Raw genomic sequence first — 55,288 nt, 5'->3', positions numbered from 1 at the left:
GGCCCATCTTGTCGATCTCGTCGAGCAGGAAGAGCGGATTGGACTTCTTTGCCTTTTTCATCGACTGGATGACCTTGCCGGGCATCGAGCCGATATAGGTGCGCCGGTGACCGCGGATCTCGGCCTCGTCACGCACGCCGCCGAGCGCCATGCGGATGAATTCGCGACCGGTTGCCTTGGCGATCGACTTGCCGAGCGAGGTCTTGCCGACGCCGGGAGGGCCGACGAGGCACAGGATCGGCCCCTTCAGCTTCTTCTGGCGGCTTTGCACGGCAAGGTACTCGACAATGCGGTCCTTGACCTTGTCGAGGCCGAAGTGATCGGTGTCGAGGACGTTCTGCGCGTAGGCCAGGTCCTGCTTGACCTTGGAGTTCTTGCCCCACGGGATCGACAGCAGCCAATCGAGATAGTTGCGCACGACGGTCGATTCAGCCGACATCGGCGACATCGTCCTGAGCTTCTTCAACTCGGCTTCCGCCTTTTCCCGAGCCTCCTTGGAGAGCTTGGTCTTCTTGATGCGCGCCTCGATCTCGGCGGCCTCGTCGCGGCCATCCTCGCCTTCGCCGAGCTCCTTCTGGATCGCCTTCATCTGCTCGTTGAGGTAGTATTCGCGCTGCGTCTTCTCCATCTGGCGCTTGACGCGCGAGCGGATGCGCTTCTCCACCTGCAGGACGGAGATTTCGGCTTCCATGAAGCCCATCGCCTTTTCCAGCCGCTCCTTGACGGAAAGCGTGGCCAGCATCTCCTGCTTTTCAGGGATCTTGATGGCGAGATGCGAGGCAACCGTGTCGGCGAGCTTTGAATAGTCGTCGATCTGGCTGGCGGCACCCACCACTTCGGGCGATATCTTCTTGTTCAGCTTGACGTAGTTCTCGAAGTCGGTGACGACCGAGCGGGCCAGAGCCTCGACCTCGACCTCTTCCTCTTCCGGCTCGACCAGCGCCGTGGCCTTGGCCTCGTGGAAGTCGGGACGGTCGGTGAAGGAGACGATTTTCGCACGCGAGGCGCCTTCGACCAGAACCTTGACGGTGCCGTCGGGCAGCTTCAGCAATTGCAGCACATTGGCGAGCGTGCCGATGTCGAAGATCGCATCGGGCTCGGGATCGTCATCGGCGGCATTCATCTGGGTGGCAAGCAGGATCTGCTTTTCCTGACCCATCACCTCTTCCAGCGCCTTGATGGACTTTTCGCGCCCTACGAAGAGCGGAACGATCATGTGCGGGAACACCACGATGTCGCGCAGTGGGAGGACTGCAAAGACGCCGTCGCTGGGAGCCTTGGATATTTTGGCCATTGTCCAACCTTTCATGTCGCGGCCACCATCAGGCCAACCGCGAATCTCATATTAACGACCGGGGATCGTTCCGCCTACCACCGTTTATGACGGGAGTTTTACAGCACAGAAATCGGGCACCTCGGCCTTCTCGTGTTAGGTGGATGCAGGCGGGCCAAAGATCAAGAGTTAACATGGTCCGCAATCCATTCCATCGCGAAGGTGTGCCGGTTCCTCACAGCAAAACGGCGCCGCAAGGGCGCCGTTCCACAAAAATATAGGGCCAAGTGCCATATCAGGCGCTGACATTGCCCTTCTTTTCCTTCTGTTCGGAATAGATGTAGAGCGGCCGGGCGCTGCCGGTCACCACTTCTTCCGAAATCACCACCTCGCGCACGCCTTCGAGCGCGGGCAGTTCGAACATCGTGTCGAGCAGGATCGCTTCCATGATCGAACGCAGGCCGCGCGCACCGGTCTTGCGCTCGATGGCGCGCTTGGCGATCGCCGAAAGCGCGTTCTCGTGGAAGGTCAGGTCGACATTTTCCATCTCGAACAGGCGCTGATACTGCTTGACCAACGCGTTCTTCGGTTCGGTCAGGATCTGGATCAATGCCGGCTCGTCGAGATCCTCCAGCGTCGCCAGGACCGGCAGACGACCGACGAACTCCGGAATGAGGCCGAATTTCAACAGATCCTCGGGCTCGACCAGGCGGAAAACGTCACCCGTGCGGCGATCCTCCGGCGACGCGACGATTGCGCCAAAACCGATCGATGTCTTCCTGCCGCGGTCCGAGATGATCTTGTCCAGCCCGGCGAAGGCACCGCCGCAGATGAACAGGATGTTGGCGGTGTCGACCTGCAGGAACTCCTGCTGCGGGTGCTTGCGGCCGCCCTGCGGCGGGACGGAGGCGACCGTGCCTTCCATGATCTTGAGCAGCGCTTGCTGCACGCCCTCGCCCGACACGTCGCGGGTGATCGAGGGATTGTCGGACTTGCGCGAAATCTTGTCGATTTCGTCGATGTAGACGATCCCGCGCTGGGCGCGCTCGACATTGTAGTCGGCCGACTGCAACAACTTCAGGATGATGTTCTCGACGTCCTCGCCGACATAACCGGCCTCGGTCAGCGTCGTGGCGTCCGCCATGGTGAAGGGCACGTCGATGATGCGGGCCAGCGTCTGCGCCAGCAGCGTCTTGCCGCAGCCGGTCGGGCCGATCAGCAGGATGTTGGACTTGGCCAACTCCACATCGTTGTTCTTGCCGGCATGCGCGAGGCGCTTGTAATGGTTGTGGACCGCCACCGACAGCACGCGCTTGGCGTAGGGCTGACCGATGACGTAGTCGTCGAGAACCTTGAGGATCTCCTGCGGGGTCGGCACGCCCTCGCGCGACTTCACCATCGAGGTCTTGTTCTCCTCGCGGATGATGTCCATGCACAGCTCGACGCACTCGTCGCAGATGAACACCGTTGGGCCGGCGATCAGCTTGCGCACCTCATGCTGGCTTTTGCCGCAAAACGAGCAATAGAGCGTGTTCTTGGAATCACCGCTGTTGTTGCCGACCTTGCTCATTTCATGTCCTTTCATGGCCGCCCGCCGATGGTCTGGCTGAAAGGGCGCATACTCTATTTATCGCGGGAATCCGCCGCCGCCAGTCTTCCGGCTCCCGCAACGTATTCCATACGAAACACAAATCAGAAAACGTGGCAATGATTCGCAGCTTCCCCACGCAAAGCTAAGCCGTCGAAAATCAACATAGCCTTAACGTAGGCAATCCCGACCTCCGAGGGAACAGCCAATTGTGGCCGAAATGACGCAAGACGCGCCAAAAGCGCGTGATGGTGCCATCCAACTGCCAACCAGCCTTTATGCCAACGCTCCCTCGGCCGCCTCGCGCGACGAAATGACCTTGTCGATCAGGCCGAAATCCTTGGCCTCGTCGGCGGTCATGAAATGGTCGCGGTCGAGCGTCTTCTCGATCTCTTCATAGCTCTTGCCGGTGTGCTTGACATAGACCTCGTTGAGGCGACGCTTCAGCTTGATGATGTCCTGGGCGTGACGCTCAATATCGGACGCCTGGCCCTGGAAGCCACCGGACGGCTGGTGAACCATGATACGGGCGTTCGGCGTGGCAAAGCGCATGTCCTTGTGGCCGGCGGTCAGCAGCAGCGAGCCCATCGAGGCCGCCTGGCCGATGCACAGCGTCGACACGGCCGGCTTGATGAACTGCATGGTGTCGTAGATCGCCATACCGGAGGTGACGACGCCGCCCGGCGAATTGATGTAGAGGTTGATTTCCTTCTTCGGGTTCTCGGCTTCGAGGAACAGGAGCTGCGCGCAGACCAGCGTCGCCATGCCGTCCTCGACCGGACCGGTGATGAAAATGATGCGCTCCTTGAGGAGGCGCGAGAAAATGTCGTAGGCCCGCTCGCCGCGATTGGTCTGTTCGACCACCATCGGAACGAGGTTCATGTAGGTTTCGACGGGATTCTTCATCAGTTATCTCTTCTCGCGGTGGGATTTCCGGCGCCGGACAGGCTGGCAGTTCGGGCAGAATCGGTTCTGGATCGTCAAGATGTAAATAGGATGCCGGCTCATCCTTGTGCAAGGCCGACCCGTCCTAGCCATCTGGGTAAGTCGAATCAAGCTTCCGGGCAAGGATTAGCAGCAGCTGATGCCACGCCGCCCCGAAATACCGAGCCTGCCCCCGCCAGGTAGCAGTTTCTTAACCTCGTCACTTAACGAAATGCGCCGAAGCCGCTTTTCTCCGCAATGGCTTCCCCTACAATTCAACGTTGAACTTGTGCCTGCAGTTCAAACGGGGGAGTGCCATGTCCGGGAAAACCGCATGCTTCACCATTGCCGGGCTGACCCTGCTCGGCTCGATTTCGCAAACGGCGGCAGGCGGCCGCGCCGTCGAATGCTACGAGCCCGTCCGCACACCGGCCGTTTACGACACCGTCTACGAAGACGTCATGGTCAGCCCTCCCGGCCAGCAGATCGTCGACTATGACCCGCCGATCTACGGCACCCGCGGGCGCGTGGTGATGACCGTGCCGGCACAGGTTAGGTACGAAGTGGTCCCGGCAATCACCCGGACAGTCTACCACACCGTCAGGGTCGATGGCGGCGGCTATTCCTGGGAATGGCGCGTCATCCATGGCCACCGGGTGCTGTGCAAGGTTTGGCACAAGGCACGCTACGAAAGCGTCGCCGAGACGGTGGTGATCCAGCCGGAGCGCACGCGGCGTGTCGTCATTCCGGCGCAATATGACAGCATCGCCGAGGAGGTGCTGGTGCGGCCCGAGCAAAGGCGCGTCATCGATGTTCCCGCCTCCTACCGGACCGTCCCGCGCCGCGTTCTGGTGCGCGAAGGCTCATCCGGCTGGCGGCGCGTACATATTCCGAGGCATTGCCAGGATTGAGCTTAGGCCACCTCGGCCCGTAGCCAGGCCTTGAGGCCGGTGACATCGCCGTCGCCGATGGCTTTGGCCACACGGCGCCCCACTGCCGCGCCAAATTTGTAGCCGTGGCCGGAACAGGCCGAGACGACCAGGCACTTGCCTGTCTCATGCACCAGGAATTTCTCGTCCTCGGTGAAGGTGTAGGCGCAGGTGACCACTTCGGTCACCTTGTACTCCTCGATGCGGGCGATCGGCGGCGAAAACAGGTTGCGGATCGCCTCGCCCTCGCCGGGCACAGGCTCGCGGTTCCAGTCGGCATCGCTGGTCGGCACCTTGTGCAGGCCCGAGCCGAATTTCATTCCGGCGCCGCGGGTTAGCGGGATCATATAGCCATCGGTCTTGCCGCCGACATCGAGAATGACGGGCGCGGCCTCCCATGCGGCCTCGAGATCGGCCGGGGGCTCGACATAGGCGAGCGCGGTGCGAAAAGTCTTCAATTCGCCGCCGAGCTCGGGGAATAGCTTCAGCACCCAGGCGCCAGCGGCAACGACGATGCGGTCTGCCTGCATCGTCTCGCCGCTTTCCAGCACGATATGGCCGGCCTCTGCATCGATCTCCGTCACCTTGCTGTGCTCGTAGACGTTGGCGCCGTTGGCGCGCAGCCATCTGGCCAGCCCGACCGCGATCTTGCGGCAATGCAGCGCGCCGCCTTCGGGCGAAAAATAGGCGTAGCGGAACGAGCCGGTCTCAAGGAACGGCCAGCGCTCGACGGCTGCGTCCGGCTCCAGCAATTCGAAAGGGAAATTGCCCTCTTCCAGACCCTCGCGGTATTCCTCCGCCTCATCGCCGGGCTCGCGCGAAACGCAGACGAATCCCCTGGGATCGAGGTGGTTCTCGCCGAGATCGGCCCACATCTCGTCCCAGGCCTCGTAGGCTTCGGTGATCAGCCGCCCATAGCCGGTTCCAGCGCGGTAGGCACGGCGGATGATGCGGTGATGGTCGCCCGATGCCGCCAGCGGATTGGGGATCGGCCCCTGCTCGACGATCGAGACGGCGTGGCCTGCCTTGACCAGCGACCACGCCGTGGAGAGACCGGCGATACCCGCGCCGACGACGATCACATTCATCCGTTCAGACCTTCCGCAACCCTGCTGGCTGGCTCAATGCATCAGGCTGCCGAACGCAACATACGGTCTGGAACCGGGCTGGCAAGCCGCGCTATGGGTCTGGCATGACCAAATCGACGCTCCCGTATCTGGCCTTTGATCCAGCCACACGCCGGCTGAGGCTCGACCCGCGCGAACCGGCTTTCTTCATGAACCCGTACGAGGCCTACGGCCTCCTGCATGACGCATCGAATGCATTTTTCTGGGAAGAGTTCGGCTTCTGGTGTTTTGGCGGCTTCGGCGATGTCAACAGACTGCTGCGCGACCGCCGTTTCGGCCGCCAGAACCCTGCCGGCATCCCAGACAGCCACGGTGTCGGCCAGGACAGGACCCATCTCGAGGCGTTCGACGGCATCGAAGCCAACTCGATGCTGGAACTGGAGCCGCCGGTGCACACGCGGCTGAGGACACTGGTCAACCGTGCCTTCGTCTCGCGTCAGGTCGAACGGTTGCGGCCGCGTGTCGAGGCACTCGCCAACGAATTGATCGATCGTTTCGAACCTGGCAAGGCCTTTGACCTCCTGCCGGCCTTCGCCTCCCCGCTGCCGATCACCATCATCGCCGAAATGCTCGGCGTGCCGGTGGAGATGGGGCCGCAACTACTCGACTGGTCGCATCAGATGGTCGCCATGTACATCCATGGCCGCACCCGCGAGACCGAGGAGACGGCCAATGGCGCGGCACGCGAATTTTCCGATTTCCTGCGCGGCTACGTCACCGAGCGGCGCAAGAAGCCGGCCGATGATCTGCTGTCGCTGCTGATCTCGGCGCAGGAAGACGGACAGAAATTGTCCGAGGACGAACTGGTCTCCTCTGCCATCCTGTTGCTCAATGCCGGCCATGAAGCAACCGTGCACCAGACCGGCAATGCCGTCCATTCCATCCTGGCACAAGGCGGCGACCCGCGCCGCTTCTTCACCTCCCCCGAAACGACGGCAGCGACGGTCGAGGAATGCCTGCGCCTCGACGCGCCGCTGCATATGTTCATGCGCTATGCCTATGAGGAGATCGAAATCGCGCCCGGCATCGTCGTGCGGCCGGGCCAGACGATAGGGCTCTTGCTTGGCATGGCCAATCATGATCCGCACGCCTTCGCCGAACCGCAGGCTTTCCGGCCGGAGCGCATCGACCAGAAGAATGTGTCTTTCGGCGCCGGTATCCATTTCTGCATCGGCGCGCCGCTCGCCCGCCTCGAACTGCAGGTTTCGCTGAAGACTTTGTTCGAGCGGCACCCACAACTGCATCTTGCCGAACAGCCCCGCTTCCGCGACACTTACCACTTCCATGGGCTGGAGGCGCTCTCCGTGCGGTTCTGACCATAGTGGGCTGGGGCTTGCGATGAGATTGTTTTCGAGAGGCGCGATCGCGCTCGCCGTGGCGATTCGGCTCGGCAGCATGGCTGGCGCCATGGCCCAGCAGCCAGAGAATATCCGGCAGCAAGATGATCAAAGCTTGATCACATACTCCTTGCGAGTCGTTTCAAGCACTTCCCAGCTTCCCTTGAAGCCCGGCCGCAGCACGAAGCTGTCGCCGGCCTTGACGGTGCGCGCTTCCCCACCCTCTTCCGCGATCACCGAGACGCCTGAGAGAATGTGGCAGAATTCCCATTCGTCATAGACGATGCGCCATTTGCCAGGGGTCGATTCCCAGATGCCGGCATAGAGACCGCCGTCACGCTCCTCGACGTTCCAGGTGCGGAATTTCGGATCGCCCGAGATCAGGCGATCCGGCGCGGGCGCGCCGGATTCGGGCTCGACGCTTTTGGTGTCGACGGAAAGAAACGCGGTCATATCAGGTCAGACCTTAGCGAGCGCCTGTTCGAGGTCAGCGACGATGTCGGTGACGTCCTCGATACCGATGGACAGTCGCACCGTATCCGGCCCGGCACCGGCCTTGACCTTCTGCTCGTCGGAAAGCTGGCGGTGCGTGGTCGACGCCGGGTGGATGACCAGCGACTTGGTGTCGCCGACATTGGCCAGGTGCGAGAAGAGTTCGAGTGCCTCGACGAACTTGATGCCCGCCTCGTAGCCGCCCTTGAGGCCGAAGGTGAACACGGCGCCGGCGCCTTCAGGCGAGTATTTCTTCTGCAACGCATTGTTCTTGTCGCTGGGCAGGCCGGGATAATTCACCCAGGCGACCTTGGGATGGTTGGACAGCCAGCCGGCGACCGTGATCGCATTGTCGCAGTGCCGCTGCATGCGCAGCGGCAAGGTTTCGAGACCGGTCAGGATGAGGAAAGCGTTGAACGGCGAGATCGCCGGACCGAGATCGCGCAGGCCGAGCACACGGGCGGCTATGGCGAAAGCGAAATTGCCGAAGGTTTCGTGCAGCACGAGGCCGCCATATTCGGGGCGCGGTTCCGACAGCATCGGGTACTTGCCCGATTTCGACCAGTCGAAGGTGCCGCCGTCGACAATGACGCCGCCGATCGAATTGCCATGGCCGCCCATGAACTTGGTCAGCGAATGCACGACGATGTCGGCGCCGTGCTCGATCGGGCGGATGAGGTAGGGCGAGGCCAGCGTGTTGTCGACGATCAATGGAAGGCCATGCTTGCGGGCGATGTCGCCGATCTTCTCGATATCGACGAAGGTGCCGCCCGGATTGGCCAGGCTCTCGATGAAGATCGCCTTGGTCCTGTCGTCGATCTGGTTCTCGAAGGTCGAGAGATCATTGGTGTCGGCCCAGCGCACCTCCCAGCCATAATTCTTGAAGGCATGGCCGAACTGGTTGATCGAACCACCGTAAAGCTTGTTGGCGGCGACGAAATTGTCGCCGGGCTGCATCAGATTGTGGAAAACGATGACCTGCGCGGCATGGCCGGATGCAACCGCAAGCGCAGCCGTGCCGCCTTCGAGGGCCGCCACGCGCTCTTCGAGCACTGCCTGGGTCGGGTTCATGATGCGGGTGTAGATGTTGCCGAACGCCTTCAGCCCGAACAGCGAGGCGGCGTGGTCGGCGTCATCGAAGACGAAGGAGGTCGTCTGGTAGATCGGCGTGGCGCGCGCGCCGGTGGCCGGATCTGGCTTGGCGCCGGCATGGACGGCGAGCGTGTTGAAACCGGGTGTACGGGTCACTGAAACCTCCCTTTGAAACTTCTCAATTCGCCGGGCATTCTTGGCGAAGCGCGGCCTGGAATGCAAAGAAGAAAATTCCGTTCGGCGTTGATCCTTCGATCACACCGCAGGATAATGCGGCATTCCGCGGAATAATTTTGCGCCTCTGGGTTGCGCCTATTTCTGACGTACGCCAAAACTCTGAAAGCCTTGGCGCATCAGCGGCTTCTTGGACGACAGTACGCCGGAATTCACACCGGTCCAGCCGATCTCGCCGGAGAGCTTGCCATATTCGATCTTGGGGCAGCGGTTCATCACCACCTTGATGCCCGCCGCCTCGGCGCGTGCGGCCGCCTCGTCATGACGCACGCCAAGCTGCATCCAGATGACTTTCGGCAACGGATCGAGCTGCAACACTTCGTCGACGATGCCGGGAACCGCCGTGGCATTGCGGAAAATGTCGACCATGTCGATCGGCTCCGGTATGTTGGCCAGCCTGGCATAGGTCATTCGGCCGAGGATTTCCTTGCCGGCCTGGCCGGGATTGATCGGGAACACCGAAAACCCCTTGGCCAGCAGGTATTTCAGCACGAAATAGCTCGGCCTGACGTCATTCGCCGACGCGCCGACCATGGCGATCGTCTTCACCGAATTGAGGATACCGCCGATATAGGCATTGTCGTAGCTGTCGTGATTCATGTCTCGTCCTCATACAACGCCTCAGCGAGAAAACCATCCGGGTCATTGCTGAAATCGCGCAGCATGCGGAAATGGTCCGTATCACGAAAGTCGGCGGGCTCGAGCCCGAAGCGGCTGATGCGGAACAGCCGCGCATCGGGACAGGCCATCAGCAGCGGCGAATGGGTCGCCATGATCACCTGCGCGGTGCCCGATTGATCCATGCGCCGCAGCATCTTCAGCAGTTCGATCTGGCGCGTCGGTGAAAGGGCGCTTTCGGGCTCGTCGAGAATATAGATGCCTTGCCTGCGGCAGCGCTCCTCGAAGAAGCGGATGAAGCCTTCGCCGTGCGACCAGGACAGGAAATCCGGCGGCGGTGGCTTGAACGGGTCCTCCTGCGCGGCCTGGTCGAGGTAGCGGGCCACCGAGTAGAAGGATTCGGCGCGAAAGAACCAGCCAGCGGTGACTTTTGGCAACCAGTGGCCACGGAATGTGTTCGCCAGCGCCGCTCCACTCTTGTCGATGGCACTGGAGTGGTCGACCGGTCGATAGCCCTTGCCGCCGCCGGCTTCGTCATAGCCGGCCAGCGCGCCGATTGCCTCGAGCAGCGTGGATTTACCGGTGCCGTTCTCGCCGACGATGATGGTGATGGGCGTGGTGAATTCGAGTTCGAACTCGTGGCCGCGAAACAGCGGCAGGTTCCAGGGATATTTTTCCCAGTCCGCCACGCGCTCGGGGTCGAGCAGGATGCGCTTGAGATACGGTGCCTTGAGCCGTGTCAGCTGCTTGCGATAAGCCATCAATCAGGCAGCGAAATCGTGCCGTCGTCCGCGATCGGGAAGGCCGGATTGTGCGCCACTTCCCAGACATGCCCATCCGCATCGGCGAAATAGCCGTACCAGCCGCCCCAGAAGGCGCGGCCGGCCGGCTTGACGATCCTTCCGCCGGCCTTTTCAGCCATGGCGAGCACCTCGTCGACTTCGGCATCGGAGCGGGTGTTGTAGGCGAGATAGACGGCCGAGGGCGCCTTGGCGAAGGTGATGCCCGAATCCTGCTCGGCGCTGGCGCGCGGGAACAGGCCGAGGATGGCGCCGCCCATCTGGAAGAAGGCGACACCGTCGGTGATGCCCACGTGGCGCTTCAGACCCATCGCCTCATAGAAACGCACGGCGCGATCCAGATTATCGGTGGCGATGGTAATGATGGAGACGCGGGGTTCCATGATCGTCGTCCTATTCGTCCGTCCATTCCGGCTTGCGCTTGCCTATGAAAGCGCCAATGCCCTCTCCCGCGTCTCGCGCCAGCATGTTCTCGACCATGACGCGGCCGGTATAGGCATAAGCATCCGCCAAGCCCATCTCGGCCTGCGCGTAAAAGGCCTCCTTGCCGGTCTTCACCACCAAGGAGGATTTTGAAGCAATGGTTTGCGCGTATTTGGTGACAATCTGATTCAGGTACTCGCGCGGCACGACGCGGTTCACGAGGCCGAATTCCTTCGCCGTTGCCGCGTCGATCGTCTCGCCGGTCAAGAGCATCTCCATCGCCTGCTTGCGCGAGACGTTGCGTGACAGCGCCACCATCGGCGTCGAACAGAACAGGCCGATATTGACGCCCGGCGTGCAGAAGGTCGCCTCATGCGAGGCGATCGCAAGGTCGCAACTGGCGACCAGTTGCAGGCCGGCGGCAGTCGCCAGGCCGTCCACCTCGGCGATGACAGGCAGGGGATGGCGCACGATCGTCTGCATCAGCGTGGCGCAAGCGGCAAACGTCTCTTCGAAGAAGGCCTTGCCGCGATCGGTGTCGGCGCGCCGCGCGGTCATTTCCTTGAGGTCGTGGCCGGCGCAAAACACCTTGCCGGCCGCCGACAGCACGATGACGCGAACGGCTTTGTCGGCCTTGGCGCGGTCGAGTTCCGCCGTCAGCGCCGCCATCACAGCCAGCGACAGGGCGTTGGCCGGCGGATTGGTGAGCGTCAGGCGCAGCACTCCCTTATCCAGCCTTGTCGTAACCGGACCCTCGTCGGCGGCAGCAGGCTTGATGGCAAGGATTTCGGCCATGGCTAGGTCTCCGAGTTTCCGCTGGCAGAGTATCTAATATCGGATCGGGTTTCGTCCAACACCCATCGCTTGCGCCAGGGCAATGTATATGTTGCCAGAAACGCCCGGCTGCGCCCATACAGGCTTGGCGCAGAACGAGAGACCGACATGCCCGCCCATAGCAACCTCAAGCCGGTGCTGACCGCAGCGCAGATCAATGTGTTGATGGAGGCCGTCTTTCCCCAACTCAACGAGAGTGCCGCCACCTATGAGGCGATCGACGTGTTTCCAGGGGGCTGCATCGTGCGGCTCAATGCCGGCGAGCGGCATTTGCGTCCCGGCGGCACGGTGTCAGGCCCTGCCCTGTTCACGCTGGCCGACATCGGCGGCTATGTCTGCGTGCTCAGCCATGCCGGGCCGGATGCGCTCTCGGTCACCACCAACCTCAACATCAACTTCGTGCGCAAGGCCGAGGCCGGGCCGATTGACGGCCATTGCCGCATCCTGAAGCTGGGAAAGAGCCTGATGGTGTTCGACATCGACATCGTCGCCGGCCCGGATGGACACACGATCGCGCACGCCACGGGTACCTACTCGATCCCGCCGATGCGCGCTGCTGATGTGGTAAAATAATACCTTTTATCCAACGTATTGTTTTTACAGGATTTTCTGCGCTACAAGACTTTCCCGCTGCCTTGACGCGATCCCTCCGCTCGCCTATAAGCCCCCACGAAGCAGCGGCCCGCAAAGGCCGCCGTTTTGTTATTGGCAGGGGACAAGTGTCTTTAGCCAATTCAAGCAACAAGAAACGCCTTCCCCGTGAAGGTCAAAACCGAGAGCAGAAAACATGACAACCTTTTCGCAGAAGCCTGCGGATGTGGTGAAGAAGTGGATCCTGATCGACGCCGAGGGTCTCGTCGTCGGCCGTCTTGCCACAGTCATCGCCAATCATCTTCGCGGCAAGCACAAGCCGACCTTCACCCCGCATGTCGACGACGGCGATAATGTCATCGTCATCAATGCCGACAAGGTGGTGTTCACCGGCAAGAAGTTCACCGACAAGGTCTATTACTGGCACACCGGCCACCCCGGCGGCATCAAGGAGCGCACCGCGCGCCAGCTGCTCGAGGGCCGTTTCCCCGAGCGTGTCGTCGAGAAGGCCGTTGAGCGCATGGTTCCGCGTGGTCCGCTCGGCCGTCGCCAGATGAAGAACCTGCGCGTCTATGCAGGTGCCGAGCATCCGCATGTCGCCCAGCAGCCAGAAGTCCTCGACGTGGCCAAGCTGAATTCCAAGAACAAGAAGGTCGCATAAGATGGCTGAGCTTTCCTCGCTCGCAGAACTGGGCGCCGCCACCGGCAACACCAACACGCAGGCCGCGGCCCCCGTCCACGTCCAGAAGCTCGACAAGTCGGGCCGCGCCTATGCCACCGGCAAGCGCAAGAACGCCATCGCGCGCGTCTGGGTGAAGCCGGGTTCCGGCAAGATCGTCGTCAACGACAAGGAATTCGCGACCTATTTCGCGCGTCCGGTCCTGCAGATGATCCTCAACCAGCCGATCATCGCCTCCAACCGTTCGGGCCAGTACGACATCGTCGCCACGGTCGTCGGCGGCGGCCTCTCCGGCCAGGCCGGCGCGGTGCGTCACGGCATCTCCAAGGCGCTGACCTACTACGAGCCGGCGCTACGCGCCGTGCTCAAGAAGGGCGGCTTCCTGACCCGCGACAGCCGCGTCGTCGAGCGCAAGAAGTACGGCAAGGCCAAGGCCCGTCGTTCCTTCCAGTTCTCGAAGCGCTGAGCGTTTCGAACTCCGATATCGAAGGCCGCCTCCGGGCGGCCTTCGCTTTTGGGACAGCGCCCTACCGGGCAACTCTCACGAGAGAGGAGATCGGCAGCCTCTGCCGCCACTCCTAATTGATGCTGGCTGTATGCGCCGGTTCTGTCGGCCGCTTCTCGTCGGCATAAGGCACGCGATAGCCGTTTGCCGCCAGCCAGTCGATCGCCGCCTTAGGTTCGTCGGTCTGGATGATGGTGGCGCCGCGATCGGCCCAGAAACCCCAGGCTTCGCGCGGCAGGCTGGCCTGGACCGCCAGTTCGTCGCCACGGCCGCCGGCGAGGAAGCCGCCCGGCTTGTTGACGATGGCATAGGTGTCCGCCCAGATATGCCAGTCGCCCTTCACCGCCTCGGCGCGCATGCGGGTGCTGAACAGCGGCCCGCCGGTTTCGGTCAGTGTCTCGGCGCCAGCCCGCCAGTTGATCAGCTCGATCGCGCGCGGCGCGAAGGCGTGGTCGACCATCGAGGCGAAGCCGGCATCATGCACCGCGTCATCGGCGATGATCGGCATGAACTGGAAGCCACCGCCTGTCGCTGCCATGGCGGCTTTCACCGTGGTGATCCTGTTCTGGTTCCACAGGTTTTCCTTGACGATGACTTGCTCGGCCATACCGAGGTCGCGCGCCACCGCGATCATGCCCGGGAGGTCGCCGACTTCGAGCTTGTTGTCGAGATTGATGAGGATTCTGTCCCTTGTCGTCATCAGCATCTCGCGCAACGTCGAGACAGGCTCGTTGGTGACGGCATGGGTGCCCTCGATCACCAGCCGGCATCTCTTCAGCTCGGCCAGCGTGTAACTGACGACCTCGCCCTTGCAGGTTGTCGTGCGGTCGAGCCAGCTGTCGTGCATGACGATGAACGCGCCGTCCTTCGAGCGCCGGATGTCGACCTCGACGATTTCGGCGCCGATCGCGATCGAGCCTTCCACGGCGGCCAGTGAATTTTCCGCATAGAGCGTCTTGCCGGCCTGCATGCTGCCGGCGCGATGGGCAGCCACCATGACATGCTCGCGCCACTGGTTGGCATGTTCGAAACGGTCGAGGATCTGGCTGGCGCGGGTTTCGCCGGCCAAGGCCTGGCCGGAGGCGACCGCCAGCGCGGTGGAAAGCAGAAGGCTCAGCCAGATCGTCCGCATCGAGAATCGCTCCTTGCCGGATCGAGCCGGGGATAGGCGACATCAGTGACATCCAGGTGAACGAAGCCGGCTAAAGCGCGTCGCGTCGAAACGGATTCAGGCACCCCTAGGGGCGCACTCCAAACCGAGATCACCTTTGGGCGACATGCATCAGCGGTTGGCCGGCGATATCGGTCAGATGCGCTTCGACAGTCGGCGGAACCACGCCATTGCGGGCATTTCGACCAGACGCCATGTGGCCCAAGACACGGCGATGGTGGCGGCGAGCATGACGACGATCGCCACAGTCCCCGTCCAGCCGGCGCCAAAGCCGGTGGCGGGATCGCCACGCAGTACGATGTCGCCAATCAAGCCGAGGCCGAGTTTGCGCTCGACGAGCCCGGCGACATTGATCAGGCGCGCCTGGACGAAGATGTGGACCATGTAGATCGAATAGGACAGCGCACCGAGCGTCAGCATGAACGGTGTCCTGAGCAACGCGCTGATCCAGCCGCCTTCATGGGCGAAGAGGAACAGCGCCAGGGCGAACACCAGGGGCGCGGCAATGCCGGCGTCGTTGTCGCCCGCCAGCGAGACAAAAAGACCGATGACGGCCACCATGACGATTTCGGCAAGAGTCCAGCTCATCCGCGGGCCGTTTGCGAGCAGAACCTGTCGCGCCCCTGCAATGGAATCATGCTGAAACCAGGCCAACAGGGCGCCGAGCGAGAAGCCGTAGAGGCAGCGGATGAAGCCGAAATCGTAGGACACATCCATATGACGCATGGAGAAGCCGAGCAGGAACAGCGGCGCGGTGACGGCGGGGGCGACAAACCATATCCAGGCGCGCGCGCCGGCGATGAAGACCACGCCGGCAAACAGGAGATAGGCAAAAAACTCGGCCGAAATGCTCCAGCTTGGCGCGTTCCACGTCAACCGATCCTCGAAGCCGACACCTTGCAGCAAAAGGAGATTGGCAGCCAAGCTCTCGAGGTCGAAGCCGCCGGTGAAGGGAGCAGCCCCCGTGCCATGCAATTGCGGGAGCACCAACCGCAACAGCTCGAAGGCGGCAAAGGCACCAAGCATGACCAGATGCAGCGGGTAGATGCGGCCGAAACGGACCAGCGCAAAGCGGGCGACCTCTTCCGGTCGGCCCAGCCGATTGGCATAGCTGGAGGCGATGACGAAGCCGGAAAGGACGAAGAAGAAGTCGACGAAAAGATAGGCCGAACCGATAAAGCTGCTCTGCGAGATCGCCGAGGCGGTCGGAAAATGAAACAGCGCCACCAGCAACGCGCAGATGCCGCGCCACGAATCGAGAACCTGGAAGCGATCGCCGGCGATCGTGCCGGCGTGGGTCGACACCACGGCATCCGACGGATTAAGAAACGCGGTCTGCGTCATGATGATACAAATCCTGTCTTGCCGCGGCACCCGGGCGGCGCCGTTTCGTCTCCCCAGGCCGTGACTGGCATCTTCCATGCCGGTTCTGTAGTTGTTGCACCCCGATGAAAACGAGGACCAGTAATGGCGACCAAGAACATCGACCATGCCTTCACCGCCCGCTCCAAAACGGGTGGCGCCCTCGAGCCGACCTATTCCGGCGCGCTGTCTTTCATGCGGCGCAAATACACCAAGGACGTGAAGGGCGCGGATGCGGTGGTGTGGGGCATTCCCTTCGACGCCGCCGTCACCAACCGGCCGGGCGCCCGGTTTGGGCCGCAGGCGATCCGCCGCGCCTCCGCGATCCTCGATAACGACCCGCAATACCCGTTCTCGCGCGATCTGTTCGAGCACCTCGCCGTGGTCGATTACGGCGACTGCCTGCTCGACTCGGGCAACCATCAGAAGACGCCCGGCACGATCGAGCGCGAAGCGTCCAAGATCCTGAAATCGGGCGCTTTCCTGCTGACGCTCGGCGGCGACCATTTCGTCACCTGGCCGCTGCTCAAGGCGCATGCCGCCATCCACGGGCCGCTCGCCTTGGTGCAGTTCGACGCCCACCAGGACACATGGCCCGATGACGGCAAGCGCATCGACCATGGGTCCTTCGTCGGCCGCGCGGTCAAGGAAGGCATCATCGATCCCGATCGCTCGATCCAGATCGGCATCCGCACCCATGCGCCCGACACGTTCGGCATCAAGATCCTGCATGGTTATGAAATCGAGGAAATGCGCGCCTCCGATATCGCCTATGCCATCGTCGACCGCACCGGGGGCAAGAAGACCTATCTGACCTTCGACATCGACTGCCTCGATCCGGCCTATGCCCCGGGAACCGGCACGCCGGTTTCGGGCGGCCCATCCTCGGCGAAGATCCTGTCGACGCTGCGTCAGCTCAATCAGGTCGATATTGTCGGCGCCGATGTCGTGGAGGTTGCGCCGGCCTACGATCACGCCGATATAACGGCGATCGCCGGTTCGATGGTGGCCATGCAGTATCTCGGCCTGCTGGCGGAACGAAAGGCGCGGCTCGAGGAACTGAACAACGGCAACCACAATGGCGCCGCGGTCAATCAGGGCAACGGCATATAGTTTTGAGATATCAGGGAATTTGATCAGGCAATGAAACCGAAAATCTTCATCGACGGCGAACACGGCACCACCGGCCTCCAGATCCGGGCGCTGCTTGCCGAGCGCGGCGATCTGGAGATCATTTCCATTCCGGTCGAGCGCCGCAAGGAAACGGCCCCGCGCGCCGAATTCCTCAACGCCGCCGACATCGCGATCCTGTGCTTGCCCGACGATGCAGCCAAGGAAAGCGTCTCGCTGATCACCAACGACACCACCAAGGTCATCGATGCGTCGACCGCGCATCGCGTGGCCGAAGGCTGGGAATATGGCTTCGCCGAGTTGGACAAGGAGCAGGCCAAGAAGATCGCCACGGCCAGGCGCGTCGCCAATCCCGGCTGCTGGCCGCAGGGGCCGATCGCGACGCTCAGGCCACTGGTCACCGCAGGTCTGCTGCCGGCCAATTTCCCGATCGCGGTCAACGGCATTACGGGGTATTCGGGCGGCGGGCGCCCGATGATAGAAGACTACGTCGCCAAGGGCGAGGACGCCTCGGAGTTCCTGCCTTATGGCCTGACCCTGCAGCACAAGCACGTGCCGGAATTGAAGGCGTATGCGAAGTTGTCGCATGATCCGATCATGCAGCCGGCGGTGGGCAATTTCGCGCAAGGCATGATCACGGTCGTGCCGTTGCAACTCGCTGGCCTCGACCGCGTACCGACTGGTGCCGAACTTCACGCCGCCATTGCGGACCATTTCGCTGCGATCGAGGGCGGTGTGGTCGAGGTGGCGCCTTACGCGCATCTGGAGCGTGTGCCGGACATCGATCCGGAGATCTACAACGGCACCAACCGCATGAAGGTCTATGTCTTCGCCAACGACAGCAGAGCCCAGGCGCTGCTGCTGGCGGTCTACGACAATCTCGGCAAGGGCGCCTCGGGTGCAGCCGTCCAGAACATGGACCTGATGCTCGGTCTGTGATGGACGCGCCAGCCTTCCCAGCGCGCTGGAGGGTCAGCGAACCCGAACTCATTGCCGAGACCTTTTCGAGCCGCATCTGGAAGGTGCGGCTCGAGGACGGCTCACCGGCCATCGTGAAGGCGCTGAAGCCGTTCGACGACGTTGCCGACGAGTTGCGCGGCGAGCATTTCCTTGCCTGGCGGCGCGGCGAAGGCACGGTGCGGCTTCTCGGCCGTGACGGGCATTCCATGCTGCTCGAATATGGCGGGGACACACTTCTGTCGCGGTTTCTCGACGAGCAAGGTGATAATGCAGCGACCGCCATCGCGGCGGATGTGATGGCGAAATTGTCTTCGCCATCCGAGCACCCCTACCCGCCCGAGCTTCAGCCGCTCAGGGAGCGGTTCGCCAGCCTTTTCAAGAAAGCCGCAACCGATCGCGGCATCGGCGATGACAGCCTCTATGTCGAGGCCGGCGCCATCGCGGATCGACTGCTGGCCAATCCGCATGACGTCAGGCCGCTGCATGGCGACCTGCATCACGAAAACATCCTGCAGGGACCGCGCGGCTGGCTGGCGATCGATCCGAAGGGCGTGCTCGGTGATCCCGGCTTCGATGCCGCCAACATGTTCTACAACCCACTCGACCGCGATGCACTTTGCCTCGCCCCGGAGCGGATCGCGCATATGGCCGAGGTCTTTGCCCGGGCGCAGGGACAATCACCGGCAGCGATACTGGACCATGCCATCGCCTATGGTTGCCTGTCCGCGGCCTGGCACCATGAGGACGACAATGCGGTCGAGGAGAACCGCGAATTGACGATTGCCGCGGCGATCCGGACGGTGCGAGCGCGTTTCTGATTCCGGGGAAGAGCCGAAGTAACGGCTTGTTCACCATGATCGGCTACAGACCGTGTCCTGGCTCCCTCCCCAAGGATTTGTCATGGTCGGCGCGATCTCGGGTTCCTCCCAGGCAACCCAATATTCCTCGTCCGTTTCCTCGAGCAATGCAGCCCAGGAGGCAGCGCTCGAAAAGCAGATCCAGGACCTGGAAGACCAGGCCAAGGCGATCACGGATGAGATCAAGGCAGCCCAGGTGCGGCAGGATATCGCCACCGCCCAGGCCAAGCTCGACGCACTGAGAGCCGCGGACGCCGACAAGGCTGCCAAGGCCGCTCAGAGCCAGTCGACGCCATCCGCCGCCGCATTGCGTCAGGCTGAATTCGATGGCGAGAAGACGACGCAGTCGAACGAATTCTGGATGTGATCGGCCGCACTCAGCGTCTCACGGCAACCTCGTTGGGCAAGGGATAGGCGCCCTTGGTGCCGCGCCAATGCGCGGCGGCAAAGCCCAGCACGACAAGCGCAAACGCCTGATGGGTCAGCGCCATATGCAGGGGCACCTTCATCAGCAGCGTACCGATACCGATCGAGGCCTGCACCAATACCAGAACGAACAACAGCGTCGCGCGTCGCGCATGCGTCGAGCCGGGCAGCCGCCGACGCGTGGCGATCATGTGCCAGAGCGCGACGGCGAAGACCGTGTAGGCGCCAAGTCGATGAACGAACTGCACCGTTTTCGGGTTCTCGAAGAAGTTGCGCCACGCCGGCTCGAGGATGAGCAGATCGCCGGGGATGATCCGGCCGTCCATCAGCGGCCAGGTGTTGTAGCTCATGCCGGCGTCGAGACCGGCGACCAGACCGCCGAGATAGATCTGGATCAGCGCCAGAAGCACAATGAAACCAGCCAGACGCTGCGTCGAGCGATCGACCGCGGATTCGGAATGCGGCGCCAGCCCGCGCGCGACGACCATGGTCGCGGTGAAGATCAGTGCCGCCAGCGTGAGGTGCGTGGCGAGCCTGTACTGGCTCACCGACACGCGGTCGACCAGGCCGGAGGCCACCATCCACCAGCCGATGGCGCCCTGCAGGCCGCCGAGAAGCAGAATGCCGACCAGTTTCGGCCCAAGGCCGCGCTCGATGCGGCGCGTCGCCCAGAAGACCAGCAGCGGCAAGGCAAAGACCAGGCCGACGCTGCGCGCCAGCAGGCGATGCGCCCATTCCCACCAGAAGATCGACTTGAACGCTTCGATGCTCATGCCCTTATTGAGTTCGGTGTATTGCGGGATCTGCTGATAGCGCTGGAATTCCTCCTGCCACTCGGCGTCGTTGAGCGGCGGGATGACGCCATGGATCGGCTGCCATTGGGTGATCGACAGGCCGGATTCGGTCAACCGCGTGGCGCCGCCAACCAGCACCAGCGCGAACAGCACCAGGAGCACGACATACAGCCAGCCGCGCACGAGAGCCCGGTTGTGCAGATCGCGGTCGCGGGCCTGATAGGGCGCGGCGGCAGTGATGGCGGCCATGAATATATCCCGACGGGTTGAATGTCGCGGATTGGTGAACCATCGCACTCCTGCTGGCAAGACCGGGCAGCGCGGCACGCCGTCGCGCCCGATGTCGTGGGTTGCGCGCGTCCCGCGTTCGGCCTAAGCGGTAGCCATCAACGAGACCGTACCATGCCCATTCGCCTGAAAAAGCTGATCGGAATGTTCCTGCTGTTGGCGCTGGTCATCATCTACGCGCTGGTCGCTTCGATCTTCGCGGTCGCCCGGTTGTCGGAATCGGGCGCGCTGGTGCAATTCCTGTTCTTCCTGCTCAGCGGTCTGCTCTGGGTGCTGCCGGCGATGGGCATCATCAAGTGGCTGATGCTGGAGCCACGAGCCAAGCGCTGAACCCGCCCCGTCAGCCGTACGTCAGACGGTGACGAGCATCTTGCCGGCATTGGCGAGCGGCGTCGTCACGCCCGACAGCATGGTGCGGATATGGGCGAGGCTCTGGTAGCGGCCATTGACCGAAATGCGCGGCAAGGCGTGCAGGAAGCCGGCATGTTCGGCGCGCAGCACGCCGTGGCGGGTGGTCACTGCGGAGGCATAGCCGGCGTCGCGCGCAAAGCCCACTTCACGGCAGCCAACGGCGCTGGCGTAACCATAGGGATAGGCGAAATGGCGCGGCTCCTCGCCTAGCCCGGTCCGAAGCATGTCCTTGACGGCGCCGATCTCGCGCCGCGCGTCGGCCTCGGAAAGCCGTTTCAGATTGCTGTGGTTGATCGTATGGGCGCCGATCGTCACCAGCGGATGCGCGGCGACGGTGCGGATCTCATCCCAGTTCATCAACGTGTGCAGGCGCGGGGCGTCCGCGTCGACGCCGTTCGAAGCGGCTAGCTCGCGCAGCACGGTCCGCAGGTCTTGCTCGCGGACCTCGGTGGTGAAATAGGCGTGCAGGCGGGCGATGGCCTGATGTTTCCTTGCCAGGGTCGCGCAATCGATCACCGTCGGGCCGTTCGATGTCGCCAGGGTCAGGCGATCGCAGGCATTGACGATGTCCTCGACCACATCCCACCAAAGGTGGGCGGTGCCATCGATCAGCCCGGGAGCGACATAGATGGTGAGCGGCGCGCCATGCTTCTCCAGCACCGGCAGAGCCTCCGTCATGTTGTCGCGATAGGCATCGTCGGCGGTGATGGTGGCGAACCTTCCGCCCTTGCCGCCTGCCTCGATGCGCTCCACGGCTTCGTCCATCGAGACGAAAGCATAGCCGTCCGCTCTCATGTCGGAGATCACGGCATCGAGGAAACTGGGTGCGATGTTGAGGTGCCGGTTGACGCTGTCGGGCTTTTCAGGCGTCGCCGTCACGCGGTGCAGCATCAGGATGGCCCCAATGCCGCCGACAAACGGCCTGGCCAGCGGTGCGAGGCCGGTATAGCGGGCGACGTTGAGCGCCAGTTTCCGGATTGCCTCCCCACCGTCGATCATTCATTCACCTTTTGCGCCTAGGCTATCCAAGCACGGAATACGCCCGAGCGCCCCCCAAATCGGGATCAGTACGCCCTAAGGATTGAGGTATGGTTGACGCAACCGCGTCATTTGATGGCAAGCGGCTCGCGGCGGCTTCGCCACGCGCACTGCCTGGGGATGCCGCGGGACTGTCGGTTTCCGTTGCCGCCGCCGAAGGGCTCGCCTCATATGCGACGTTCTGTAGTTCGGCGCTTTGTGCGCCGGCGCAGAGTGCGGCATGGGTCTTGAACTGGGCCGCCGAGGTCAAGCCCGATCTGCTCATAGCCACGCTTGAACTGGAGGGCAAGCCGGCCTTCGCACTGGCGTTGGAGGTGGTCAACCGCGGCCCGTTCCGGGTCGCCCAGTTCATGGGCGGCCGCCACGCCAATGGCAATTTCTGCGCCGCCGACCCGCAGTGGCTTGCCAGCGGCGACCTCTCAGCCATCCGGTCGATGCTCGCGGCGATCGCCAGATCCCGGCCCGATATCGATCTCATCGCGCTGGAAAGATTGCTGCCCGATCTCGACGGCATCGCCAATCCGCTGGCATCGCTCGATCATTTCGCCAGTCCCAATCTTTCGCTGGCCGTCGACCTCAGCGGCGGGTTCGATGCGCTGCTGCTGCGTGCCGGCGGCAAGCGCAAACGCAAGAAGCATCGTTCGCAGACGCGCAAGTTCGAGGCCGTCGGCAGCCACCGGCGCATCGAGGCACGCAGCGCCGACGAGGTGGAGAGGCTGCTCGATGCGTTCTTCGAGATGAAGGAACAGCGCTTCCGCAAGATGGGCATTGCCAACGTCTTCGGTGACGGCCGGACACGCGCCTTCTTCCGAGGGCTGTTCACGCAAGCAGTCGCCGAGGACAAGCCTTACTTCGTGCTGCACGGGCTGGAGGTCGCCGGCAAGCTGCGCGCCGTCACCGGATCGAGCCGCTCGGGCAGCCGCCTGATCTGCGAGTTCGGAGCGATCGCCGAGGACGATCTCTCCAACACCAGCCCGGGCGACTTCCTGTTCTTCGACAACATCCAGAATGCCTGCCAGAGTGGGTTTGCGGTTTATGATTTCTCCGTCGGAGACGAACCCTACAAGCGGCTATGGTGCGATATCGAAACGCAGCATTTCGAGGTCCTGGTCCCGCTGACGCTCAAGGGCCGTGGGCTGGCACAGGCACTTCGCCTGGGCGCGCGGCTGAAGGCCTTGGTCAAGAACAGCCCGACGATCTGGAAGCTCGCCAAGATGCTGCGCCGCAAGGCAGCCGGACAGGCACAGCCGGCGGCCGGCGAGGACGACAGCTAGGCCTGCGCGACCCGCGGTGGTCTGCTGGCCTCGATGCGAAGCGCGGCGTCTATATGGGCCGCTGGTCAAGACTTGCCATCCCGTGCTGAAATCCATCGACCGAACACTATCGCTGCGAAATGAGCACCATGAAACCGATCATCCGCACGCTGTCGCTGGCAGAATTGGCCGATCTCGTCGACTGGGCGGCCGCGGAGGGTTGGAACCCCGGCCTTGAAGATGCGGCGATGTTTCAGGCAGCCGATCCCAGGGGTTTCATCGGTGCTTTTGCCGGCAGCGAAATGGTCGCCGGGATATCGGCGGTGGCCTATGGGCACGATTTTGGTTTCATCGGCCTCTACATCTGCCGGCCGGACATGCGCAGCAAGGGCTATGGCAAGGCGGTATGGACCGCGGGCATGACAAGGCTGGCGGGGCGCACCATCGGCCTCGATGGCGTCAAAGAGCAACGGGCCAATTACGAGAGCAAAGGGTTCAGGCCGCTCTACGAGACCATTCGTTACAGCGGGCGCCCTGCAACCTTGACCATCGGCGCCGAACGACCTCCCACGGTGACCGCGCAATTGGTGCCAGACATCATCAGGTATGACGCACTCTGCTTTCCCGCGTCCCGCCATTCCTTCCTGCAGCGATGGCTGCAGCCGCCGCATCGCGCGCTGGCAGCAATCACGCCGCGGGGGACGGCCGGTTACGCGGTAGCGCGATCCTGCCGCAGCGGCTTCAAGATCGGCCCGCTCTTCGCCGACGATACACGGACCGCACTGGATTTGCTCGACGACCTGGCGAGCGCCTGCGAAGGTGGCGACCTTCACATCGACGTTCCGGCCAGCAAGGTGGATTTCATCGCGGCGCTCGTGGCGGCAGGCTTCTCATCGACCTTCACCACCACGCGCATGTACAAAGGCCCGCCGCCGAGGCTCGACGCCAACAGGATATTCGGCGTGACGACGCTGGAGTTGGGATAGGCCTGACGTGCCTTCGAGTGGCAGCTCTTTCAGGCTGCTGAACGCCGCCCCGGCACCGGGTTGCCTGGCGGCTCGTGGCCGAGCGGCGTCACCAGCGTCAGGTCGGGATAGCCGCTCTCGATCAACTTGACCGCGGCCTGCGTCACCTCGTCGTCGGCCTCCAGCATGGACAAGAATACCTCGGTGGCCTCGCCGCCCAGACGGCTGATGCCTTGTGCGTCGGCCGGGCCGCATTCGACCACCACCAGGTCATAGGCCGTTGTCAGCGACTGCATGATGATCGGCAGCCTATCGGCGGCGCGCATGGCACGGACCGGATCGGCGGTGCCTACCGGGATGACATGGCAGTCGGAATAGAGGTCGGCATGGATCACGTCGCTGAACTGCGCCTGCGACGCCAGCAGATTGGTGATGCCGGGGAAAAGCCCGCTGTCCAGCATCGGCCGCGAAGCAGCTCCCGAGGCCGTGAGGTCGAGCAGCAGGACGCGCAGGCCGGCGTCGGAAACCTCGCGCGCCACCAGGATCGCCGACGCCGCCGCCTCGTCGCCCTCGGGGGAAACGAATATGGCGCGCGCGGCCCCGCTGGCGATCAGCTTCTCGGCAGCCTTGTCGACGTCGATCTCGCCGAGCACGGAACGCGGCCGACGAACCTCCACGACGGGCTCCGGCGGCTCAGCCATGAGCTCAGGCTCGGCAACGGGTTCAGATTTGGCCAAGGATTCAGGCTCGGCGACAGGCTTCGCTTTGGCGACAGGCTCGACCTCGGCGGCAGGCCGCGGCTGCGTCGGTGCAGGCGCTTCGGGCCATGACGGCTCGGCGGCGCGATTGGCGAACTCGTTGGCGACTGCCGGCTCCGAGCGGGTGGATGGCTCCTGATAAGCGGCCGGCGGCATCGCCACCTCGTCGATCGGTTCAAACCGCGCTCCGCTGGCCGGGCGCATGGCGCGGCCCGAGAAGAGCTCCCGAAGCAGCGTGAACACCGCCGCCAGCAGAAGGGAAGCCGCGGCGGCAGCACCGACGATCGGCCCGATCTTGGGGAAGTACGGCTCGGAGGGAACGGAAGCCGGCGAGGCGATGCGAGCGTCGACCGGAACATAGTTGCGATCCTGACGCGACGCCGCCTCGCGATAATTGGTCAGGTAAAGTTCGAGCTGCTGGCGCTTGGCGGCGGCATCGCGCTGCAGCGCGTCGAGCCCGACCTGCTGCTCGCCGGCCTGCGCCGAAGCAGCCTTGAGCGTGTTGACGTCGGCGACAAGCTGGCTTTCGCGCGCCTTGGCGGCATCGGCCTGCATCGCCAGCCCCTTCATGATCTTCTGGGCTTCGCTGCGAATCTGCGCATCGAGATCGGCCAGTTGTGATTTGGCGGCGCGAATACGCGGATGATTGTCGAGCAGCGTCGTCGACAGATCGGCGATGTTGGCACGCAGTTCGACCTGCCGCTCCCGCAAACGCTGGATCAGATCGGAAGACAGCACTTCCGGCAGTGAATCCAGCGATCCGCCATTCTGCAGTGCCTTGCGCACGCTCTCGGCCGTGCCTTCGGCAGCGGCGCGGTTGGCCCGCACCCGCGACAACTCGGTCGACAACTCGGCCAATTGCTGGGTGGCCAGGGTGGAATTGTTACCGCCCATCAGAAGGTCCGACTGGGCGCGGTAAGCCGCGACCTTGGCTTCGGCATCCCTGACCTGCTTGGACAGGTCGGCGATCTCGGGCGCCAGGAAGTCCGCGGCGGCGGTGTTCGATTCGCTCTTGGCCGCGCCTTGCCCAGCTATATAAGCGGCGGCAATGGCATCGGGGATGGCGGCGGCAAGCTTGGGATCTTCCGAAGAGAACTCGATGGCAATGATGCGAGTCTTTTCAACGCCGTAGACGTTGAGCTTCTCGCGCATCTTCTTCAGCACGCGCTCGTCGGCTGGAACGTCCATCGGGTCGCTTTTCAATCCAAGCAGGATCAGACCGCGGCTCAGGGACGACATGTTGATCGTTTCGTCGAACTCAGGCAGTCGTGACAGGCCGAGTTTCTGCGCCACCTGTTTGAGGATTTCGTTGGACGAAATTATCTGGACCTGGGTAGCAACGCCCTGCTCGTCGAGGATCGGCTTGTCGCCGTCATTGTTGCTGCCGGCCGGACGGGTGTAGACGGATTCACGTGGAGCGATCTCCACCTGCGTCTCGGCCTTGTAATACCGGGTCGCGAACGACGCGGCCGCGAAGGCAAGTCCCGTCACGACGAGAACGAAGACCAGAATCCGCAGCCAGTTCCGCCCCAGGCTGGCAAAGAGCTGCCTGAGATCAACATCGACGTCTGCGGCCGCGGATTGAACGGACATGCATCCCTACTCCGAAACTGGGTCGGGACGCACCGTAAACAACTATGGTAACTCAGCCGTTAAGATCACGGTAAGCTTCCATTAGGGTTTACTGCGGGCAACAGCAAAAAATCGATAAAATCGCAAAACCTTGTCTGCTGATCGCTATTGGCGGGGCTCCTTTACCGGCCATTAACCCTAACAGGATGATAACGGGCGCGATCCCAGATGTTTGCTGCGACGCCGCAGCGGCCAGTCGAAGGTACCTGTCCGATCATGAAAAGCACTGCTTCCCTCTTTCGCGCACTGCTTGCCGTGTCGATGCTCGCGGGCTGCTCCAGCTACCGGCCGACGCCGGCCGCCTTTCACGAGGTCCTCGACCAGCCCTATCGTCTCGGCGCCGGCGACCGTGTCCGCGTCACCGTGTTCGAGCAGGACGGCCTGACCAATAGCTACAGCGTCGACCAGTCCGGCTACATCTCCTTCCCGCTCGTCGGCGCCATACCGGCACGTGGCCACACCGCGCAGCAGATGGAGAAAGAGATCGCCGACAAACTGCGGCAAGGCTACCTGCGCGACCCCGACGTCTCGGTCGAGATCGATCGTTACCGACCGATCTTCGTCATGGGCGAAGTGGGCGCCGCCGGCCAGTATTCCTACGTGCCCGGCCTGACCGTGCAGAAGGCCATCGCCATCGCCGGGGGCTTCACGCCACGCGCCAACCAGGAGAGCGTCGACATCACCCGCGACATCAACGGCAAGGTGATAACCGGCCGCGTGGTCACCTCCGATCCGCTGCTGCCGGGAGATACCGTCTACGTCCGCGAACGCCTGTTCTGAACAGACACCTCGTGGCGGGCAAGCTCAGGATCGTCCACTGCTTTCGCTCACCCGTCGGAGGAATTTTCCGGCACGTGCGCGACCTGACGGAAGCGCAGGTCGCCGCCGGCCACGTGGTCGGCATCGTCTGCGACTCGACCACCGGCGGCGAATTCGAGGAGCGTCTGTTCGAGCAGATGAGGGACATGCTGGCGCTCGGCATCCATCGCACGCCAATGCAGCGCCATGTCGGCCCGGGCGACCTGACCTCGGCCCGGCGCACCTACAGGATCATCAAGGAATTGCGGCCGGACGTGCTGCACGGGCACGGCGCCAAGGGTGGCGCCTATGCCCGTCTGTTCGGCTCATTGTTGCGGGTATCAAGGTCTCGCGTAGCCCGCCTCTATTCGCCGCATGGCGGCTCTCTCCACTATGACGAGAACACCGTCACCGGAAAGCTGTTCTTCGCACTCGAGCATCTCATGGCACGCTTCACCGATAGCCTGCTGTTCGTGTCCGACTACGAGCGGCGGACCTATCGCAGGAAGGTTGGCGAGCCGCCGATCCCGAACACGCTGGTCTACAATGGCCTTCGCGCCACCGAATTCGAGCCGGTGACCGCCAGGGCCGATGCGGCCGATTTTCTCTATATCGGCATGATGCGTGACCTCAAGGGTCCCGACATCTTCATCGATGCCCTGGCCGCCGCCGCGCCCCGGCTCGGGCGGGCGCCGAATGCGGTGATGGTCGGCGACGGCGATGACCTGCCCCGCTACCACGCGCAAGTGAAGCGCCTGGGGCTTGAAGGCAATGTCCGCTTCCTGCCGCCTATGCCGGCCCGGGAGGCCTTCGTGCTGGCTGCGCTCGTCGTCGTTCCCTCGCGCGCCGAAGCCATGCCCTATACCGTGCTGGAGGCACTTGCCGCGGCAAGACCAATGATCGCAACCTCGGTCGGCGGCATACCGGAGATTTTCGGTTCGGGCTCCCCTGCCCTGATCCGGCCGGATCCGACTGAGCTCGCCGAGAAGATGAGCCAGGCGCTGGGCGACCTTGCCGCCTATCGCAAACTCATGCCCGATGACTCCACGCTCAGGGCGCGCTTCGGCGCCGACGTCATGGCCGCCGAAATCGAGAAGGCCTACTTCGCCGCGCTCGAAAAGTAGTTCAGGCTCTTCCAAAGCCACAGGTTGTTTCAAGGGTTTCTTAGCTCTCTTTTGCTAATCACCCAGGGAAAGCTTGCGGACAGTTCCATGAACGAAATCGACCCCGCGAACCGCTTTTCATCAGAAGCGGTGCGTCAATTCGACGGCCCTGCCGACGGCGACAAGCCCGGCGGCATGAACGACGTTGCCCGGCAGGTCGCGTCGCAATACCGGCGCGATACGATGTCGCCGATCATGGTCAGCGGCGTGCTGCGCATGGTCGAATTCGCGGTGCTGCTGGTCTCGGGGCTCTGCGTCTATTTCTACTACGTCGGATTCTTCAATTACCTCGCCTGGCAATATCCGCTGACGATCGCCGCCGCGTCGTTCCTCGCCGTGGTGCTGCTCGATGTCACCGATTGCTACCAGGTCGTGTCCCTGATGCGGCCGATCGCCAATTTTGGGCGCATCCTGTTGGTCTGGGCCGGGACCTTCGCCATGATGGCGTTGACGGCGTTCACCATGAAGATGTCGCAAGACTATTCGCGCCTGCTGTTCGGCACCTGGTTCGTCGTTGCCTTCGTCTGCCTTTTCGGTCTCAGGCTGGTGATGTCGAAGCTGATCCGGCGCTGGGCGCGCGATGGCAGCATGGAACGGCGCGCGGTCATCGTTGGCGGCGGCAAGGCGGCGGAAGTGCTCATCCGCTCGGTGGAAAAGCAGCCTTACAACGACATCCGCATCTGCGGCATCTTCGATGATCGCAACGACAAGCGTTCGCCAGCCCTCGTCGCCGGCTATCCCAAGCTCGGCACCATTTCGGAACTGATCGAATTCGCCCGCATCGCCCGCATCGACATGCTGATCGTGTCGTTGCCGCTGACCGCCGAATCGCGCGTGCTGCAATTGCTGAAGAAACTGTGGGTGCTGCCGGTCGACATCCGGCTGTCGGCGCATTCCAATGCGCTGCAGTTCCGTCCGCGCGCCTATTCCTACATCGGCTCGGTGCCGATGCTCGACATCTTCGACAAGCCGATCAACGACTGGGACTCGGTCGCCAAACGCGCCTTCGACATCATCTTCAGTCTCGTCGGCATCGTCGTCTTCTTGCCGGTGATGCTTGGCACGGCAATCGCCATCAAGCTCGACAGCAAGGGGCCGGTTCTGTTCAAGCAGAAGCGGCATGGCTTCAACAACGAGGCGATCGAGGTCTACAAGTTCCGTTCCATGTACACCGACAGGTCGGACCCGACCGCCAAGCAGACAGTGACCAAGAACGATCCGCGCGTCACCCGTGTCGGCCGCTTCATCCGCAAGACCTCGATCGACGAACTGCCGCAGTTCTTCAACTCGCTGCTCGGCTCGCTCTCGCTCATCGGTCCGCGCCCGCACGCCATTGCCGCGCAGTCGCACAACCTGCTCTACAACGAGGTGGTCGATGGCTATTTCGCGCGCCACAAGGTCAAGCCAGGAGTTACCGGCTGGGCACAGATCAATGGTTGGCGCGGCGAAATGGACACCAACGAGAAGATCCGCATGCGGACCGAATACGACCTCTATTACATCGAGAACTGGTCGCTGCTGTTCGATCTGCGGATCCTGTTCCTGACGCCGATCCGCCTGCTCAATACGGAAAACGCCTATTGAGCGCGATCAGCCATGATCTGCCGCGCGCGGCGGTCAACGCCAAGCTGATCACGCTGATCTCCTCGAGCGCGGTCGTCCTCGGCATTCTTCTGTCGGGGTTCGTCATCAGCGAGCCGGCGCCTTACGAAATCTACATGGCCGGGCTGATCGCCATCTGGGCTCTGTTCGGCCTGAGGATTTCGCGCGCGGCCATGCCGCTGCTGGTGCTGCTTGTGACGATGAATATCGGCGGCATGATCTCCATGACGCAGATGGCGAACCTCGCCAACACGCCGCTCTATCTCGCCGTGTCGCTGTTCCTCGCCTTCAGCGCCGTGTTCTTCGCATCGGTCACCGCCACGCAGCCGAATCTCTACCGGCTGATCTTCAACGCCTATGTCGTCTCGGCGGTGGCGACGTCGCTGCTTGGCATAGCGGGCTATTTCCATGCTTTCCCGGGCGCGGAAATGTTCACCAAATACGACCGCGCCGCCGGCGCCTTCCAGGACCCGAACGTGTTCGGGCCGTTCCTGGTGCTGCCCGGCATCTACCTGCTCTATCTGCTGCTGACCGGACCGGTCACGCGCATGCCGCTGCTGGCTATGCCGCTGCTGGTCATCAGCGCCGGCATCTTTTTCTCCTTCTCGCGCGGCGCCTGGGGCATGTTCGCGGTTTCGGCCGTCCTGCTCACCGGCTGCCTGTTCCTGCAGAGCGCCAGCGGCATGTTCCGACTGCGCGTGGTGATCATGACCATCGCCGCGCTATCGCTGCTGGCCATCGCCATCATCGTCATATTGCAGTTGCCTGGCGTGGCGGAGATGTTCTCCAACCGCGCCCATCTCGAACAGAGCTACGACACCGCCCGCCTCGGCCGCTTCGCCCGCTACACGATCGGTTTCCAGATGGCGATGGAGCATCCGTTCGGCATCGGGCCGCTGGTCTTCGGCACGATCTACGGCGAGGACACGCACGACATCTGGCTGAAGATGTTGATGGACTATGGCTGGCTCGGCTTCGTCTCGTTCCTGACGCTGATCGTCTGGACGATATCGGCGGGGTTCCGCATCCTGCTGCGCGACCGGCCCTGGCAGCCCTACCTCCTGTGCGCCTACGTCGCCTTCATCGGCAATATCGGGCTCGGCACCTTCATCGACATCGACCACTGGCGCCACATGTATCTGCTGCTTGGCTTGATCTGGGGAGCCATCGCCCTGGAATACCGCCACCAGCGGGAGTTGAGGCCGGTATTGCGGGCCTCGTTCAAGCCCGCGGTCGCGGCAAGACAATTATCGCGGAAATCGGTTGACCCGAGCCGGGTTATCACGATACATCGCGACCGGTCCGGAGTGTAGCGCAGCCCGGTAGCGCACTTGACTGGGGGTCAAGGGGTCGTCGGTTCGAATCCGGCCACTCCGACCATTTCACAGACGCCTCATCCCCCAATGTGGCGATCCAGCTTTGACTCCGAAGGACCTGGATTTTCCCCGCACCGCTTGCAGCGGCCGCCGCGGAGCCGGGTTCGTGCATTATCGCCCCCTCGCGCATCAGTCTCCATGGTTGCCTAACTGTCCAAAGCCCGTGAATTTCCGGCAGCTTCATCCATGACCCGTGGCGTGTTTCGGGCTGAGCTTGTAGGCGTTGAAGTCAATCTGCGAAATCATCCATAGATCACGTTTTCGCCGCCCGGGGCACAATGAAGGACATCAGCCAGACCAATCCAGGGGGCGGATTCTGGCAACGTATGGACGTCTTCGACGGTTGACCTACCTTTTCGAAATACGTTGCGTCAGACTCGCTGAACGACGGTCAGTGCTTGGCGTTTCCTCGTCAGATCTTCGGCCAAACCCATGCCCAATGTCCGCACCCGTTCGTCCTGGTTGACACGCGACGTCATCCTGCTGTCGTTTTGCAGTTTGTTTGCCGACATCTCGACCGAGATGCTCTACCCGATCCTTCCACTCTTCCTGACCGGAGTTCTTGGGGCGGGTGGCAGCGTAGTCGGATTGATCGACGGTGTCGCGCAGGCGACACAGAACATCGTGCAAGGCTTCTCCGGGTGGGCGTCTGACCGGATGCAGCGCCGCAAGCCCATTGCCCTGGCCGGCTATCTCCTTTCGGCCCTTTCCAAGCCCCTAACCGGACTTGCATCGGCATGGCCGATGGTGCTCGGTGCACGGTTCCTCGATCGTGTCGGCGCCGGCACCCGCTCCGCACCGCGCGATGCACTTATCGCCGCAGCCGCGGCGGAGGAACACCGCGGGAAAGCCTTCGGCCTCGAGGGAGTCGGCGACAATCTAGGCGCCTTTCTCGGGCCACTCATCGCCGTGCTGCTGCTCGGTGCGTTTCGACTCGATATGCGCGTAATCTTCTACCTCACCGTCATCCCGGGCCTGCTCGCCTTCGCCATCGTGCTGTTCGTGCGCGAGGAGCATGTCGATTTCGCCGCTAAGGCCAAGGTTGATATCAGCCTCCGGCGGTTTCCTCGCGCCTACTGGAAGTACCTGATGGCGACTGGCCTGTTCTGCATCGGCAACTCGAGCAACGCCTTCCTTATTCTTGAAACACAGGCCGCGGGTGCCTCGGTTGAGAACACGGTTCTCGTCTATGCCGGGTTCAACCTTGTCGCTGCGTTGGTCTCCTATCCGACGGGCTTTCTGTCCGATCACCTCGGCCGCCGCAATCTTCTGCTCGCTGCGTTCGCAGTGTTCTTTGTCGCTTATGGGGGATTTGCACTCAGCGCCAACGTCTGGATTGTTGCCATTCTGTTTGTTTGTTACGGCGCCTACCAAGGAACCTTCCGCACTGTCGGTAAGGCGCTCGCCGCCGATTTCGTGCCGAGCGAGCTGCGCGCGGGCGGCATCGGCTGGTACAGTTCGCTCGTCGGGCTGACCCAGCTCCTTGCGAGCCTAATCGCAGGCCTTCTTTGGGACCGACTTGGGCACCTAGCCGTATTTATCTACGGAGCTGTCTTCGCCGTGGTTGGTGCTGCGGCAACCCTGATCCTAGTTCCATCGGACAGCCCGAAAAGCACCCGATCCAGCTAGACTGTCGAAACGCACGCTTCATCTAAGCTGGTAGGGCTCGCGTTGTGCAGCGCGCGTAGGCAGCGCAGAGACGAATGCCACACTATGTTCCACCGGGGAGGTGTCGGATGCCTTGCCGTTCAAGCAGCGGCTATTCGGTTCGAGCGGGCTGGTGAAGATGAAAGGTATGCTGCGTCGGTATCCCCGACGCAGCGCTTGCCTCAGGCCAACTATTTGCCCTGCAGGAAATCCATGAACGGTGGGAAGGTGAGGAGTACACCGACGAGGAGCAGCCCAAAAGCGGCGATATTGACCCTGCTCATCGCCACGGTCTTGGTCGCCCAACGACGCGAGAGGATGAACCACGCCACCAGCCAGACGATGATGGCCACGGTCGTCACGCCGGAGAGAGCTCCTGTCGGATTGTAGAAGTTCAGCAAGCCGTTGATGGCCTTCGAGGCATCGCCGGCGAGAGCCAGGATACCGATGGTAGCGCATCCGATGCCTGCGGCGAGAATGGCTGCCCCGCCGGGACCATTGGGTATGGTTTCAGCGATTGTTTCAACGGGTTGGCTTTTGCCGACGACCGGCTTCTGCGAGATGGTCATGGCTGTTCTCCCTTTGGCTGCGCGGCCTGTCGCTGCACTCCTGGTGTTTGAGCTCCTTCCGGTTGCTCTCCTTGTATCAATACGATCGACTGGCCGCCGCGGACGGGAGCGTATTTGTTGAGGAACGCGCCCAGTGCACCGGCTGCGCCCGTGGCGAAGAAGGCCGCGACCGCAAAGGCCAAGACCGAGATGCGCATGTTCCGGTGCTGAATGATCGCTCGTCCGTACTTCATGGTGACATAGGCCACCATGGTCATTGCGATTGGCGCCAGCCAGGCGACATGCTCTTTCCATTCCATGCCGAGAGAATGCCACTCAGATGTTCTTGGGCTCGACAGGAGAAGGCTCCGCGGATACTCCGCAAGATCGGTCACCCCGGCCGGCGGAACAGCGCGATACCACGGATAGACGCCGTAGGCGCCAGAGAACACCGTGAGCCATGAGAGAACCACCATCGCGACAAGCCAAAAGTTGAGCAGCGACTGTTCCCTTGAACTCATTGGCGGCGCCCCTGGGGCTGACATTCTATAGAGACCGGCAATGGCACCGGAAAATGCGAGCATGAAAAGAGCGCCGAAGCCCATTCCATGGAGCACCGTCATTAGATCGCGAGTGGTGATTTCCATCAGAACCTCCGTTGTCATTCGGCATGCGAAGCGCCGGAATGGTCAGAGGCATCAATATTGCTGTTCGATAAGGCAGTCTTTGATTTTGCTCAAATCGGAGTCAGCAAGGCCGTCTTAGACGGGGACGGTGATGGGCACACTGGCTGCCCTGGGCCCCGTGGCTCGTCAGGGCGTATGCCAAGCCGAGCGACCAAGTCGCCGTCAGCGCCCGCCGGATCGTCTCCCGCGACCTGTGACGTGAAGCGATAATGGCGGCTGCGGGGGGCGAAATGTGGATACTCTTCCGAAACGGAAGTCAGCGCTGGCTAATCGGGACGGCGCGTTTTGTCGTGAGCGCAGTTCGGAAGCTTGCGAAAAACCAATCTACACACTCAGTGGACACTCGGACTCCGGATAAGGTTCGAATCCGGCCACTCCGACCATTTTAAAGCAGGGACTTGCCCCCACAAGTCCGCCCCTCATTCTCGAATTGCCCATCCTGCCCGGCTCAACTCAGGATTGGATCCGGCACTAGGCCTGGCACACATCCACCCATTCCGCGCCAACCAGTTCGACCATCCTCTGCGGTGCAATCCGCACCGCGGCGTTGGTGGCGCCGGCGGCGGGTACGACCTCGGCGAATTCGCGCAGCGAGACGTCGCAATAGACCGGCAGCGGCGCCGGCAGGCCGAACGGGCAGACACCGCCCACCGGATGGCTCGTGGCAGCGACAACCTCTTGTGCGTCCAGCATACGCGGCTTGCCGCCGAACTGGTCCTTGAACTTGCGGTTGTCCAGCCTGGCGATGCCGCTGGTCACGACCAGCATGGTGCGCTCGCCGACGCGAAGGCAGATCGTCTTGGCGATCTGCGCCGGCAGGACGCCATGCGCTTCCGCCGCCAGCGTCACCGTCGCCGAACTCGATTGCGTGACAATGACCTCGATATCAGGCGCGTGAGCCGTGAAGAAGGCACCAACGGAGTCCAGGCTCATATCGAAAAACTCACGGTTCAGGCCCGATGCACGGCAGATGCGATCGGCGCGGATTTGGGGGCCGCACGTATGAACACGTGCGATCTGCAAATCGGCAAGCCCGGCTTGCCGGAGAATGCCATCGCGTGAACAAGAAACCCGCCAAGCGGGCCTTGGCGGGTTTCTTGGGCATGCCTGTCGCCGATCTATGCCTGAGGCCGGCCTTGTGCGGCCAGTGTCGGTGCGGCGGAAGCAATGGGAGCGTCCTGGGCCAAACGAAGCGCGGACGCGATACGACGCAGCTTCGCCGGGTCGGCCGCCCGGCCGCTTTCGATGTCCTCGATCTCGTCGACCGAGAGGCCGCAGGTCAGGGAAAGCGCTTCGAGGCTGTATCCGCGCGTTTCCCGCATTGCCCTGAGGGTGTTGTAATCTGGCCCGATCTCGTTGGCTAATGGTTCGGAAAGGGCGTGGTTTTTTGCATTGTTGGGCATTGGCAACTCCGTTGACTGAAAGCATTTGATCAAAATGGATGTTGCCTGAGACGAGCAGGAAGATGCCCTCTCGCCAGCGATTTGCCAAGCGCTGCCACGCCCTGCCCCGATCAAGTTGTTTTGAACGCCCGACCGGCTTTTTGCCCAGCAGTTTCGCCCCACCCGTTCGTTATCTCGACGTCGCTGGCGTGAAACCATCGCTTTCCGCCAGCCTTTCCCAAAAGGATACCCCCATGAACCTCAAGACATCCCTCTTCGTGCTCGGCACGATTTCCATGCTTTCCGGCGTCGGCGTGGCCAGCGCGCAGGCAGCTGACGCAGTGCGCGTGCGCGGCACGGTGGTCAGTTTCGAGCCGTCGCTGCTCGCCGTGAAAACCCGTCAGGGCGATGCCGCCGCGGCCAAACTGAAAGACGGCTGGAAGATTTCAGGCGTTGCCAACGCGTCGGTAAAGGACATCAAGCAGGGCGATTTCCTCGGCATCGCCTCTGTCTCCAAGGCCGACGGCGGCAGCGGCGCTCTGGAAGTGGTGATCTTTCCCGCAGCCCTGAAAGGCACTGGCGAGGGGGACCGCCCCTGGGACCTGGAGCCGAACAGCCGCATGACCAACGGCACCGTCGCCGACGTCACCGACATAAACGGGCGGGCCGTGACGCTGACCTATGACAATGGGCAGACGAAGAAGATCTCCATACCCGACGGCACGCCCGTCGTCACCTTCGCGCCGGCCGCGCCGACCGATCTCAAGCCAAGCGCGACGGTCTTCGTTCCCGCGCATCGCGAGGCTGACGGCACGCTCAGCGCCAGCCGCGTCGTTGTGGGCAACAATGGCGTGATCCCGCCGATGTAAGCCAAACAGCCGGCTTTCGACCCTGGCGATGACGGAGCAGGAAGCCAGTTTCCTCCGAAACAGTTCAGAAACAAGATTCTACAATCGGGAAATACTGACGAAAAAATTCAGGAGCGTAATTCCATTCGCGGCGGTCGGGATATCGGCCCGATTGATACCTGCCTGCGAAGAAAGGAAACGATCCATGAAGAAGTCCCTCCTCTCGGCCATCGGGCTTGCAGTTGCCCTCGTTTTCACGGCGCCGGTCATCGGTGCGACGAGCGCGGATGCGGCCATGATGGCAAAGCATCATCATCGCCACCACCATCATCGCTACCACCATCGCTACCACCATCGCCATCATCACCATCACATGAAGAAGGTTGTGAAGAAGGCATACTGAGCGTACCAGACTGCCAACGAGAAGACCGCCTTGGCTCATTGTTCAGGGCTGGTCTTCTCTTGGTCGTACAATGCCAAGCCGACATGAATGGACCTATCGATTTTCGCCGAATGACAGCGCGGGCGGGATTTCTGGCGCCAATTGCCGATACCGCGACGACAGACGAAATCTTTCACGCGACGCCAAATCGCGATACGGCAAGGATATTTCCGAGCGGCATGCTGCGCCGGATCAGGCTTCGCCAACAGGCCAGGTATCCCCGATGACGGCCAAGGCCTATCTTTCCCGGACAGACCGCGTTGTCCTGTCGGTCGCGCGATTGTGGCTGACGCTGCGCCACCCTGTCCTCGTCGTACGATTTGTCATGAAACTGGGCTATCTGCCCAATACCGCCGTACCCAGCCGCTACCATGAGCTGTTGCTCTGGCGAAAAATCCTCGATCGCAACCCGCTGTTCGTGACGCTGACCGACAAGCTCGCGGCCAAGGTCCATATCCGGGACGCCTGTCCCGAGATCGCAATGCCAAAGACGCTTTGGTCCGGGCGCGACGCCACGGACATCCCACCGGGCCTGCTCGTTGGAGACGTCATGGTCAAGGCAAACCATGGCTGCGCAATGAACATATTCGTCTCCGACGGAGAACCAGATCGCACTGCCATCGTGCGCAAGGCGAGCCGCTGGCTCAAAAAGCGTTACGGCCGGCGCAATGGCGAATGGGCCTATTGGCCTGTCGCACCGACTGTTTTCGTGGAGGAGCGGCTGGCGCTCAGCGGCGGGACGATCGCCACTGACATCAAGGTCCATGTCTGCAGCGGGGTGATATGCCATGTCTGGGTGGAGGATAAGCACGCCAAGCGTTCGCTGCTGTTCGACCGGGAAGCCAATCCGTTGCCCGGCCGCGATCCGGACTATCCCGGCGAGGATCAGGTCTTGCCTGTCAATGCGCGGCTCATCGCCCATGTCCGCCAGGCGATCTCGATCGCGCCCGCTATAGCCGGCGACCTCGATTATGTCAGGATCGATTTCCTGGTCACCGACGAGCATCTCCATGCCGGCGAGATCACCGTCTACTCGGCCGCCGGATATGGCACATGGACAAACCCGACGATCGCCGCGGAAATCGAGCGGCTGTGGCGGCTCGATCAATCCGCCTTCCTGCGCCGGCCGCACGCCGGTGTCGTGCGCCTCTATGCCGACGCGCTTCGCGCCAGATGCCGACGCGGCACGACAAATCGCTGATATGAATGGGAATGGCGGCCGGCCTGGAAAAGCGAGCCGCCATTTCTCTCTAGATTTGTCCTGGAGTAGCAGTCAGCGCCGGCCGAGCAGCAGGCTGGCGACTAGGCCGAGCACGACAAGGCCGACCGCGGCGGCCGCGGCCGGATGGTCGCGTGCCGATTTCTCGATCACCCTGCCCTGTTTGCGGATTGCCGGCATGGCATCGCGCAGGCGCTCCGCAAGATCCGAATACGCATCAAGAGCGGCATCACGGCCGTCTTCATAATAAGCGCCACCTCGCTTTGACACTGCCTTGCGCAACGCCGCGAGTTCCCTCGAGAGAGCCGCGACCTGCTTTTCCAGGTCGATGTCCGAAAGGGTCGAATATGATACCATCATCCGTTTCCTTGCTTCGCAGAAGGAAACGTAACGCCTCACCCGACCGCCGGTTCCGGTTTTCGGGACGTCGAAGCCACTCGCGGTCAGCGCACCTGGTCAAGCAGGCGCTTGCATTCCAGGAGGTCGAACAACGCCTCCTGCAGCAGCGCGCGATTGTCACGCGAGAGTTTCGACGCATCCGGCGCAACCGGACCTTCCTCGTCGCTCTTGCCCAGGCCGAAAAAGCGGCGGCTGGGCTTGACCCTTGGCTGGCCAACCAGTTCGTCATCTCCCCCGCGCGGCTGGGCTGCCGGCGTCAGTGGCACCTGATCGGCCTGCTTGCGCTGCGAAATCGCCTCGACGGCGGCCATGTCGCCATTGCCGATGGCGACCAGGAAATGATTGCCGTTTTCGCGCAGCAGCTTCTGCACGCCCTTGATGGTGTAGCCCTGGTCATAGAGCATATGCCGGATGCCCTTGATCAGTTCGACATCCTGCGGCCGGTAGTAGCGACGGCCGCCGCCGCGCTTCATCGGCTTGATCTGATTGAAGCGCGTCTCCCAGAAACGCAGCACATGCTGTGGCAGGTCGAGGTCTTCCGCGACCTCACTGATGGTGCGGAAGGCGTCAGGGCTCTTGTCCATGGGCGAAATCCTCACGCTGGAGCGTGGCCCGGAACGGTCTTCAGACGAGATCACGCTCAACGAAGAGAAGAGCTTGTTCCGCCATCGCGGAATCGATCATACGCCAGAACACCAATCCGGCCATACCGCCGAATCGGGCCTTATTTCAGCGGTTTGTGAAGCAATATTCAAGCCCGCCGTCATCGCGGCACCGGTTTTCAACCGTGCAATGAGGACTATTTGCCGCCCTTGGCCTTGCTGTTCTGGTGAGAACGCAAGATTCGGCTCTTCAACACGTTGGACGATTTGAAGGTCATCACCCGACGCGGCAGGATCGGCACTTCCTCGCCGGTCTTGGGATTGCGCCCGATCCGCTCATTCTTGGAACGGACATGAAACGTCGCGAAGGACGACAGCTTCACCGTCTCGCCGCGCACGATCGCTTCACAGATCTCGTCAAGTACCGCCTCGACGAGTTCGGCGGATTCAGTGCGCGACAGACCGACCTTCCGGTAGACGGCCTCGGCCAGGTCGGCGCGCGTAAGTGTTTTTCCCCCCATGCGACCGTCCCATCAGTTCAAACATAAAATCGGCACAACAACAGCAGAGCCTAAGTAATTGATCCGGCAAGGTCAAGGACCGAAACCGGACCGTTCTCCACTTACCAGCGAACCAGAACGGCGCCCCAGGTGAAGCCGCCGCCCATCGCCTCCAGGAGCACCAGGTCACCCTTCTTGATGCGGCCGTCGGCGACGGCCACCGACAGCGCCAGCGGTACGGAAGCAGCCGAGGTGTTACCGTGCAAATCGACGGTCACCACCACCTTTTGCTCTGCTATCCCAAGCTTTTTTGCTGAAGCGTCAATAATCCGTTTATTGGCCTGGTGTGGCACGAACCAGTCAAGATCGTCGGCGGTAATGCCAGCGGCCGAGAAGGTCGTCTCGATGACATCGGTGATCATGCCGACCGCGTGCTTGAAGACCTCACGGCCTTCCATGCGCAGATGGCCGACCGTTCCCGTCGTCGACGGCCCGCCATCGACGAAAAGCTTCTCCCTGTGCGCGCCGTCGGAACGCAGGCTGGCCGCCAGGACGCCTCGGTCGGCGATCTTGCCGGCCCCCTCGCCCGCTTCCAGAACGACCGCGCCGGCGCCGTCGCCAAACAGCACGCAGGTCGAGCGATCGCTCCAGTCGAGGATGCGCGAAAAGGTCTCCGAGCCGATCACCAGCACCCGCTTTGCCAGGCCGCCGCGGATATAGAGGTCGGCTGTCGTCACCGCATAGACGAAGCCTGAGCATACCGCCTGCAAGTCGAAGGCAAAACCGTGCTGCATGCCGAGCCGGTTCTGGATCTCGACAGCGGTAGCGGGGAACGTGTTGTTGGGCGTCGAGGTCGCCAGCACGATCAGATCGATATCGTCCGGGGTCAATCCGGCATCGGCAAGCGCGGCGCGCGCCGCGGCCTCGCCCAGGGAGGCCGTCGTCTCGTCATCGGCCGCGATATGGCGCTGGCGGATTCCGGTGCGCTGGGCGATCCACTCGTCGGAGGTCTCGACCATGCCTTCAAAATCGGCATTCTTCATGATGCGGCGGGGCAGCGCGGCGCCCGTGCCGCGCACAACTGATCTGATCAAAATTCTTTCCTATTCCTTTGCGTCGGTAACGACGTCGGATTTCCTAGCTGTCAGGGCATGCGGGTTGCGCGCATGAAACAGATCGAGGTCGGCCTCGATGCGGTCGAGCAGATTGTTGCGCACCATATCGTAGCCGAGTTCGATCGCCGCGGCGAAACCGTCCGAATCGGCGCCGCCGTGGCTTTTGACGACGATGCCGTTCAGCCCCAGGAACACGCCGCCGTTGGAGCGGCCGACATCCATCTTTTCGCGCAGGCGGTCGAAGGCGCCCTTGGCGAAGACATAGCCGATCTTGGCCATCAGCGTGCGGCTCATCGCGGCGCGCAGATAGCCAGCTATCTGGCGCGCGGTGCCTTCCGCCGTCTTCAGCGCGATGTTGCCGGCGAAGCCTTCCGTCACCACGACGTCGACCGTGCCCTTGCCGATGTCGTCGCCTTCGACAAAGCCATGGTAGTTCATCGAGGCCATGTTGGCCTCGCGCAACATGCGTCCCGCTTCCTTGACCTCTTCCTGGCCCTTGATCTCTTCCACGCCGACATTGAGCAGGCCGACCGTGGGCCGGGCGACGCCGAATACGGAACGCGCCATGCCGGTGCCGAGAATGGCAAAGTCGATGAGCTGGTGCGCGTCGGCGCCAATGGTGGCGCCCACGTCCAGAACCACACTCTCGCCACGCAATGTCGGCCACAATGCCGCAATCGCCGGACGTTCGATCGTGGCCATGGTGCGCAGGCAGAATTTCGACATCGCCATCAGCGCGCCGGTGTTGCCTGCGGAGATGCATGCATCCGCGGCGCCCGACTTGACCGCCTCGACCGCCTTCCACATCGACGACTTCCAGCGGCCATGGCGCAGCGCCTGGCTCGGTTTGTCGTCCATCCTGACCGCGATCTCGCAGTGGAAGAACTCGCTGACCTCGGCCAATTTGGGAAACTTGGCCAGTTCCGGGCGCACCAGTTCCTCACGTCCATAGACGACGAAGCGGATGTCGGGACGGCGGGTCGCGACCGTCATGAGCGCTGGAATGACCACGGTTGGTCCGTGATCGCCGCCCATAGCATCGATGGAAATCCTGATCACGCGGTATTCATCTCACGGTTAGGCGGCAAGTCGTTTTAGCGATCGCAAAGGTTCGGCGAAAATAGCGGTTTTAGGCTGTCGCACAACCGACTTTTCCGTCGCGGGCGAGGTTTTCAGGATTTTCCCAGCAAGGATCGTAGTTTTTGCTGAAATTCATTCTCGGCCGATCCGGTGTCGTCACCGGCACCAAGCGACGCGCCTGGCTTGCGTGGATAGGGGTCGATCGCCAATCCGAAGAACTGTTCGGCAAGCGCCCCGACATCGATGATGTCGCCCGAAAATGTCTCGGGACTGTCGGGCCCGTCCGCGTCGAGCAGGATCTCGCCGCCGCCTTCGAATCCCTGCCGCCCGAGCTTGGAATCCTCGGGCAAGAGCAGTGCCTCGACCGGCTCATCGATATGCGCCTGGACGGGGTCGAGCGTGACGATGCAGGCCTGGGTTATGTCCGCCTCGACACGGCCGCTGACCTTGACGCCATTGCGCTTCCACGACGCTACGAGCAGTTCGGCGCGATAGGCTTCGACCGACAGCAGCCCGTGCGCCTCGGCGAGTGCCGCGCGCTGGGCAGCGTCAGCCTCGATCACCACGGGCAGCCCCTTCTGCGGCAGCCGGGCGACATTGGCGAAAAAGGATACCGGACTTTGCATATCGGCGTGTTTCATCGATCAGCCTCCGTTGGCTTCTGGAAATGCCACAGTGCCGGCAACGATCGATTCGGTCGGCTGCGCGCTCAGTTGCCGGCTGGCGCCGGCGACATACCCGGCCAAACGCGATGCTTCCGGCCAGGCGTCGGCGTCGGGACGGACGTTACGGGCAAGTGCCGCGGTCAGACCGTCATGATCGTTTCGTTCCAGCGCATCATCATAGGCGGCGGTGCGGCCATAGAACATCTTCGCCAGTTTCTTCATGCGTTTTGGCACGCCGACATCGCCAATGCCCAGTTCCCGCAAGGAATGGTCGACGTCGAGGAAGAACTCGTCGATCAGCACCTGTGCGATCTCCTGTGCTACACCGTCCTCGCCGCGCATGCGGTGCTGGACCAGGAACATGTGCAGCGAAAGCATCTCGAAACGGCCAAGTGGCGTGTCCGGCACATTCCAGTGGGAATAAAAAACAGTCTGCCGCGCCGCCGCCACGATTTGTGCGTAAAGCGCCTCGGTGATGGCGCGGTTGGCGTGGCGTTCGCGGCCAAAAAGGCGCTGGAACATGGGGATGGTCTCCGGGGACCGTTTGTTGAATTGGCCTTGTTGCATCGGCAAGCAAGCTGGTTTACCGGTTTTGCGGCCCAGCGCAAGTTGCGGCGATGGAATGGAGAATTGTTGTTGCGCGCGCTGAATTTCAAGTCGACTTTCATTTCGAGGCATGCCGGTGCGATCTCTTTGCTGGCTATCGTGGCGGCGCTGTCTGCCTGCCACACCAATAAGATGATCGGCGACCTCAATCCGAGCGAGACGTTCACGCAAGGCTATGTCCTCGATCAGCAGGCGATCGATTCGGTGCCGGTCGGTTCCAGCCGCGAGCAGGTGCTTCTGGCGCTCGGCACGCCGTCGACCACGGCGACTTTCGACAACGAGGCGTTTTACTATATCTCGCAGACGCGCAAGCGCTACGTCGCCTTCGACAAGCCGAGGCTGGTCGACCAGAAGGTGCTGGCGGTTTATTTCGGCCCGGACAGCCGCGTCACCCAGATCGCCAATTACGGCTTGAAGGACGGCAAGATTTTCGACTTCATTTCGCGCACCACACCGACCGGCGGCAAGGACCAGAACTTCCTCAGCCAGATCATCAACGGTGCCAGCAAGCTGGCGCCCGGCATTCCCGGCGGCGGCACCCCCTAATCGCCAGGATTCCTGCTTCCCTAGATCCTGCTTCCCCGACTTGGGGAACAGAAATGTCTCAGGCGACCGAAAACCCGCGAGGATCGCTCCTCGCGGGTTTTTGATTTTAAGTCCTGGTCTCAGCCGTGCGCGAGCACGGCCAGCAGCAGCAAGGCCACGATGTTGGTGATCTTGATCGCCGGGTTGACTGCCGGGCCGGCGGTGTCCTTGTAGGGATCGCCGACCGTATCGCCGGTCACCGAAGCCTTGTGCGCCTCGGAACCCTTCAGGTGCTTGGCGCCGTCCTTGTCGGTGAAACCGTCCTCGAACGACTTCTTGGCGTTGTCCCAGGCGCCACCGCCCGAGGTCATCGAAATCGCGACGAACAGGCCATTGACGATGACGCCGAGGAGCGAGGCGCCAAGCGCCGCAAAGGCGGACGCCTTCGACCCCGAGATCAGCAGCACGCCGAAATAGACGACGAGCGGCGCCAGCACCGGCAGCAGCGACGGGATGATCATCTCCCGGATTGCCGCCCTGGTCAGGAGGTCGACGGCACGCGCATAGTTCGGCTTCGAGGTGCCGGCCATGATGCCCGGATCCTCGCGGAACTGCTTACGCACTTCCTCGACGATGGCGCCCGCCGCGCGGCCGACGGCCGTCATGGCGATGCCGCCGAACAGGTAGGGTATGAGGCCGCCGAAGATCAGGCCGGCGACGACGTAAGGGTTGGAGAGATCGAACGAGATTTCGCCCATGCCCTGGAAGTAGGGATATTTGTCGCCATTGGCGGCAAAGAACTTCAGGTCGTTCGAATAGGCCGCGAACAGCACCAGCGCGCCGAGGCCGGCCGAACCGATGGCGTAACCCTTGGTCACCGCCTTGGTGGTGTTGCCGACCGCGTCGAGCGCGTCGGTGGAGTGACGCACTTCCTTGGGCAGGCCCGCCATCTCGGCGATGCCGCCGGCATTGTCGGTTACCGGGCCGAAGGCATCGAGCGCCACGATCATGCCGGCGAGGCCGAGCATGGTGGTGACGGCGATCGCCGTGCCGAACAAGCCGCCGAGCTGGTAGGTGGCGATGATGCCGCCGACGATGACGATTGCCGGAAGCGCCGTCGATTCCAGCGAGACCGCGAGGCCCTGGATGACGTTGGTGCCGTGGCCGGTTACCGACGCCTGGGCGATCGAGTTGACGGGGCGCTTGTTGGTGCCGGTGTAGTATTCGGTGATGACGACGATGAGACCGGTCACCACAAGGCCGATAAGGCCGCAGATGAACAGGTTCTTGCCGGTGATGGTGATGCCGGCGACGGTGCCGACCTCGCCCCAGCCTAGCGTGGCCGAAGTGGCGACGCCGAGGCCAACGACCGACAGCAGGCCGGTCACGATCAGGCCCTTGTAGAGCGCGCCCATGATCGAGCCGTTGGAGCCGAGCTTGACGAAGAAGGTGCCGACGATCGAGGTCAGGATGCAAGCGCCGCAGATGGCGAGCGGATACAGCATCGCCGCACCGAGGACGGCGGTGCCGCCGAAGAAGATGGCGGCGAGTACCATGGTGGCGACGACCGTCACCGCATAGGTTTCGAACAGGTCGGCGGCCATACCGGCGCAGTCGCCGACATTGTCGCCGACATTGTCGGCGATGGTGGCCGGGTTGCGTGGATCATCCTCCGGAATACCGGCTTCGACCTTGCCGACCAGATCGCCGCCGACATCGGCCCCCTTGGTGAAAATGCCGCCGCCGAGGCGGGCGAAGATCGAGATCAGCGAAGCACCGAAGCCGAGCGAGACCAGCGAGTCGATGACGATGCGGTCGTTAGGCTGGAGACCGAGGAAATGAGTGAGGATGAGGTAGTAGATCGAAACGCCAAGCAGGGCCAGGCCGGCAACCAGCATGCCAGTGATGGCGCCCGACTTGAAGGCGATGTCGAGGCCGGCGGCGAGGCTGTTGGAAGCCGCTTGTGCGGTGCGCACATTGGCTCGCACCGAAACATGCATGCCGATGAAGCCGGCTGCGCCCGACAGAACGGCACCGATCAGGAAGCCGACGGCGGCGGTGATCGACAGCAGCCACCAGGCGAGCAGGAGCACGACCACGCCGACGATGGCGATGGTGCTGTACTGGCGCGCCAGATAGGCCTGCGCGCCTTCGCGAATGGCGGCGGAGATTTCCTGCATGCGTGCGTTGCCCTGGTCGGCCGCAAGGACCGAACGTGTCGCCCATATGGCGTAAAGGACAGAAAGCAAGCCGCAGGCGATGACGGCGGAAATTATGGTCATTGCCGGGTTTTCCTCGATTGTTGGCCCAAAAGAACCCCTCCCTGGGCCGTTGAGACAAAGACGGAATCCCGTGCATGGAATCCCCCTCTTCGCATCGGTGTATGCGAAACAGGGCTGCGAACGTCAAGATATTGTTCGGTTTTTGCCCGGCTTTCGCCGCATTGCTTCGTGCAAACCGATTAAATTCGGATCACAACCCGTGCCCGACATAGAACGGCTTGCCGCCGCCCTGAAAGCGCTGGCGCTCGGTACCCAGCCACAACGCCACCTCATCGTCCGTCGGCGCGGTCAAATCAGGCGGAGTGCCCCTGAACACCACCGTCTTGTCAAACTTCGACGCCTTGAACAGCTTGGGAGTGGAGTGTTCGCCATGCATGCCGATGTAGCGGGCGTGACAGGCGAAGGTGGTAACCCGCACCGCGCCACGTTCGGCGCACGCTATCCAGCGGGCGGCATCTTGACTGGTGATCTCATTCTTCCAGCCGCGTCCGGAATAGAAAGCCTTGATCGCTTCGTGATCGCGCCTGGAATAGTCGCAATCGCCGACCAGTTCGAGATATTGCTTGCGAAAAGGCCGCTCGGCCAGCCAGGCGGATCGGGTGAGCGCGGCGCCCCAGTTCTCGTGCATCGGGATGAGGTCGTGTGCTCGGCGCCGCTGGCTGCGCCGGCCGGCCCAGAGATCGCCATAGGCCGCGACATAGGCGATGCGCTGGTCTTGCTCGGCGAGATCGAGGAGTTGCCCGACAACGCCGAGATAGTTGGGCGAAAGCAGCAGATCATCCTCGAGAAACAGCGCCTTCTCTGCCCGCGAATCCTCGAACAGGTAACGCTCGGCGCGCTCATAATTCAGCGCGATGCCGAGGTTTTCCGGCGCCTCGACTACCTCCCCCCACGGGATGATCCGGCGAAAGGCGGCAACGCACTGAGCAATCAGTTCGGCATTGCCCTTCTGGCGGCCGCTCCAGCGGTTCCAGCCGCCATCCTGAAACAGCACCACCCTGTCCCGCTCTGCGATCTGCGGGCGAAGGCTGTAGAGCACCTGGCGCAGATAGCCCGGCCTGTCGAACGACAAGATCGCAATCGGGAAGCCGACTGGCCGCGCCGGCCTTGCCTCACCGGAGCGCCAAAGCCTGCGACCGAGGCCTGATAGCCAATCCATCTTCCTGCCTCACCTGGTGCCGTTGAGCCTGCGCCTTGCACTCACCTTGGTTGAACAAGCGTTGCGATTTTCAAGACAATGGCAAGAGCCTTGAGAAGTCGGCGCCCCCCTGGCGGCAATTCTCGACCACTTTGCCCTGCCAACGCGCGCTGACAGCTATTCCGCCTCACGCCCCATCCGGCGCGCCGCGTAGCGCTCGACCGCGGATAGTCCGTCATAGATCAGCACGGCAAGTGCCGCGACGATCAAACCGCCCTGCAAGATGAAGGCCAGATTGTTCGACAGCAGCCCAGCGATGATCACCTCGCCGAGCGTCCTGGCGGCCACCGTGGAGCCGATGGTGGCGGTGGCCAGGCTGATCACCACCGACAGCCTGATGCCGCCAAGGATGATCGGCGCGCTGAGCGGCAGTTCGACCTTGGTGAGCCTTTGCCAGCCGGTCATGCCCGCGCCGCGCGCCGCCTCGACGACATTGGCCGGCAGCGTCGTCAGTCCGGTGAGCGCGTTCTCGAAGATCGGCAGCAGGCCGTAGAGAAACAGCGCGATCAGCGTCGGCTTCTCGCCGAAGCCGACCGCCGGCACGGCGAGCGCCAGCACCGCCACCGGCGGAAAGGTCTGGCCGATATTGACCAGGCTGCGCGACAGCGGCAGGAATTCTGCGCCTGCGGGCCGGGTGACGAGGATGGCAAGCGCCACGGCGACGATGGTGGCCGCGACGGTCGCGATCAACACGGTACGCAGATGCAGCAGCGTCAGCGTCAGCAGGCTGCCTTGGTTGTAGATCGCGGGAGCGTTGTTTTCGGTCAGCGGCTTCAGCAACGGCTCGAACCAACCCGGGCTGGTGATGAAAGCAACAAGCAACACCACCAGCGCAAGCCTGAGCAACAGAGGCAGCCAGGCTTTCATGCCGGCCTCGCCGCCCGCTTGACCAGGCCATCCACGGTGACGCGGCCGATCGGCTTGCCGTCCGAGCCCTTCACCGGCAGCGCCGGCCTGCCGGACCAGAGAAGTTCCGCAAGCGCGTCACGCTGGCTGGCGTCGCCGGGGATCGCTTCGCCTTCGGCTCCGCCCTGCTCCACGGCGTCACGCACCCGACCGAGCGACAACAGCCTGAATGGCCTTTCACTGGCGCCGACCAACGTCTCGACAAAGGCGTTGGCCGGCTTCGCCAGGACCTCCGCCGGCCTTGCATATTGCACGAGTTTGCCGGCATCCATCACCGCGATCCTGTCGCCCATGTGCACGGCCTCCTCCATGTCATGGGTGACGAGGATGATGGTGGTGCCGAAGCGCTTCTGGATCGCCAGCAAATCCTCCTGCGCCTTGGTGCGGATGATCGGGTCGAGCGCGCCGAACGGCTCATCCATCAAAAGCACGTTGGGTTCGGCGGCAAGCGCGCGGGCCACGCCGACGCGCTGCTGCTGGCCGCCGGAGAGTTCGTGCGGGTAGCGCGGCCCGAATTCCAGGGGATCGAGCTGGTAGAGCGTCATCAGTTCATCGACGCGGGCCTTGATGCGACCTTTGTCCCAGCCAAGCAGCACCGGCACGGTGGCGATGTTCTGCGCCACGGTGCGATGCGGAAACAGGCCGTGGCCCTGGATGGCGTAGCCGATGCTGCGGCGCAGTTCGTAACCGGGCACCGATCGATTGTCGGCGCCGTCGAGCTTGATGGTGCCTGATGTCGGTTCGACCAGCCGGTTGATCATGCGCAGCAGCGTCGTCTTGCCGGAGCCCGAGGTGCCGACGATGACGGCGATGGTCCGTGGCTCGATGATCATCGAAACGTTGTCGACGACCGTCGTCGCGTCATAGCGCTTGGTGATGCCTTCGATCTCGATCATGCCGTTTCAACCCTGCGCTTGGTGGCGGTCATTTCGATCACCGCGTCGAGAATGATGGCGGCGGCGAAAGCCAGCGCCACGGTCGGCACGGCGCCGAGCAGCACCAGGTCCATCGCCGTCTGGCCGACGCCCTGGAACACGAACACGCCAAAACCGCCACCGCCGATCAGCGCGGCGATGGTCGCAAGGCCGATGTTCTGCACCAGGACGATGCGGATGCCGGTGAGGATCACCGGAAAGGCCAGCGGAAACTCGACACCGAACAGGCGCTCGCGGTCGGTCATGCCCATGCCTCGCGCCGCATCGTTGGCGGCACGCGGCACGCCGGCAAGGCCGACCACGGTGTTGGCCACCACCGGCAGCAGCGAATAGAGAAACAGCGCGACGAAGGCGGGCGCCGTGCCGATGCCCCTGATGCCGAGCGCGGCGGCTCCCGGCACGTGGGTTGCGACCCAGCCGAGCGGCGCGATCAGCAGGCCGAACAACGCGATCGAAGGAATGGTCTGGATGATGTTCAAGACGTTGAGGACGCCGGCCCGCAGGCTCTCGACGCGGTGGCACAGGATGCCGAGCGGCAAGCCGACGATCACGGCGGCAAGCAGCGAGCCGAGCGCCAGGGTCACGTGTTTGGAGCCTTCGGCCCAAAAACTGTCGGCGCGGTTGAAATACTCCTTGAGGATCGAGAGGCTGTCCCAGCGTCCCGAAATCAGCAGCAAGCCGATGGCCAGCGCCGCAACGACAAGCACGCCGACGCGCGCCCAAGGCGACAGGTTGAGCCGGGTCAATACGTCGGCGAGCAAAAGCGTGAAGGCGAAGATGAGAATCCAGAAGCCGGAAGCTGGCGAGACCCGGGCAAAGCTATTTCCGGCCGGAGTGAGGAACGTGCCGGCGACACCGATGAGCAGCGCAAGCGCGACAAGCGCGATCGCGCTGGCTGCAAGGCGCAAGATGAGCGGCGTCCTGAACAGGGCGACAAGGGCAGCGAGGACGAGGATAGCCAAAAGCAGCGGACCGGTCGTTACCGGCAGCGCTTCGAGGATCGAGCGTGCCTGGCCGGGAACGATGCGGTTGGCGCGGAAGGTGGCGAATGGTGCCGCGAAAGCCGCATAGGCAGCAATCACGGCGATGACCACGCCGAGCTTGTCGAAACGCGGGGTCATAAGGCGCGTTTGCGCGAGGCGCCCCCCTCTGTCCTGCCGGACATCTCCCCCTCAAGGGGGGAGATCGGATGTCGTGACGGCCTTCGCCGATCTTCGGCGCTGTAAAAAGAAGCGAGGCGCACAAACTGCCAATCTCCCCCCTTGAGGGGGAGATGTCCGGCAGGACAGAGGGGGGCGCCTCGCACTGACGTCACTTATCGACGCGTAGCTATTTCAAAAACCCGTTCTTCTTCAAAAAGTCCTCGGCGACGCCCTTGGCCGGCTCGCCGCCGACCTGCACGCGCCCATTGAGCTCCTGCAGCGTGACGAGGTCGAGCTTGGCGAAGACCGGCTTCAGCAGAGTCTCGATCTCCGGGTGCTCCTTCAGCACGGATTCGCGGATGATCGGCGCCGGCTGGTAGACCGGCTGCACGCCCTTGTCGTCGGTCAACACGACGAGGCCCGATGGCGCGATGCCGCCATCGGTGCCGTAGACCATGGCGGCGTTGGCGCCGCTGGTCTGGTTGGCGGCCGCGGCGATGGTCGCTGCCGTATCGCCACCCGAAAGGGTGATCAGCTGGTCCGGCTTCAGCGTGAAGCCATAAGTGGTCTGGAAGGCCGGCAGGGCTGCGGCCGAATTGACGAACTCGGCCGAGGCCGCCAGCACAATCTTGCCGCCGCCGGCGACATATTTGCCGAAATCGGACAGCGTGGCGAGCTTGTTGGTTTCGGCGACTTCCTTGCGCAGGGCGATCGCCCAGGTGTTGTTGGCCGGCGCCGGCGACAGCCAGACGATCTTGTTGGCGTCGTAGTCGAGCTTCTTGGCCGTCTCATAGGCCTTGGCCGCATCCTTCCAAACGGGGTCATCGGCCTTCTCGAAGAAGAAGGCCGCATTACCGGTGTATTCGGGATAGATGTCGATCTCGCCGGCGATGATCGCCTTGCGCACTACCGGCGTGCCGCCGAGTTGGATGCGGTCCGTGGTCTTGATGTTGTTGGCGTTGAGGACGAGCTGGATGATGTTGCCGAGCACGCCACCCTCGGTGTCGATCTTCGAGGAAACGACGACCTGAGCACTCGCGGAAACGGCTGACAGGCTCAGCGCGACAGCGGCGCCGACCAGATGCTTGATCGAAAACATTGTGAAATCCCTTGCTGTGAACCGGAATGCGGTGGGCGCATATGAGCATGGCTTCAACGGCCAGTCGGGGCATACGGTTTCATAAGAAAGGGGATCAGCACAATATTTTTGTTCCAGACGCGCCGATTTCGGCGCGGCGGCAACAGCGGGCTGGCGATCGGCCGCCTTCCGGCGGATAATGCCCCGAGGGTGCGGGCGGCAAACACGGAGAGCGTGTCATGGCCATACACAAGGTCGGTTATCTCATCGGCAGCCTTGCCCGGGAATCCATCAACCGCAAGCTCGCGAAGGCGCTCGTTCAACTTGCCCCCCCAGAACTCGAAATGACGGAAATCGGCTTCAAGGATCTGCCGCTCTACAGCTACGACTATGACGCCAATTTCCCACCAGCCGCCCAAGCTTTCAAAAAGGCGATCGCCTCCGTTCAGGCCGTGCTGTTCGTCACCCCGGAGTATAACCGCTCGATCCCCGGCGGACTGAAGAACGCAATCGACTGGGCCAGTCGCCCCTACGGCAAGAATTCATTCGCGCGCAAACCGTCCGCCGTCATCGGAACATCGCCGGGGGCCATCGCGACCGCCGTCGCCCAACAAAGCCTGCGCAGCGTTCTGGGTTTCTGCAACTCGCCACAGATGAATGCGCCCGAAGCCTATATCCAGTTCACGCCGGGGCTGATCACGGATGAGGGCGAGGTGACGGTTGAATCCACCAAGGACTTCCTGCGCAACTATATGGCTGAGTTCCATATGTTCATAGCGCGGGTGCTTCAGGTCCTGCCGCCGGACGCATAACTTTCAAATCGGCGTCAAGCCGGTCGCAAGCTCGTTATCTTCAGCGCGCCGAGTGCCACGAAGCAGAGGGCGGCGACCGGAAAGATCATCCAGTTCAGCATCGTCCAGCCCCAGGCGTTGTAGACCATGCCCGACATCAGCGACGCGCAGGCGACGGAGCCGAACAGGACGAAGTCGTGGAAGCCCTGCACCTTGCCCTTTTCGGAAGGGTGGTAGCTGGCCGCCACCATGGCGGTGGCGCCGATGAAGGCGAAATTCCAGCCGAGGCCGAGCAGGATAAGCGCTGCCCAGAATTGCCACAGCGCCAGGCCCGACAGTGCAACGACGGCACAGCCGGTCAGCAACAGCAGGCCGATGGCGACAATGCGCTCGGCGCCGAAGCGATGGATCAGCGAGCCAGTGAAGAAGCTTGGCCCGAACATCGCCATGACATGCCAGGAGATGCCCAGCGTCGCATCGTCCTCGGACAGGCCGCAGCCGACCATGGCGAGCGGCGCGCCGGTCATGACGAAACTCATCAGCGCGTAGCTGCCGACGGCGCAGAAGAGCGCCGCGACGAAACGCGGCTTTGTGACGATTTCGGAAAGGGGTCTGGCATCGCCGTCGGCAACGTCCACCACCTTGCTCGCGGCCTTCGCCGGCAAGCGCAGGAACGACAGGATGATGGCGCCGGCCGCCGCCAGCGGCAGGATCGAGGCGAAAGAACCGGCAAACATGACAGGCGCGAACAATTCGCGGGTGAAGATGACGATCTGAGGCCCGAGAATGGCGGTGATGATGCCGCCGGCGAGCACGAAGGAGATGGCGCGCGCCTTGAACGCCGGCGGTGCGTTGTCGGCAGCGGCAAAACGGAACTGCTGGACGAAGGCGCCGCCGACGCCGATGACGAGCAATGCGAACGCGAACAGCCAGAAGCTGCCGTGGAACAACGCCAGGGTGGCGACCAGCCCGCCGAGCGCGGTGACGACGGTTCCGGTCATGAAGCCGCCCCGCTGGCCGAGCCATCGGATGATGGCCGCAGCCGGCAAGGCGCCGAGCGCCACGCCGAGATTGAAGCCAGTGATGGGCGCCGTCGCCAGGGATTTGTCGGCGCCGAGCAGATACTGCCCAGCCAGCGCGCCCATGGAGATGGCTATGGGAGCCGCCGAGCCAATGATCGCCTGCGAGGCGGCGAGGATCAGCGCGGTCCGCCGCGCCTCCTTGCCCGCCTCGACGGCGATGGCGGTCACGAAGCGTCCTTGCCGCGGCCCTCGCCACGCACACGGCGTGACACACGGTCGAGCACGGCGTTGACCAGCTTCGGCTCGTCTTCCTCGTAGAAGGCCTTGGCGATATCGACATACTCGGTAACGATGACCGCGACGGGCACGTCCTCGCGCTTCATCAGTTCATAGACGCCCGCGCGCAGAATGGCACGCAGCGTGGAATCGAGGCGCGACAGCGGCCAGTCGTCGGTCAGCGCCTGGCGGATGATCGGATCAATGGTCTTCTGGTTCTCGACGACGCCCGTCAGGATGGCACGAAACCACTGCGCGTCCGCCTCGCGATAAAGCGCACCGTCGACTTCCTTGCCGAGACGGAACGCCTCGTACTCGGCGGTGATCTCGAACACACCGCTGCCGGCAACATCCATCTGGTAGAGCGCCTGCACGGCAGCCAGACGGGCAGCACCGCGCTTGTTGGCGTGGCGCACCGCGGGCTGTCCTGGCGAAGCGGGTTCGCTCACGATCGCGCTCCCAACTGTTCCTTCAGCGCGATCATGGTCAGCGCCGCACGCGCGGCAAAGCCGCCCTTGTCGCCTTCCGAGCGCTTGGCTCGCGTCCACGCCTGTGCATCGTTCTCGGTGGTCAGGATGCCGTTGCCGATGCAGACCGAGTCCTGCACGGACAGGTCCATGAGCGCACGGCTGGATTCATTGGCGACGATGTCGAAATGATAGGTATCGCCACGGATAATGGTGCCGAGCGCGACAAAACCGTCATAGCCCGTCCCGCCTTCGGCCATGCCGTCGAGCGCGAAGGTGATCACCGCGGGAATTTCGAGCGAACCGGGAACAGTAACGACGTCGTAAGTCGCGCCCGCTTCATCGAGCGCGCTTGTCGCGCCGTCGAGCAGCGCGTCGGCAAGGTCGTCGTGAAAGCGCGCCTCGATGATAAGCAAGTGCGCCTTCGTCTTGGGACGGATGAACGCCTTGCCGTGTTGGGATGTGCCAGCCATAAATGTCTCCGGGGTCGCCGGTGACTTAGGCCGAAGCCGGATTGATCGCAAGCGGAAGATTGCCGGGGGGCTAGTCGTCCTATCGATCCTCTCGCGTGTGCCACAGGCGCAGCAACAGAATCGTGGCGTTCGCTATCTCATAGCGAATCTCGTAGTTGCCGACCAAAATGCGGCGGACTTCGCGCGGCTCGAACTCTTCCAGCTTCTCCCCAATACGCGGATACTCGATTAGCCGTGCTGGGGCGGCAACCAGCGACTGCACCGCGCGGGCTGCCGCCTGATTGTTTACTGGTGCAAGAAAGTCATGAAGCCTGACCAGATCGGACAAAGCCTTACTGGTCCACTTCAGCTCCATCAACGTGGTACCGGCAGTGGCTTTTCAGTACCAAGACTCTCGGCCCATACCTGAACGGCCTGGTGGTCTATAACCCGACCAGCGTCGACATCGGCCAGCGCTTCAAGCGTGAGCCGTCGACGTTCCTCCTCCAAATCGACCCAAGCGGAAAGGGCTTGTTTGACGATCCACCCGCGCGGACGCTCAAGTCGAGCAGCCAGTTGGTCCACTTTCTCCGCAAGCGGTAGCGGAACATGAGCGGTGATAACTTTTGTGTCCATTCAAGCCTCACAATCAAGTTTAATCATAGCGATTAAACTTGATTAAGTCGAGGTGAGATTGGGGCTGTGCCTACAGCCCCTCTTTCGCGGCCTCCGCCAGGCGCGCGGCGTAGCGGGCCATGGTGTCGATCTCGAGATTGACGCGGTCGCCGGCGTTGCGCTCGCCCCAGGTGGTCACGGTCAGCGAGTGGTGGATCAACAGCACGTCGAAGCGGGTGCCCTCGACCCTGTTGACGGTGAGCGAGGTGCCGTCGAGCGCGACGGAGCCTTTCGGCGCGATGAATTTCGCCAGATGGCGCGGCGCTTCCAGCGTGAAGCGCACGGCATCGCCCTCATCCCTGCGCTCGACGAGCTCGGCGGTGCCATCGACATGGCCCGAAACGATGTGGCCGCCGAGTTCGTCGCCGA

General features: G+C 62.8%; 60 protein-coding genes and 1 tRNA gene (2 of these 61 only partly in view). 23 read left to right on the top strand and 38 right to left on the bottom strand.

Annotation, left to right across the window (positions count from 1 at the left end):
- The 3 genes from lon to clpP all read right to left on the bottom strand — a co-directional run.
- Positions 1–1,294, bottom strand: the 5' portion of a protein-coding gene (lon, locus tag LB543_RS02045) for an endopeptidase La (RefSeq protein ID WP_224612723.1). It extends 1,118 nt beyond the left edge of the window; the window shows 1,294 of its 2,412 coding nt (coding positions 1–1,294); it begins with the start codon at positions 1,292–1,294; its stop codon lies off the left edge, out of view.
- A 274-nt stretch (positions 1,295–1,568) separates the two neighbouring features.
- Positions 1,569–2,843 (bottom strand): ATP-dependent Clp protease ATP-binding subunit ClpX, encoded by a 1,275-nt coding sequence (clpX, locus tag LB543_RS02040; RefSeq protein WP_023759839.1) that lies wholly within the window; start codon positions 2,841–2,843, stop codon positions 1,569–1,571.
- Positions 2,844–3,137: 294 nt separating this feature from the next.
- Positions 3,138–3,767: an ATP-dependent Clp endopeptidase proteolytic subunit ClpP gene (gene clpP, locus LB543_RS02035; protein ID WP_140809241.1), complete on the bottom strand. Its 630-nt coding sequence runs from the start codon at positions 3,765–3,767 to the stop codon at positions 3,138–3,140.
- A 335-nt stretch (positions 3,768–4,102) separates the two neighbouring features.
- Here clpP and LB543_RS02030 point away from each other — a divergent pair, with 335 nt between their 5' ends.
- Positions 4,103–4,696: a hypothetical protein gene (locus LB543_RS02030; protein WP_224612721.1), complete on the top strand. Its 594-nt coding sequence runs from the start codon at positions 4,103–4,105 to the stop codon at positions 4,694–4,696.
- A gap of 2 nt (positions 4,697–4,698) precedes the next feature.
- Here LB543_RS02030 and LB543_RS02025 read toward each other — a convergent pair whose 3' ends face one another.
- On the bottom strand, positions 4,699–5,802 hold the full coding sequence (locus tag LB543_RS02025; protein WP_224612720.1) for an NAD(P)/FAD-dependent oxidoreductase: 1,104 nt from the start codon (positions 5,800–5,802) through the stop codon (positions 4,699–4,701).
- A 104-nt stretch (positions 5,803–5,906) separates the two neighbouring features.
- On the opposite strand from LB543_RS02025, the gene LB543_RS02020 reads away from it, so the two are divergent.
- A complete protein-coding gene (locus tag LB543_RS02020; protein ID WP_224612718.1) occupies positions 5,907–7,157 on the top strand; it encodes a cytochrome P450 in 1,251 nt (416 codons plus the stop codon).
- 129 nt (positions 7,158–7,286) lie between these two features.
- Here LB543_RS02020 and LB543_RS02015 read toward each other — a convergent pair whose 3' ends face one another.
- The 6 genes from LB543_RS02015 to LB543_RS01990 all read right to left on the bottom strand — a co-directional run bounded on the left by LB543_RS02015 (position 7,287) and on the right by LB543_RS01990 (position 11,632).
- The gene (locus LB543_RS02015) at positions 7,287–7,631 is read right to left on the bottom strand and encodes a cupin domain-containing protein (RefSeq protein WP_224612716.1); all 345 of its coding nucleotides are present in this window, start codon (positions 7,629–7,631) and stop codon (positions 7,287–7,289) included.
- Between the two features lie 6 nt (positions 7,632–7,637).
- Positions 7,638–8,918: an O-acetylhomoserine aminocarboxypropyltransferase gene (locus tag LB543_RS02010; RefSeq protein WP_140755300.1), complete on the bottom strand. Its 1,281-nt coding sequence runs from the start codon at positions 8,916–8,918 to the stop codon at positions 7,638–7,640.
- 156 nt (positions 8,919–9,074) lie between these two features.
- Complete coding sequence (locus tag LB543_RS02005) at positions 9,075–9,596, bottom strand: CoA-binding protein (protein WP_224612706.1); 522 nt, start codon at positions 9,594–9,596, stop codon at positions 9,075–9,077.
- Positions 9,593–10,375, bottom strand: a complete 783-nt coding sequence (locus LB543_RS02000; protein WP_140809227.1) for an AAA family ATPase — start codon at positions 10,373–10,375, stop codon at positions 9,593–9,595. Before LB543_RS02000 ends, LB543_RS02005 begins: the two co-directional genes overlap by 4 nt.
- Positions 10,375–10,797, bottom strand: a complete 423-nt coding sequence (locus LB543_RS01995) for a VOC family protein (protein WP_224612704.1) — start codon at positions 10,795–10,797, stop codon at positions 10,375–10,377. Before LB543_RS01995 ends, LB543_RS02000 begins: the two co-directional genes overlap by 1 nt.
- A gap of 10 nt (positions 10,798–10,807) precedes the next feature.
- Positions 10,808–11,632 (bottom strand): enoyl-CoA hydratase, encoded by an 825-nt coding sequence (locus LB543_RS01990; RefSeq protein WP_224612702.1) that lies wholly within the window; start codon positions 11,630–11,632, stop codon positions 10,808–10,810.
- A 147-nt stretch (positions 11,633–11,779) separates the two neighbouring features.
- Between LB543_RS01990 and LB543_RS01985 the strand changes: the two genes are divergently transcribed.
- From LB543_RS01985 to rpsI, 3 genes are all read left to right on the top strand, one after another.
- The gene (locus LB543_RS01985) at positions 11,780–12,244 is read left to right on the top strand and encodes a PaaI family thioesterase (RefSeq protein WP_224612699.1); all 465 of its coding nucleotides are present in this window, start codon (positions 11,780–11,782) and stop codon (positions 12,242–12,244) included.
- Positions 12,245–12,458: 214 nt separating this feature from the next.
- The gene (rplM, locus tag LB543_RS01980; protein ID WP_010915638.1) at positions 12,459–12,923 is read left to right on the top strand and encodes a 50S ribosomal protein L13; all 465 of its coding nucleotides are present in this window, start codon (positions 12,459–12,461) and stop codon (positions 12,921–12,923) included.
- A gap of 1 nt (position 12,924) precedes the next feature.
- Entirely contained in the window at positions 12,925–13,407 is a 483-nt protein-coding gene (gene rpsI, locus LB543_RS01975; RefSeq protein WP_010915637.1) for a 30S ribosomal protein S9, read from the top strand.
- A gap of 112 nt (positions 13,408–13,519) precedes the next feature.
- Here rpsI and LB543_RS01970 read toward each other — a convergent pair whose 3' ends face one another.
- Together LB543_RS01970 and LB543_RS01965 are read right to left on the bottom strand one after the other, a co-directional pair.
- Entirely contained in the window at positions 13,520–14,578 is a 1,059-nt protein-coding gene (locus tag LB543_RS01970; RefSeq protein ID WP_224612697.1) for a glycerophosphodiester phosphodiesterase family protein, read from the bottom strand.
- A 174-nt stretch (positions 14,579–14,752) separates the two neighbouring features.
- Positions 14,753–15,961: an acyltransferase family protein gene (locus LB543_RS01965; RefSeq protein WP_224612695.1), complete on the bottom strand. Its 1,209-nt coding sequence runs from the start codon at positions 15,959–15,961 to the stop codon at positions 14,753–14,755.
- 123 nt (positions 15,962–16,084) lie between these two features.
- On the opposite strand from LB543_RS01965, the gene speB reads away from it, so the two are divergent.
- The 4 genes from speB to LB543_RS01945 all read left to right on the top strand — a co-directional run bounded on the left by speB (position 16,085) and on the right by LB543_RS01945 (position 19,294).
- A complete protein-coding gene (gene speB, locus LB543_RS01960; protein ID WP_224612692.1) occupies positions 16,085–17,092 on the top strand; it encodes an agmatinase in 1,008 nt (335 codons plus the stop codon).
- A gap of 30 nt (positions 17,093–17,122) precedes the next feature.
- Positions 17,123–18,049, top strand: coding sequence for an N-acetyl-gamma-glutamyl-phosphate reductase (argC, locus tag LB543_RS01955; protein WP_224612690.1), 927 nt, complete (start codon positions 17,123–17,125; stop codon positions 18,047–18,049).
- Positions 18,046–18,888, top strand: a complete 843-nt coding sequence (locus LB543_RS01950; protein ID WP_224612688.1) for an aminoglycoside phosphotransferase family protein — start codon at positions 18,046–18,048, stop codon at positions 18,886–18,888. The genes argC and LB543_RS01950 overlap by 4 nt, the downstream gene beginning before the upstream one ends.
- 82 nt (positions 18,889–18,970) lie before the next feature.
- Positions 18,971–19,294, top strand: a complete 324-nt coding sequence (locus LB543_RS01945) for a hypothetical protein (protein WP_224612686.1) — start codon at positions 18,971–18,973, stop codon at positions 19,292–19,294.
- Between the two features lie 10 nt (positions 19,295–19,304).
- Here the strand turns inward: LB543_RS01945 and LB543_RS01940 are convergent, their stop codons facing one another.
- On the bottom strand, positions 19,305–20,396 hold the full coding sequence (locus LB543_RS01940) for a COX15/CtaA family protein (protein WP_224612684.1): 1,092 nt from the start codon (positions 20,394–20,396) through the stop codon (positions 19,305–19,307).
- Between the two features lie 153 nt (positions 20,397–20,549).
- Between LB543_RS01940 and LB543_RS01935 the strand changes: the two genes are divergently transcribed.
- The gene (locus tag LB543_RS01935) at positions 20,550–20,765 is read left to right on the top strand and encodes a DUF2842 domain-containing protein (protein ID WP_027143610.1); all 216 of its coding nucleotides are present in this window, start codon (positions 20,550–20,552) and stop codon (positions 20,763–20,765) included.
- 21 nt (positions 20,766–20,786) lie between these two features.
- Here the strand turns inward: LB543_RS01935 and LB543_RS01930 are convergent, their stop codons facing one another.
- On the bottom strand, positions 20,787–21,845 hold the full coding sequence (locus LB543_RS01930; protein WP_224612682.1) for a polysaccharide deacetylase family protein: 1,059 nt from the start codon (positions 21,843–21,845) through the stop codon (positions 20,787–20,789).
- An 89-nt stretch (positions 21,846–21,934) separates the two neighbouring features.
- Between LB543_RS01930 and LB543_RS01925 the strand changes: the two genes are divergently transcribed.
- Both LB543_RS01925 and LB543_RS01920 read left to right on the top strand, forming a co-directional pair.
- Entirely contained in the window at positions 21,935–23,158 is a 1,224-nt protein-coding gene (locus LB543_RS01925; RefSeq protein WP_224612681.1) for a GNAT family N-acetyltransferase, read from the top strand.
- A gap of 128 nt (positions 23,159–23,286) precedes the next feature.
- The gene (locus LB543_RS01920) at positions 23,287–24,123 is read left to right on the top strand and encodes a GNAT family N-acetyltransferase (RefSeq protein ID WP_224612680.1); all 837 of its coding nucleotides are present in this window, start codon (positions 23,287–23,289) and stop codon (positions 24,121–24,123) included.
- Positions 24,124–24,152: 29 nt separating this feature from the next.
- Here the strand turns inward: LB543_RS01920 and LB543_RS01915 are convergent, their stop codons facing one another.
- A complete protein-coding gene (locus LB543_RS01915; RefSeq protein ID WP_224612679.1) occupies positions 24,153–26,453 on the bottom strand; it encodes a GumC family protein in 2,301 nt (766 codons plus the stop codon).
- 255 nt (positions 26,454–26,708) lie between these two features.
- Between LB543_RS01915 and LB543_RS01910 the strand changes: the two genes are divergently transcribed.
- The 6 genes from LB543_RS01910 (at position 26,709) to LB543_RS01885 (ending at position 33,060) form a co-directional block, all read left to right on the top strand.
- The gene (locus LB543_RS01910) at positions 26,709–27,272 is read left to right on the top strand and encodes a polysaccharide biosynthesis/export family protein (RefSeq protein WP_140755335.1); all 564 of its coding nucleotides are present in this window, start codon (positions 26,709–26,711) and stop codon (positions 27,270–27,272) included.
- 11 nt (positions 27,273–27,283) lie between these two features.
- Positions 27,284–28,414, top strand: a complete 1,131-nt coding sequence (locus LB543_RS01905) for a glycosyltransferase (protein ID WP_224612678.1) — start codon at positions 27,284–27,286, stop codon at positions 28,412–28,414.
- Between the two features lie 87 nt (positions 28,415–28,501).
- The gene (locus tag LB543_RS01900; RefSeq protein ID WP_224612677.1) at positions 28,502–30,037 is read left to right on the top strand and encodes an undecaprenyl-phosphate glucose phosphotransferase; all 1,536 of its coding nucleotides are present in this window, start codon (positions 28,502–28,504) and stop codon (positions 30,035–30,037) included.
- Entirely contained in the window at positions 30,034–31,368 is a 1,335-nt protein-coding gene (locus LB543_RS01895) for an O-antigen ligase family protein (RefSeq protein WP_224612676.1), read from the top strand. The genes LB543_RS01900 and LB543_RS01895 overlap by 4 nt, the downstream gene beginning before the upstream one ends.
- Positions 31,359–31,435 (top strand) — tRNA-Pro (locus LB543_RS01890). The genes LB543_RS01895 and LB543_RS01890 overlap by 10 nt, the downstream gene beginning before the upstream one ends.
- 428 nt (positions 31,436–31,863) lie before the next feature.
- On the top strand, positions 31,864–33,060 hold the full coding sequence (locus LB543_RS01885) for an MFS transporter (RefSeq protein WP_224597895.1): 1,197 nt from the start codon (positions 31,864–31,866) through the stop codon (positions 33,058–33,060).
- Positions 33,061–33,269: 209 nt separating this feature from the next.
- Here LB543_RS01885 and LB543_RS01880 read toward each other — a convergent pair whose 3' ends face one another.
- The 4 genes from LB543_RS01880 to LB543_RS01865 form a co-directional block, all read right to left on the bottom strand.
- Complete coding sequence (locus LB543_RS01880; RefSeq protein WP_224612675.1) at positions 33,270–33,647, bottom strand: hypothetical protein; 378 nt, start codon at positions 33,645–33,647, stop codon at positions 33,270–33,272.
- Positions 33,644–34,273 (bottom strand): hypothetical protein, encoded by a 630-nt coding sequence (locus tag LB543_RS01875; RefSeq protein ID WP_224597897.1) that lies wholly within the window; start codon positions 34,271–34,273, stop codon positions 33,644–33,646. The genes LB543_RS01880 and LB543_RS01875 overlap by 4 nt, the downstream gene beginning before the upstream one ends.
- Positions 34,274–34,783: 510 nt before the next feature.
- A complete protein-coding gene (locus tag LB543_RS01870) occupies positions 34,784–35,245 on the bottom strand; it encodes a YbaK/EbsC family protein (RefSeq protein ID WP_140755347.1) in 462 nt (153 codons plus the stop codon).
- 185 nt (positions 35,246–35,430) lie between these two features.
- The gene (locus LB543_RS01865) at positions 35,431–35,715 is read right to left on the bottom strand and encodes a helix-turn-helix domain-containing protein (RefSeq protein ID WP_224612674.1); all 285 of its coding nucleotides are present in this window, start codon (positions 35,713–35,715) and stop codon (positions 35,431–35,433) included.
- A 233-nt stretch (positions 35,716–35,948) separates the two neighbouring features.
- Here LB543_RS01865 and LB543_RS01860 point away from each other — a divergent pair, with 233 nt between their 5' ends.
- The 3 genes from LB543_RS01860 to LB543_RS01850 all read left to right on the top strand — a co-directional run bounded on the left by LB543_RS01860 (position 35,949) and on the right by LB543_RS01850 (position 38,185).
- Positions 35,949–36,563: a hypothetical protein gene (locus LB543_RS01860; RefSeq protein WP_224612673.1), complete on the top strand. Its 615-nt coding sequence runs from the start codon at positions 35,949–35,951 to the stop codon at positions 36,561–36,563.
- Positions 36,564–36,747: 184 nt separating this feature from the next.
- A complete protein-coding gene (locus LB543_RS01855) occupies positions 36,748–36,945 on the top strand; it encodes a hypothetical protein (RefSeq protein ID WP_140755353.1) in 198 nt (65 codons plus the stop codon).
- A gap of 262 nt (positions 36,946–37,207) precedes the next feature.
- Entirely contained in the window at positions 37,208–38,185 is a 978-nt protein-coding gene (locus tag LB543_RS01850) for an ATP-grasp fold amidoligase family protein (protein ID WP_224612672.1), read from the top strand.
- A 72-nt stretch (positions 38,186–38,257) separates the two neighbouring features.
- Here the strand turns inward: LB543_RS01850 and LB543_RS01845 are convergent, their stop codons facing one another.
- The 7 genes from LB543_RS01845 to LB543_RS01815 all read right to left on the bottom strand — a co-directional run bounded on the left by LB543_RS01845 (position 38,258) and on the right by LB543_RS01815 (position 43,086).
- A complete protein-coding gene (locus LB543_RS01845) occupies positions 38,258–38,560 on the bottom strand; it encodes a hypothetical protein (protein WP_140755358.1) in 303 nt (100 codons plus the stop codon).
- 86 nt (positions 38,561–38,646) lie between these two features.
- The gene (locus LB543_RS01840; protein WP_127280880.1) at positions 38,647–39,186 is read right to left on the bottom strand and encodes a MerR family transcriptional regulator; all 540 of its coding nucleotides are present in this window, start codon (positions 39,184–39,186) and stop codon (positions 38,647–38,649) included.
- A gap of 215 nt (positions 39,187–39,401) precedes the next feature.
- On the bottom strand, positions 39,402–39,725 hold the full coding sequence (locus LB543_RS01835) for an integration host factor subunit alpha (RefSeq protein ID WP_006201891.1): 324 nt from the start codon (positions 39,723–39,725) through the stop codon (positions 39,402–39,404).
- Between the two features lie 101 nt (positions 39,726–39,826).
- Positions 39,827–40,798, bottom strand: coding sequence for a beta-ketoacyl-ACP synthase III (locus LB543_RS01830; RefSeq protein WP_224612670.1), 972 nt, complete (start codon positions 40,796–40,798; stop codon positions 39,827–39,829).
- Between the two features lie 9 nt (positions 40,799–40,807).
- Positions 40,808–41,878, bottom strand: coding sequence for a phosphate acyltransferase PlsX (gene plsX / locus LB543_RS01825; protein WP_140755362.1), 1,071 nt, complete (start codon positions 41,876–41,878; stop codon positions 40,808–40,810).
- A gap of 113 nt (positions 41,879–41,991) precedes the next feature.
- Positions 41,992–42,540 (bottom strand): YceD family protein, encoded by a 549-nt coding sequence (locus tag LB543_RS01820; protein ID WP_140809172.1) that lies wholly within the window; start codon positions 42,538–42,540, stop codon positions 41,992–41,994.
- A gap of 3 nt (positions 42,541–42,543) precedes the next feature.
- The gene (locus LB543_RS01815; RefSeq protein WP_224612668.1) at positions 42,544–43,086 is read right to left on the bottom strand and encodes a ubiquinol-cytochrome C chaperone family protein; all 543 of its coding nucleotides are present in this window, start codon (positions 43,084–43,086) and stop codon (positions 42,544–42,546) included.
- 114 nt (positions 43,087–43,200) lie between these two features.
- On the opposite strand from LB543_RS01815, the gene LB543_RS01810 reads away from it, so the two are divergent.
- Positions 43,201–43,716 (top strand): outer membrane protein assembly factor BamE, encoded by a 516-nt coding sequence (locus tag LB543_RS01810; protein WP_224612666.1) that lies wholly within the window; start codon positions 43,201–43,203, stop codon positions 43,714–43,716.
- 119 nt (positions 43,717–43,835) lie between these two features.
- Here LB543_RS01810 and LB543_RS01805 read toward each other — a convergent pair whose 3' ends face one another.
- The 6 genes from LB543_RS01805 to LB543_RS01780 form a co-directional block, all read right to left on the bottom strand.
- On the bottom strand, positions 43,836–45,977 hold the full coding sequence (locus tag LB543_RS01805) for a sodium-translocating pyrophosphatase (protein ID WP_140755370.1): 2,142 nt from the start codon (positions 45,975–45,977) through the stop codon (positions 43,836–43,838).
- A 190-nt stretch (positions 45,978–46,167) separates the two neighbouring features.
- A complete protein-coding gene (locus LB543_RS01800; RefSeq protein ID WP_140809166.1) occupies positions 46,168–47,136 on the bottom strand; it encodes a hypothetical protein in 969 nt (322 codons plus the stop codon).
- 156 nt (positions 47,137–47,292) lie between these two features.
- Positions 47,293–48,042, bottom strand: a complete 750-nt coding sequence (locus LB543_RS01795) for an ABC transporter permease (RefSeq protein ID WP_140755374.1) — start codon at positions 48,040–48,042, stop codon at positions 47,293–47,295.
- Complete coding sequence (locus tag LB543_RS01790; RefSeq protein ID WP_224612664.1) at positions 48,039–48,977, bottom strand: ABC transporter ATP-binding protein; 939 nt, start codon at positions 48,975–48,977, stop codon at positions 48,039–48,041. Before LB543_RS01790 ends, LB543_RS01795 begins: the two co-directional genes overlap by 4 nt.
- Positions 48,974–50,137, bottom strand: a complete 1,164-nt coding sequence (locus LB543_RS01785) for an ABC transporter permease (protein ID WP_224612662.1) — start codon at positions 50,135–50,137, stop codon at positions 48,974–48,976. Before LB543_RS01785 ends, LB543_RS01790 begins: the two co-directional genes overlap by 4 nt.
- A gap of 208 nt (positions 50,138–50,345) precedes the next feature.
- Positions 50,346–51,257, bottom strand: a complete 912-nt coding sequence (locus tag LB543_RS01780) for an ABC transporter substrate-binding protein (protein WP_140755380.1) — start codon at positions 51,255–51,257, stop codon at positions 50,346–50,348.
- Positions 51,258–51,475: 218 nt separating this feature from the next.
- On the opposite strand from LB543_RS01780, the gene LB543_RS01775 reads away from it, so the two are divergent.
- Positions 51,476–52,048, top strand: a complete 573-nt coding sequence (locus tag LB543_RS01775; RefSeq protein WP_224612659.1) for an NADPH-dependent FMN reductase — start codon at positions 51,476–51,478, stop codon at positions 52,046–52,048.
- 14 nt (positions 52,049–52,062) lie between these two features.
- Here LB543_RS01775 and LB543_RS01770 read toward each other — a convergent pair whose 3' ends face one another.
- From LB543_RS01770 to LB543_RS01745, 6 genes are all read right to left on the bottom strand, one after another.
- Positions 52,063–53,277, bottom strand: a complete 1,215-nt coding sequence (locus LB543_RS01770) for an MFS transporter (RefSeq protein WP_140755384.1) — start codon at positions 53,275–53,277, stop codon at positions 52,063–52,065.
- On the bottom strand, positions 53,274–53,774 hold the full coding sequence (nusB, locus tag LB543_RS01765; RefSeq protein ID WP_015318243.1) for a transcription antitermination factor NusB: 501 nt from the start codon (positions 53,772–53,774) through the stop codon (positions 53,274–53,276). Before nusB ends, LB543_RS01770 begins: the two co-directional genes overlap by 4 nt.
- On the bottom strand, positions 53,771–54,265 hold the full coding sequence (gene ribH / locus LB543_RS01760; RefSeq protein WP_140809158.1) for a 6,7-dimethyl-8-ribityllumazine synthase: 495 nt from the start codon (positions 54,263–54,265) through the stop codon (positions 53,771–53,773). Before ribH ends, nusB begins: the two co-directional genes overlap by 4 nt.
- A 79-nt stretch (positions 54,266–54,344) precedes the next feature.
- The gene (locus LB543_RS01755) at positions 54,345–54,620 is read right to left on the bottom strand and encodes a type II toxin-antitoxin system RelE/ParE family toxin (protein ID WP_224612657.1); all 276 of its coding nucleotides are present in this window, start codon (positions 54,618–54,620) and stop codon (positions 54,345–54,347) included.
- Positions 54,620–54,880, bottom strand: a complete 261-nt coding sequence (locus LB543_RS01750) for a CopG family ribbon-helix-helix protein (RefSeq protein ID WP_224612655.1) — start codon at positions 54,878–54,880, stop codon at positions 54,620–54,622. The genes LB543_RS01755 and LB543_RS01750 overlap by 1 nt, the downstream gene beginning before the upstream one ends.
- 70 nt (positions 54,881–54,950) lie before the next feature.
- Positions 54,951–55,288, bottom strand: partial view of a riboflavin synthase gene (locus LB543_RS01745; RefSeq protein WP_224597932.1) — the 3' portion only. It continues 280 nt past the right edge of the window; 338 of the gene's 618 nt are visible here — the last part of the coding sequence; its start codon lies beyond the right edge, outside the window — the gene reads right to left on this strand; the stop codon is at positions 54,951–54,953.

The sequence above is a fragment of the Mesorhizobium sp. ESP7-2 genome (assembly GCF_020164715.1).
Taxonomy (GTDB): Bacteria; Pseudomonadota; Alphaproteobacteria; order Rhizobiales; family Rhizobiaceae; genus Mesorhizobium.
This window is presented reverse-complemented; position numbering and strand designations above follow the sequence as displayed.

Bases quoted from the DNA above. Each gene is read 5' to 3' on its own strand.
- LB543_RS02000 (WP_140809227.1), bottom strand. From the start codon at position 10,375: ATGGCTTATCGCAAGCAGCTGACACGGCTCAAGGCACCGTATCTCAAG.
- LB543_RS01880 (WP_224612675.1), bottom strand. From the start codon at position 33,647: ATGACCATCTCGCAGAAGCCGGTCGTCGGCAAAAGCCAACCCGTTGAA.
- LB543_RS01785 (WP_224612662.1), bottom strand. From the start codon at position 50,137: ATGACCCCGCGTTTCGACAAGCTCGGCGTGGTCATCGCCGTGATTGCT.
- clpP (WP_140809241.1), bottom strand. From the start codon at position 3,767: ATGAAGAATCCCGTCGAAACCTACATGAACCTCGTTCCGATGGTGGTC.
- LB543_RS02025 (WP_224612720.1), bottom strand. From the start codon at position 5,802: ATGAATGTGATCGTCGTCGGCGCGGGTATCGCCGGTCTCTCCACGGCG.
- LB543_RS01750 (WP_224612655.1), bottom strand. From the start codon at position 54,880: ATGGACACAAAAGTTATCACCGCTCATGTTCCGCTACCGCTTGCGGAG.
- LB543_RS01940 (WP_224612684.1), bottom strand. From the start codon at position 20,396: ATGGCCGCCATCACTGCCGCCGCGCCCTATCAGGCCCGCGACCGCGAT.
- LB543_RS01925 (WP_224612681.1), top strand. From the start codon at position 21,935: ATGGTTGACGCAACCGCGTCATTTGATGGCAAGCGGCTCGCGGCGGCT.
- LB543_RS01900 (WP_224612677.1), top strand. From the start codon at position 28,502: ATGAACGAAATCGACCCCGCGAACCGCTTTTCATCAGAAGCGGTGCGT.
- LB543_RS01800 (WP_140809166.1), bottom strand. From the start codon at position 47,136: ATGGATTGGCTATCAGGCCTCGGTCGCAGGCTTTGGCGCTCCGGTGAG.
- LB543_RS01755 (WP_224612657.1), bottom strand. From the start codon at position 54,620: ATGGAGCTGAAGTGGACCAGTAAGGCTTTGTCCGATCTGGTCAGGCTT.
- rpsI (WP_010915637.1), top strand. From the start codon at position 12,925: ATGGCTGAGCTTTCCTCGCTCGCAGAACTGGGCGCCGCCACCGGCAAC.
- argC (WP_224612690.1), top strand. From the start codon at position 17,123: ATGAAACCGAAAATCTTCATCGACGGCGAACACGGCACCACCGGCCTC.
- LB543_RS01865 (WP_224612674.1), bottom strand. From the start codon at position 35,715: ATGCCCAACAATGCAAAAAACCACGCCCTTTCCGAACCATTAGCCAAC.
- LB543_RS01780 (WP_140755380.1), bottom strand. From the start codon at position 51,257: ATGTTTTCGATCAAGCATCTGGTCGGCGCCGCTGTCGCGCTGAGCCTG.
- LB543_RS01790 (WP_224612664.1), bottom strand. From the start codon at position 48,977: ATGATCGAGATCGAAGGCATCACCAAGCGCTATGACGCGACGACGGTC.
- LB543_RS02005 (WP_224612706.1), bottom strand. From the start codon at position 9,596: ATGAATCACGACAGCTACGACAATGCCTATATCGGCGGTATCCTCAAT.
- LB543_RS02015 (WP_224612716.1), bottom strand. From the start codon at position 7,631: ATGACCGCGTTTCTTTCCGTCGACACCAAAAGCGTCGAGCCCGAATCC.
- LB543_RS01995 (WP_224612704.1), bottom strand. From the start codon at position 10,797: ATGGAACCCCGCGTCTCCATCATTACCATCGCCACCGATAATCTGGAT.
- LB543_RS01930 (WP_224612682.1), bottom strand. From the start codon at position 21,845: ATGATCGACGGTGGGGAGGCAATCCGGAAACTGGCGCTCAACGTCGCC.
- LB543_RS01965 (WP_224612695.1), bottom strand. From the start codon at position 15,961: ATGACGCAGACCGCGTTTCTTAATCCGTCGGATGCCGTGGTGTCGACC.
- LB543_RS02030 (WP_224612721.1), top strand. From the start codon at position 4,103: ATGTCCGGGAAAACCGCATGCTTCACCATTGCCGGGCTGACCCTGCTC.
- LB543_RS01875 (WP_224597897.1), bottom strand. From the start codon at position 34,273: ATGGAAATCACCACTCGCGATCTAATGACGGTGCTCCATGGAATGGGC.
- LB543_RS01915 (WP_224612679.1), bottom strand. From the start codon at position 26,453: ATGTCCGTTCAATCCGCGGCCGCAGACGTCGATGTTGATCTCAGGCAG.
- rplM (WP_010915638.1), top strand. From the start codon at position 12,459: ATGACAACCTTTTCGCAGAAGCCTGCGGATGTGGTGAAGAAGTGGATC.
- LB543_RS01870 (WP_140755347.1), bottom strand. From the start codon at position 35,245: ATGAGCCTGGACTCCGTTGGTGCCTTCTTCACGGCTCACGCGCCTGAT.
- LB543_RS01820 (WP_140809172.1), bottom strand. From the start codon at position 42,540: ATGAAACACGCCGATATGCAAAGTCCGGTATCCTTTTTCGCCAATGTC.
- speB (WP_224612692.1), top strand. From the start codon at position 16,085: ATGGCGACCAAGAACATCGACCATGCCTTCACCGCCCGCTCCAAAACG.
- LB543_RS01795 (WP_140755374.1), bottom strand. From the start codon at position 48,042: ATGAAAGCCTGGCTGCCTCTGTTGCTCAGGCTTGCGCTGGTGGTGTTG.
- LB543_RS01910 (WP_140755335.1), top strand. From the start codon at position 26,709: ATGAAAAGCACTGCTTCCCTCTTTCGCGCACTGCTTGCCGTGTCGATG.
- LB543_RS01840 (WP_127280880.1), bottom strand. From the start codon at position 39,186: ATGGACAAGAGCCCTGACGCCTTCCGCACCATCAGTGAGGTCGCGGAA.
- ribH (WP_140809158.1), bottom strand. From the start codon at position 54,265: ATGGCTGGCACATCCCAACACGGCAAGGCGTTCATCCGTCCCAAGACG.
- LB543_RS01815 (WP_224612668.1), bottom strand. From the start codon at position 43,086: ATGTTCCAGCGCCTTTTTGGCCGCGAACGCCACGCCAACCGCGCCATC.
- LB543_RS02020 (WP_224612718.1), top strand. From the start codon at position 5,907: ATGACCAAATCGACGCTCCCGTATCTGGCCTTTGATCCAGCCACACGC.
- LB543_RS01885 (WP_224597895.1), top strand. From the start codon at position 31,864: ATGCCCAATGTCCGCACCCGTTCGTCCTGGTTGACACGCGACGTCATC.
- LB543_RS01935 (WP_027143610.1), top strand. From the start codon at position 20,550: ATGCCCATTCGCCTGAAAAAGCTGATCGGAATGTTCCTGCTGTTGGCG.
- LB543_RS01860 (WP_224612673.1), top strand. From the start codon at position 35,949: ATGAACCTCAAGACATCCCTCTTCGTGCTCGGCACGATTTCCATGCTT.
- LB543_RS01845 (WP_140755358.1), bottom strand. From the start codon at position 38,560: ATGGTATCATATTCGACCCTTTCGGACATCGACCTGGAAAAGCAGGTC.
- LB543_RS01805 (WP_140755370.1), bottom strand. From the start codon at position 45,977: ATGACCATAATTTCCGCCGTCATCGCCTGCGGCTTGCTTTCTGTCCTT.
- clpX (WP_023759839.1), bottom strand. From the start codon at position 2,843: ATGAGCAAGGTCGGCAACAACAGCGGTGATTCCAAGAACACGCTCTAT.
- LB543_RS01855 (WP_140755353.1), top strand. From the start codon at position 36,748: ATGAAGAAGTCCCTCCTCTCGGCCATCGGGCTTGCAGTTGCCCTCGTT.
- LB543_RS01990 (WP_224612702.1), bottom strand. From the start codon at position 11,632: ATGGCCGAAATCCTTGCCATCAAGCCTGCTGCCGCCGACGAGGGTCCG.
- LB543_RS01920 (WP_224612680.1), top strand. From the start codon at position 23,287: ATGAAACCGATCATCCGCACGCTGTCGCTGGCAGAATTGGCCGATCTC.
- LB543_RS01985 (WP_224612699.1), top strand. From the start codon at position 11,780: ATGCCCGCCCATAGCAACCTCAAGCCGGTGCTGACCGCAGCGCAGATC.
- LB543_RS01970 (WP_224612697.1), bottom strand. From the start codon at position 14,578: ATGCGGACGATCTGGCTGAGCCTTCTGCTTTCCACCGCGCTGGCGGTC.
- LB543_RS01775 (WP_224612659.1), top strand. From the start codon at position 51,476: ATGGCCATACACAAGGTCGGTTATCTCATCGGCAGCCTTGCCCGGGAA.
- LB543_RS01945 (WP_224612686.1), top strand. From the start codon at position 18,971: ATGGTCGGCGCGATCTCGGGTTCCTCCCAGGCAACCCAATATTCCTCG.
- LB543_RS01850 (WP_224612672.1), top strand. From the start codon at position 37,208: ATGACGGCCAAGGCCTATCTTTCCCGGACAGACCGCGTTGTCCTGTCG.
- LB543_RS01835 (WP_006201891.1), bottom strand. From the start codon at position 39,725: ATGGGGGGAAAAACACTTACGCGCGCCGACCTGGCCGAGGCCGTCTAC.